The sequence below is a fragment of the Pseudomonas aegrilactucae genome, assembly GCF_019168305.1.
Lineage (GTDB): Bacteria > Pseudomonadota > Gammaproteobacteria > Pseudomonadales > Pseudomonadaceae > Aquipseudomonas > Aquipseudomonas aegrilactucae.
In genome coordinates this window covers 1-56,416 of record NZ_JAHTBI010000079.1, presented here as the reverse complement: position 1 = coordinate 56,416, position 56,416 = coordinate 1, and the positions used below count along the sequence as shown (strand labels likewise).

The window sequence follows — 56,416 nt, the reverse complement described above, 5'->3', positions numbered from 1 at the left end:
CTGTTTGGCCGGCGCATGACCGGGCGCAATTTCCACGTGTACCTGCAGCCGGACCGCGAAAGTGACGAAGGCGCGATCGGTGTGCACGGCATCACCGACGAGTTCCTGGTGGGCAAGCCGCGTTTTGCCGAGGTCGCCGACGAGTTCTTCGAGTACATCAAGGGCGCGCGGCTGATCATCCATAACGCGGCGTTCGACGTTGGCTTCATCAACAACGAATTTGCCCTGCTGGGGCAGCAGGATCGCGCCGACATTTCGCAGCATTGCGAGGTGCTCGACACCCTGTTGATGGCGCGTGAGCGTCACCCAGGCCAGCGCAACAGCCTTGATGCCTTGTGCAAGCGCTATGGCGTAGACAACTCCGGCCGCGAACTGCACGGCGCATTGCTCGACTCCGAGTTGCTGGCAGACGTGTTCCTGGCCATGACCGGTGGCCAGACCAGCCTGTCGCTGGCCGGCAGTGATGGCGACGGTGAGGGGCAGTCCAGCCAGGGCAGCGAAATCCGCCGCCTGGTGGGTCGCCAGCCTGGGCGCATCATCACCGCCAGCGCCAGCGAGCTGGAAGCGCACATGGCACGCCTGGAGGCGGTGGCCAAGTCCACCGGCGGCCCGGCCTTGTGGCAGCAGTTGCTGCAAGCCAACTGAAGCAATTCCCGCGTCTTTGGCGCCGACCTTCTACCCTGAAATGAAAGGCCCGACGGGCCTGCCGTTTCGAAGGTGCTGGCGCCCATGTACAAGGACCTCAAGTTTCCGATTCTGATCGTGCACCGCGACATCAAGGCCGACACCGTGGCCGGTGACCGTGTGCGCGGTATTGCCCAGGAGCTGGCCCAGGACGGCTTCACCATCCTGCCGGCCGTCGACTATGCCGAGGGGCGCCTGGTAGCGGCCACCCACCACGGCCTGGCCTGCATGCTGATTGCCGCCGAAGGCGCCGGCGAGAACACCCACCTGCTGCAGAACATGGTCGAGCTGATCCGCCTGGCGCGGGTGCGTGCGCCGCACCTGCCGATCTTCGCGCTGGGCGAGCAGGTCACGCTGGAGAACGCCCCGGCCGATGCCATGAGCGAGCTGAACCAGCTGCGCGGCATCCTCTATCTGTTCGAAGACACCGTGCCGTTCCTTGCGCGCCAAGTGGCGCGGGCGGCGCACAACTACCTCGACGGCCTGTTGCCGCCGTTCTTCAAGGCATTGGTGCAGCACACCGCGCAGTCCAATTATTCCTGGCACACCCCGGGCCATGGCGGCGGCGTGGCCTACCGCAAGAGCCCGGTGGGGCAGGCCTTTCACCAGTTCTTCGGGGAAAACACCTTGCGTTCGGACCTTTCGGTGTCGGTGCCCGAGCTGGGATCGCTGCTCGATCATACTGGCCCGCTGGCCGCTGCCGAGGCGCGGGCGGCGCGCAACTTCGGTGCCGACCATACCTTCTTCGTGATCAATGGCACCTCCACCGCCAACAAGATCGTGTGGCACTCGATGGTGGGGCGCGACGACCTGGTGCTGGTGGACCGCAACTGCCACAAGTCGGTGTTGCACGCGATCATCATGACCGGTGCGATCCCGCTGTACCTGTGCCCCGAGCGCAACGAGCTGGGCATCATCGGGCCGATCCCGCTGAGCGAGTTCAGCCGCGAGTCGATCCAGGCCAAGATCCACGCCAACCCGCTGGCCAGGGGCCGTGAGGCGCGGGTGAAGATGGCGGTGGTGACCAACTCCACCTATGACGGCCTGTGCTACAACGCCGAGATGATCAAGCAGGAACTGGGCAACAGCGTCGAGGTGCTGCACTTTGACGAGGCCTGGTACGCCTATGCGGCGTTTCACGAGTTCTTTGCCGGGCGCTACGCCATGGGTACCTCGCGCAGCGCCGACAGCCCGTTGGTGTTCAGCACCCACTCCACGCACAAGTTGCTGGCGGCGTTCAGCCAGGCCTCGATGATCCATGTGCAGGATGGTGGCGCGCGCCAGCTTGATCGCGACCGTTTCAACGAAGCGTTCATGATGCATATCTCCACCTCGCCGCAGTACAGCATCCTGGCCTCGCTGGACGTGTCGTCGGCGATGATGGAGGGGCCGGCGGGGCGCTCGTTGCTGCAGGAGATGTTCGACGAGGCGTTGAGCTTTCGCCGTGCGCTGGCCAATCTTCGCGGGCACATCGCGGCGGATGACTGGTGGTTCAGCATCTGGCAGCCGCCGGAAGTGGGCGGTATCTGTCGCGTGGCCACTGAAGACTGGTTGCTGCAGCCGCAGGCCGAGTGGCATGGGTTTGGCGATGTGAGTGAAGACTATGTGTTGCTCGATCCGATCAAGGTGACCCTGGTGATGCCGGGGTTGGACGCCGGCGGCAGCCTGGGTGAGCGCGGCATACCGGCGGCGGTGGTCAGCAAGTTCCTGTGGGAGCGCGGGCTGGTGGTGGAGAAGACTGGGCTGTATTCGTTCCTGGTGCTGTTCTCGATGGGCATCACCAAGGGCAAATGGAGCACGCTGCTGACCGAACTGCTGGAGTTCAAACGCAACTACGACGCCAACACTGCGTTGATGCAGAGCTTGCCGTGCGTGGCCCAGTTGGACCCTGTGCGGTATCACGGCATGGGCTTGAGGGATTTGTGCGAACAGTTGCATGCGTGCTACCGCAGCAACGCCACGGCCAAGCAGCTCAAGCGCTTGTACACGCGCTTGCCCGAGGTGGTGATGAAGCCTGGGGATGCGTATGACAAGCTGGTGCGTGGCGAGGTCGAGGCGGTGCCGATCGAGCAGTTGCTGGGGCGGGTGGCGGCGGTGATGCTGGTGCCGTATCCGCCGGGTATTCCGTTGATCATGCCGGGTGAGCGGTTTACCGAGGCGACACGTTCGATCATGGACTACCTCGCGTTCGCACGGGCGTTCGACCGCGGGTTTCCGGGGTTTGTGGCGGACGTGCATGGGCTGCAGCATGAGGTGGGGGATGTGTATACGGTGGATTGCATTATGTAGGAGCCGGCAACGCCGGCGCCTGCAGGACCATGCGCCAGCGCGATCATTGCAGGAACCGGCCTTGCTGGCGAAGGCCTCACCCCAAGCCCCGCCCCAGATGCTAAAATCCGCCGCTCGACATCAGGAGATACACGCGTGCGCAAAGTGGCGGTGGTAATGGCAGTGGTGGCCCTGGCCGGCTGTGACAATGATGCCGAACGGGTTCACAAGCAGGTTGCCGAGCATCTGGATAACCCCAAGACGGCCAAGTTCGCCAACGTGCGGTTCAACAAGCAAGGCGATATCTGCGGCCAGTTCCGTGGCAAGGACGCCGCCGGCGTGTTCCAGCCCTACCGCAGCTACGTCGCGATCAAGCAGGGCACCGACTACCAGATCATCATCGACGAAACCGGCGGCGACCTGCGTATCCGCGAGATCTGCGGTGGCGCCGACCTGCAGCGCCGCGCCAATGCGCTGGCCGATCAGCCCGCACCCGAAGGCTGGGACGTCGAGATCATCCAGGGCCCGAATATGGGCGCACTCAGCGACATGACCGCACGCCTGATCGAAAAACAGATCCCCTCATCGGTGGTCTACCGCGACGGCAAGCCGGTGGTGCTGCTGGGCCCCTACCCCGACAAGGCCACCGCCGACGCCAGCAAGAGCGACGTGATGGCGCGCCTGGGCACCGACTCGGTGGTCATCCAGCACGGCGCCGAACGCTAGCCATCGTACGCCTGCGCCTTTTACACTCACTGCTTGTGTTCACGGCGGCCCTGGCGCTGTATCGGCGGCACGGCTTCGAGGTGCAAGGGCATTTGCGCGGCTATGCTTTGCGTGACGGTGTGTTCACCGACGCCTGCAGCATGGCGCGTCTGCGACGACGCGAGGGTTGAGAGGAGGGGGCTTATGTCCACACTGGAGCGAGCCATTGCGGTTGCCGCCAGGGCCCATGAAGGGCAGCAGGACAAGGGCGGTACGGCGTACATCCTGCACCCGCTACGGGTAATGCTGCGGGTGCAGACTACCGAGCAGCGCATTGTCGCGGTGTTGCACGACGTGCTGGAAGACACCCGCATGAGCCTTGCGGACCTGGCCCGCGAAGGCTTTGCGTTGAAGATCCTGGCAGCGGTGCAGGCCCTGAGCCGGCGTGATGACGAAAGCTACGAAGCCTTTGTCGCGCGCCTGGGCGGTGACCCGCTGGCACGGGTGGTCAAGCTGGCGGACCTGGCCGACAACAGCGACCTCTCGCGCATCGCCATGCCCGGCCCCGAAGACCTCGCCCGCCTGCAACGCTATCAACAGGCCAGTGCCTACCTTCAAGCGCTGGCCTGAGCGTTGGCGGCGCTGATCACCTGGGCCAGGCGCTGCATGGCCGTGTCGATGGCTTCGCCACTGAAGCCGCCCAGGCCCAGGATCAGCCCGGGCCTGCCGTGCGGCCCGGCATACATCGGCGACACTGCGCGTACCACCACGCCCGCCGCCCCTGCCTGCCGTGCCACGTCCAGGTCGTCGATACCCGCCGCCAGCCACAGTACCAGGTGCATGCCCTGATCGGTGGGCTGCAGCCAGCCCAGGTGCGGTGCTAGCCAGCGAGCCACTGCCTCGTTCACCTGCCGGTGGATGGTGGCATACACCCCTCGGATACGGCGGATATGTCGGTCCAGATGCCCTTCGTTGATGAATGCCGCCAGCACCTGCTGATCGGCGTTGGCCGGGTGGCGGTCCATCAGCACGCGCGCACCGCAGAAGGCCTCCACCAGGTCGGGCGGCACAATCGCATAGCCCAGGCGCAACGACGGAAACAGGATCTTGCTGAAGGTGCCCAGGTAGATCACCCGCTGCGGGTCCAGCCCCTGCAACGAGGGGAACGGATGCCCGGCATAGCGCAGTTCGCCATCGTAGTCGTCTTCCACTACCCAGGCGTCTTGGGTTCTGGCCCAGCTCAGCAAGGCTTCGCGCCGGGGCATGCTCATCGGCATGCCCAAGGGGTACTGGTGCGATGAGGTCACGAATGCTGCACGGGCGCTGGGGCAGGCGGCGACGCCGTGCTCGACGTCCATCCCCTCGGCGTCCACCGGTACACGCACCATCTGCCCGCTGTGCCCGGCACTTTCGAGAATGGCGGTGATGCCGCGGTAGGCCGGGTCTTCGACCCAGGCAAAGTCCCCCACCTCCAGCAGTACCTGACAGGCCAGGTACAGGCCCTGCTGGGTGCCGGAGGTGATGATGACCTGGCTGGCCTCGCAGCGCACTGAACGGGACTTGCGCACGTAATCGGCCACCGCCTCGCGCAGCTCGAGCGCACCCATCGGGTCGCCATAGCCCGTGGGGGCGCCAGCGCCGCGGGCGCGGATGCGATTGCCCAGGCGGCGCCAGATATCATCCGGTGCGGCCTTGCCCAGCGGTACCGACACGGCGAACGGCACCTGGGGTACGGCGCCGAAATGCCGGGCCACCTGGGCGAACTGCTCCAGCCGTGCGCAGGTGGCAGGTGGTCGGGTAATGGCCGGGGCGGCAGGCTTCAGGGGTTCCTCCAGGCGGCGTGCCACACGGGTACCGGCCCTGCCGCGCGATTCGAGAAAGCCCTCGGCAATCAGTTGCTCGAACGCCTCGATGGCGGTGCCACGGGCGATCAGCAGTGCGCGGGCCAGTGCGCGGGTCGAGGGCAGCGCCTCACCGGGCTTCAGATCGCCCCTGCGTATCGCCGTCCGCAGTGCATGGGCGAGCTGTCGGCCCAGTTGGCCGCTGCTGCGGTCGAGTATGCCGAGGGAGGGTATTTCAAGCGTGTTGGCTTTACGTGCCATCCGTTCTGGTCCAGTGATTCTGTTGGAAAGTGGACCTATACCATGGGCCAGTCGAGCAGCACAATCTGGCTTCGCCCCCTGTGTTGTCGATGGAGACGCCATGTACCTGCCTGAAGATTTCAACGAGCCGCGCCTCGAGGTGCTGCATGACCTGATCGTGCACAACCCGCTTGGCGTGCTGGTGACCCACACGCAGGCGGGGCTCGATGCCAACCACCTGCCGTTCCATCTGCAACCGGCGCAGGGCACACACGGCGTGCTGCAGGCCCACGTGTCGCGGGCCAACCCGGTGTGGCGTGAACTGAGCGATGGCGATGAGGTGCTGGTGGTGTTCCGCGCCGCCGCCGCCTACATCTCGCCCACCTGGTACCCCAGCAAGCATGAGACGCACCAGCAGGTGCCCACCTGGAACTACCAGGTGGTGCATGCCTACGGTAAGGTCAGCCTGCACGACGACGAGCGCTACGTGCGTGGCCTGGTCGCGCAACTGACGCGCACCCATGAGGCGTCGCAGCCCGAGCCGTGGAAGATGACCGATGCGCCGAGGGACTACATCAGCGACATGCTCAAGGCCATCGTTGGTGTGGAAATCCAGATCACCCGCCTGGTCGGCAAGTTCAAGCTGGGCCAGAACAAGGACGCGCGGGATATTCGGGGGGCTGCACAAGGGGTCGCGGCGTGCGGCGGTACTGCATTGGGGGCGGCGATGCTTGCGAGTTTGCCCAAGTAACTGCCACGGCGGGATCCGGGGCAGCGATGAGGTGCCCGGGCGAACCCTGCCATCGGCTTCACAGCAAGGCCAGGCTGGGTGTGCTGTGAAGCCACTTTGCTGTCAGCAAGTAAAATCAGTACTTGCTGCGATCATAGTTGGAGGCAGTGGTGCAGCGGATGAAAGCATCATAATACGTGCTGAGGTTCGTACCTTTTTCATAGAGCGTGCGAGCGATTTCATTGTCTGGTACGTTTTCTTTCTCCCAGTAACGATTCATTTCGCCAGTAACAAGATACTTCAGAAATTCTTCGCTGACTTCGGTGGCGTGAAGGTGAGAGCGGCCAAAATAAAGTGCCGATATGAAGGCGATGCGATCATCAGGGTCATAGCCGTCAAGAAATGCTTGCGCGGTTTCCTCTGAACCAAATGGAAGGTGGGCACGGATTTCGTTCAGCAGTAGATCGATAGGCTTCATGTGAGTTTCCTTATTGCTTGTTAAGTCGGGTTGCTTGATCGAGTGCTTTTGGATTTTTTCTGCAGCTGCGATCAGGTTCGACGGTGAGCGCAAACAACGTTTCAATTCATCGGCCCACCCTGGGGTATGGAGTGACCATTGTAAAAATTGGTTGTAGTTCACACCAAGTGCAACGTTGAAATAGTTATTGCAAAGGATACCTGCCACCCGCTCCTCCAGCAGCCTTGCTGTCTCGGGGTAGAGGTAGAGATAGATATCGCAGGCTTCGGCAAAGCCCTGCAGGCTCTGCGCGTTGGCAAGACTTTTCAATAAGTCTAAAAAGGCGCCGGAGTGCGACATGTAAGCCGGATCGCCTCGATCCATAATGGATTGGAGAAGGGCGAGAAGTTCTTCTTTTTTCATCTGGGCGTCCAGAGGTTGTGAAGTTTGTACAGTGTATGTGGGGTTGTTTGAGTCGAAAGGCTATCTCAGTGCGCCCGCGACGGGCAAGTTTCCGGGTGTGAAATAAATAGTAAGTAACAATTACCTCGCCTGGCTGGCGGGGTAAGTTGGGCGGGGGTGGGATTGTTGTTTGGCGGCGTCGGAGTGTTTATTTTTTTGTATTGGTTTGTAGGAGTTATATGCGCAGGGAATAAAGGTTTTGTTTAAATGTGCCCGAATGATATTTGGATTGGCGGGTGGTGCCTGTAGCAGTCCGTTTGTTGTCTGGCTCGCGATCGCATTTATAGCTGCGTATTGTGTTTTGAGTGTGGTTAATCACATGCGGCCCGGCCCCGGCAGTCAGCATGGATGCACGCCGTGTCCCAGCCTCTAGTCAGGTATAGGGTAGGAAAATCGACTTTTCCTACAGAGTCGGCCAGAATCGGCGGCTCGACTGCGTTATAGCATTTTGGTGGCAACGGTCGAGGGGTGTGCTTTGCACCGGCCCGACTTTCCAATGTGCAGACGATCAGACATGACCCAGGAAGAGTGGTTGAAGGCAAATGCGGCGCTGTTCGGCAGTGACTACGAGCGGCTGTTTGCCCAGAATGTGCTCAGCCTTGTAGCGCAGATCCGATACGAGTCGCTGAGCGTGCAATACCCCTTCAAGGACAATGACGGCAAGCAACGCTATTGCGACCTGGTCATCAGCGAAGAGGGTGGCGTGCGCATCGCCATCGAAATCGATGGCTATGACAAGCGCGGTGCCGGCACAGGCATGTCGCACGATGACTTCATCGATTGGCAGCGGCGTCAGGCTGCGTTGACGACGCAAGGCTGGCGGGTGTTGCGGTTTGCCAACCGCGACGTCAGAGATGAGCCGGCGCGTTGCGCTGGCCATCTGCGTGCGCTGCTGGAAGACGAACGTAAAAAAGCCTTCAGCCTTTTGTCGCACACACGCAAGCATGCGGGTGCACAGCAATTGGCAGAGCTACAGGGCAGTCAGATCAAAGGGCTCAACAAGGAGGTTTCGGTCATGAAGTACACGATCATGTCATTCACTGCGCTGATCGGGGTTCTGATCGTCGTCTTTGCGTTTAAGGGCAATCAATCGACCGCCGGGCCTGCGCAGGCCAGCCAGGCCATGGCCGCGCCTGTGTCGCCTGCCGTATTGCAAGGCGCCACCTGCGACAACCCGTTGGATTGGCGCCAGGCCGCACGCCATATCGGCCAGAGCGCCGCAGTAGTTGGGCCGATCATCAAGGTGACCTATAAGGCAACGGCCAAGGGCAAGCCGACCTGGATCGATCTGGGCGCGAGTTTCCCGAGCGCTCAGCGTTTGGGGCTGGTGGTGTGGGGCGAACACCGCGCGGCATTCGCTCAGTTGCTGGCGCAGCCGCTGGAGGGGCGCAATGTGTGCGTGATCGGGCGCATCGAGCAGTACAAGGGCGTGCCGCGCATCGAGCTCCAGGCCGCCAGCCAGTTTCAACTGCTCAAGTGACTCACGGGTGCAGCCGCTGAAAAAGGCTGCGCCCGTGATCGATCAGCCCGCTTTCTGGCAGTTCTTGGCGATGCGGTAGCTTTGTGCCTGGGCCGCCGCTTCGCTGTTGAACTCGATGCGATTCTTTTCAGTCACGCTGTTGTAGGACGGGCAGTCCGGGCGATGGTAGACCATGGTTTTGCGGTTGCCCCGTATGTGTGCCACGGCGTTCGCTACGGTAGCGGGTTTGGCCGCGGCGGCGGTGGCCGGCTTGGGCGTTGACGCAGTCGCAGCTGTAGCCACGCCTTTGCCCTGGCCCAGTTCGGCGCGCAGGAAGACCGGGGCGTGATCGGATATGTTCGCGCGGCCTTGCTCATGGGTCATGCCCAGGTGTTTCGGGTAGTCGTACACGCTGACGTTGTTGACTTTCATCGACGACACTTTGCTGACGAAGATATTGTCGTACAGGTTGGCAAACTTGCCATCGGCTGTAGACAGTGTGCTGGCGCCTTGGGTCAGCAGGGGCCTGGCGCTTGCTTTGAGCTGCTCCCACGCGGGCGAGGTGGGCGGCATGTTGAAGTCGCCCATCAGCATGATGTGATTGTTGCCCGGATAGATCTCCTTCAGCCAGCTCCAATAGCTGGACAGCGCCTTGATTTCCTCAACCCGGTCAGCAGGCTTCTTCCCGTACACGATATGCACCGTGGCAACCACGAAGTAGGCGTTATCGGTCAATGATCTGAAGCGTGCGGAATAGGGCTCGCGTGCAAAGATATTCTGGCGATCAAGGTAAGACACGGCACCGTCTTCGTAGGCAACCTTGCTGTCTTTCCACACGAAGCCATACATTTCCTTGCTTGAAGCGCGGCCGACTGCGTCGGAGGCCATGGCGCTCCAGGGTTCGCCGCTCTGGCGTGTAAGTTCTTTGGCCAGCTTGTTCAGGGCGTCCTTGTTCACCAGCTCCTGTACCGCCAGAAAGTCGACGTTCTTCGCGACCTTTGCAATGCTCTTGAAGTCTTTGCTGGGGCGATCATTCAGGTGTTGCAGGTTCCAGGTACCAATACGCGTTTCTGCAAAGACCTGACCACACAAAAGCATCAGCAGCATCACTGCCGCTGCAAAATTCTTAAACATTGGTACTTCCAATTTTTACGGATAACACCATTGCCCAGGGGCTGGCGATAAGTTGAAGCGGGGTAGGGGCGCAGCCGTCTGACGACGGCTTCAATCTTCCTTCGGCACAACCCAGAAAATCTGCACGCCACCGTCATCCCGGTACGCCAGGGTGACGTTGTCGTTCTCGGCGATTTCTTCGAGCAGGGTTTCCCAGTCGGCGGGTGTTTCATGCTCCAGGCGGAAAATCAGCGCTGCGCGGGACTTTTGCGCGGTCGGCGAGTTGATGATTTTCTGGATGCGAATGCCCAACTGCTCATAGCTGCTGGCAGGCTTGGCGGCGGAGGAGGTGGCCACGGGGTCGGTTCCTTGTTGTGCTGTATGTGCGTACAGTATTTTACTGTAAGGCTTTTCGCAACAGCGCGTCGGTGAAAGAACCCATATGACCGCACACAACGCAGATTGCTGCGCCGTGCAAAAAATAAAAGTGTCGAGGTTACAAGAGGTTAGGCCACCCCGGCCGAGTAGGGGCGGGGTGGCCTGCCGGGGTACTGGACTCAGTATTCCCAGAAGATGCGCTGCAGCTCTTTGCTGTCCTGGGTCTTGGTCAGGGCGACCATGGCCAGGATGCGCGCTTTTTGCGGGTTCAGGTCATGGGCAACCACCCAATCATTCTTGTCATCCGGCTGCTCTGCGTTGCGCAGCACGAAACCACCCTGGTTGACGTGGGACGAACGAATGATCTGCACGCCGTTCTTGCGCAGCTCTTGCAGGGCTGGCACTACGCGCGACGACACCGAACCGTTGCCGGTACCGGCGTGGATGATGGCTTTGGCACCGGCCTGGCCCAGGGCCTTGTAGGCGGTGTCGCTGACGTTGCCGTAACCGTAGGCGATGTCCACGGCAGGCAGGCTGCTGATGGTCTTGATGTCGAATTCCGAGCCGCTGGTGTGGCGCTTGGCCGGCAGGCGGAACCAGTACGACTTGCCTTCCACGACCATGCCCATCGGGCCCCAGGCGCTCTTGAACGCTTCGGTCTTGATGTTGACCGACTTGCTCACGTCACGGCCCGACTGGATCTCGTCGTTCATGGTGACCAGCACGCCCTTGCCGCGCGACTGCTTGTCGCTGGCCACGGCCACGGCGTTGTACAGGTTGAGCATGCCGTCGGCCGACATGGCGGTGCCTGGGCGCATCGAGCCCACGACCACGATCGGCTTGTCGGTTTTTTCGACCAGGTTGAGGAAGTAGGCGGTCTCTTCCAGGGTGTCGGTGCCGTGGGTGATCACGATGCCGTCGACGTCCTTGCTGTCGGCCAGTTCGGCAACGCGCTTGCCCAGTTGCAGCAGGTTGTCGTTGGTGATGCTTTCGGAGGCGATCTGCATGACCTGCTCGCCACGCACGTTGGCCAGGTTGGCCAGTTCCGGTACCCCGGCGATCAGTTTGTCGACGCCCAGTTTGGCGGCCTGGTAGGTGGCGCTGTTGGCGGCACTGGCGCCCGCGCCGGCAATGGTGCCGCCGGTGGCCAGGATGACCACATTGGCCAGCTTCTGTTGGGTTTCGGCTTCCTTGGCGTTGACGCCTGCCGGGAACAGCATGAACAGGGTGAGGGCGGCTGGAGCAAAGGAGTGGAGCGCAGCTTTCATCGTTGTTTTTCCCTATGAGTGAACTCGCTGTGTTGCATAGACAAGTTCAGCAGAAAGCGTACCAGTTACCGAATTGGTTCGATTTTGGTTTCAACTAATTGATTTATATTGGTTTTCTTGTTTGTCATCGGTTGTCTTCATGCGATGGGTATGTCGGAAAGCCGAATTTATTGTTGTAGGCATGTTCGGTTTTCCGAAGATTTTAAGGATACTTCCCGCCACTGTTCGGGCAATGGATGGCCGCAGGTTGATTTGACAAAACCCGGTGGCGTTTCCATAGTTATTAACCGCAAACGTTTGCGACCCGACAAAAATCAATAAGATTCGGAGTAAACCCATGACGCTGCCCTTCGCTGGACGCCTGCTGGCCGTTGCCATGCTCGCCACCTTCGCTGCCGCCGTACCTTTCAGCCAGGCCTCTGCCGACGATGCCAAGCCCAAGGTGGCGCTGGTGATGAAGTCGCTGGCCAACGAATTCTTCCGCACCATGGAGGACGGGGCCAAGGCCTACCAGAAAGACCACGCGGGCGAGTTCGACCTGGTGTCCAATGGCATCAAGGACGAGTCCGACACCAGCAACCAGATCCGTATCGTCGAGCAGATGATCGTCTCCGGGGTCAATGCCCTGGTGATCGCCCCGGCTGATTCCAAGGCGCTGGTGCCGGTGATCAAGAAGGCCATGGACGCCGGCATCACCGTGGTCAACATCGACAACCGCCTCGACCCTGACGTGCTCAAGAGCAAGAACCTCACGGTGCCGTTCGTTGGCCCCGACAACCGCAAGGGTGCGCGCCTGGTCGGCGAATACCTGGCTACGCGGCTAAGCGTGGGCGATCAGGTCGGCATCATCGAAGGTGTACCGACCACCACCAACGCCCAGCAGCGTACCGCCGGCTTCAAGGACGCGATGGACGCGGCCAAGATGAAGGTGGTCTCCACCCAGTCCGGCAACTGGGAGATCGACAAGGGCAACGCCGTGGCCGCGGCGATGCTCAACGAATACCCTGACCTCAAGGCGCTGCTGGCCGGCAATGACAGCATGGCGCTGGGCGCCGTGTCTGCGGTGCGTGCAGCAGGCAAGGTGGGTGCGGTGCAGGTGGTGGGCTACGACAATATCAAGGCCATCCAGCCGATGCTCAAGGACGGCCGCGTGCTGGCCACGGCCGACCAGTACGCTGCCAGACAGGCGGTGTTCGGTATCGAGGCGGCCCTGCAGATGCTGAGCGGCAAGACGCCGAACGTGGATGCCGACAACGTCATCCAGACCCCGGTAGAACTGGTCAAACAGCCGTAGTCAGCTGACGGCGCCTGCCTGCGGGCGGGCGCCAGGAGAATGCGTTATGTCTGCGACTGCAGAGGTCGTGTTGTCGGTCAGTGCGATCGGCAAGACCTATGCCCAGCCTGTGCTTGGCGAAATCGAGTTGTCGTTGCTGCGCGGCGAAGTGCTGGCCCTGACCGGCGAGAACGGCGCCGGCAAGAGCACCCTGTCGAAGATCATCGGCGGCCTTGAGGTGCCCACCACCGGGCAGATGCACTACCACGGCCAGCCCTATCTGCCGGCCAGCCGCACGGCGGCCGAGCGCCTGGGCGTGCGCATGGTGATGCAGGAGCTGAACCTGCTGCCGACCTTGAGCGTGGCCGAGAACCTGTTCCTGGACAACCTGCCCAGCCGTGCCGGCTGGGTCAACCGCAAGCGCCTGCGCCAGATGGCAACGGCGGCAATGGCGCAGGTGGGCCTTGAGGCCATCGACCCCGACACCCTGGTGGGCGAGCTGGGTATCGGGCATCAGCAGATGGTCGAGATTGCGCGCAACCTGATCGGTGACTGCCATGTACTGATTCTCGACGAGCCCACCGCGATGCTCACCGCCCGCGAAGTCGAGCTGCTGTTCAGTCAGATCGAGCGCCTGCAGCAGCGCGGCGTGTCGATCGTGTACATCTCCCATCGCCTCGAAGAGCTCAAGCGCATCGCCCAGCGCATCGCCGTGCTGCGCGATGGCAAGCTGGTGTGCGTGGAGCCGATGCAGCGCTACAGCAGCGAGCAACTGGTCAACCTGATGGTGGGGCGCGAGCTGGGCGAGCATATCGACCTGGGGCGCCGCACGATCGGTGCGCCTGTGCTGCGGGTCAACGGCCTGAGCCGTGGCGACAAGGTGCAGGACGTCTCGTTCGAGGTGCGCAGCGGTGAAATCTTCGGTATCTCCGGCCTGATCGGTGCTGGGCGCACTGAACTGTTGCGCCTGATCTACGGCGCCGACATGGCCGACAGCGGCAGCATCGAACTGGGCAACCCGCTGCGCCCGGCGCGTATCGACTCGCCGGTGGCCGCAGTACGCCACGGCGTGGCGCTGATCACCGAGGACCGCAAGGGCGAAGGCCTGCTGCTGTCGCAGTCGATCAGCGCCAACCTGGCGCTGGGCAACATGCCGGCCATCTCCCGTGCGGGCCTGGTGGATGCCGGCGCCGAGCGGGCGTTGGCCGAGCGCCAGATCGAGGCCATGCGCATTCGCAGTGCCGGGCCCGAGCAGCCGGTGGGCGAGCTTTCCGGCGGCAACCAGCAGAAGGTGGTGATCGGCCGCTGGCTGGAGCGCGACTGCAGCGTGCTGCTGTTCGACGAGCCCACGCGCGGCATCGACGTAGGCGCCAAGTTCGACATCTATGGCCTGCTCGCCGAGCTGACCCGCCAGGGCAAGGCGCTGGTGGTGGTGTCCAGCGACCTGCGCGAACTGATGCTGATCTGCGATCGCATCGGCGTGCTGTCGGCCGGTCGCCTGATCGACACCTTCGAGCGCGAGCACTGGAGCCAGGACCAATTGTTGGCCGCTGCCTTTGCCGGCTACCAGAAACGTGATGCACTGCTGCACGACGCAGTGCCCAGGAACCCCGTATGAAAACCTCCCCGATAGACACCCCGGCCAACGTGCCGGCCAAACGCGGCGCCACCTACCTCGGCCTGGGTACCTACCTGGGCCTGGCCGGTGCGCTGCTGGCGCTGGTGGTGCTGTTCTCGCTGCTGAGCAGCCACTTCCTGTCGTATGGCACCTTCAGCACCCTGGCCAACCAGATCCCCGACCTGATGGTGCTGGCGGTGGGCATGACCTTCGTGCTGATCATCGGCGGCATCGACCTGTCGGTGGGCTCGGTGCTGGCCCTGGCCGCCTCGGCGGTCAGCGTGGCGATCCTGGGCTGGGGCTGGAGCGTGCTACCGGCCGCGCTGCTGGGCATGGGCTGCGCCGCATTGGCCGGCACCATCACCGGTTCGATCACCGTGGCCTGGCGCATCCCCTCGTTCATCGTCTCGCTGGGTGTGCTGGAGATGGCACGCGGCATGGCCTACCAGCTCACCGACTCGCGCACCGCGTACATCGGTGATGCCTTCGCCTGGCTGTCGGAGCCAGTGGCCTTCGGCATCTCGCCCTCGTTCATCATCGCCTTGCTGGTCATCGTGGTGGCACAACTGGTGCTGACCCGCACCGTGTTCGGCCGCTACCTGATCGGCATCGGCACCAACGAAGAGGCCGTGCGCCTGGCCGGCATCGACCCGCGCCCGTACAAGATACTGGTGTTCTCGCTGATGGGGCTGCTGGCGGGCCTGGCGGCGCTGTTCCAGATCTCGCGGCTGGAAGCGGCCGATCCCAACGCCGGCTCCGGGCTGGAGCTGCAGGTGATTGCCGCCGTGGTGATCGGCGGCACCAGCCTGATGGGTGGGCGCGGTTCGGTCATCAGTACCTTCTTCGGCGTGCTGATCATTTCGGTGCTGGCCGCAGGGCTGGCGCAGATCGGAGCCTCCGAGCCGACCAAGCGCATTATCACCGGGGCGGTCATCGTGATCGCCGTGGTTCTCGACACCTACCGCAGCCGGCGTGCGCGCCGGCGGACCTGAACAATGGCAACCATCAAAGATGTAGCGGCGCTGGCGGGTATTTCCTACACCACGGTGTCCCATGTGCTCAACAAGACCCGCCCGGTGAGCGAGCCGGTACGGCGCAAGGTGGAGGCGGCGATTGCCGAGCTCGACTACGTGCCCAGCGCCGTGGCGCGCTCGCTCAAGGCGCGCTGCACCGCCACCATCGGCCTGCTGGTGCCCAACAGCGTCAACCCGTACTTCGCCGAACTGGCACGCGGCATCGAGGATGGCTGCGAGCGCAACGGCTACTGCGTGATCCTGTGCAACTCCGATGACGACCCGCGCAAGCAGCGCAGTTACCTGCGCGTGCTGCTGGAAAAGCGCATCGACGGCCTGATCGTGGCCTCGGTGGGTGAGGACGCCGACCTGCTCGACAGCCTGGCCAGCGTGCGCACGCCCATGGTGATCGTCGACCGTGCGCTGGACGGTGTTGAGGCCGACCTGGTGCGTATCGACCATGAACAGGGCGCTTACCTGGCGACCCGGCACTTGCTGGAGCTGGGGCATCAGGATATCGCCTGCATCAATGGTCCGGCGCACACCAGTGTGGCCAAGATGCGCCTCGGCGGTTTTCTGCGGGCCCTGGACGAGGCCGGCGTCACACTGCGTGAGGGGTGGGTGGTCGAGAGCGACTTCACCAGCCTGGGCGGTTATGGCGCGGCTGCGCAACTGCTGGCCCACGACCGCCCCACGGCGATCTTTGCCGCCAACGACATGATCGGCATGGGTGTGCTGCGGGCGGCCGCCGAACGCAATATCGGCGTGCCGAGCGAGCTGTCGGTGATCGGTTTCGACGACATCCAGATGAGCCAGTACGTGTACCCGGCACTGACCACGGTGGGGCAGTCGATCCGCGAGCTGGGCGAGATGGCGGCCGACCTGCTGCTGCGGCGCATCGGCGAGCCGGCGCGCAGCGCGGTGGAGCAGCGCATCGTGGCGCCGAACATCGTGTTGCGCGAGTCGACCGGGCCACGGCCCGACCTTTTCAATGATTACCGCTAGGACCCAGATGGCCATGCAAGCGAATGTAGTAGTGGTAGGCAGCCTGAACATGGACCTGGTGACCCGCGCCCAGCGGTTGCCGGTGGCGGGTGAAACCCTGGCCGGTGAGTCCTTCGGCACGGTGCCGGGCGGCAAGGGTGCCAATCAGGCGGTGGCCGCCGCGCGGTTGGGCGCACAGGTGGCGATGATCGGCTGCGTGGGGCAGGACGCCTACGGCGACCAGTTGCGCCAGGCGTTGCTCGACGAGGGCATCGACTGCCAGGGTGTCGACACCGCGGCGGACGTCAGCAGCGGTGTGGCGCTGATCGTGGTGGACGCCAGCAGCCAGAACGCCATCGTGATCGTGGCGGGCGGCAATGGTCAGTTGCTGCCGGCATCGGTGCAGCGTTTCGATGCGCTGCTGCAGGCCGCCGAGGTGATCATCTGTCAGCTCGAAGTGCCGCAGGCTACGGTGGCATACACCCTGGCCCGTGCTCGGGCGCTGGGCAAGACCGTGATCCTCAACCCCGCGCCCGCCACCGGCCCGCTGCCGGCCGACTGGTTTGCCGCCATCGATTACCTGATCCCCAACGAGAGCGAGGCCAGTGCCCTGACCGGGTTGCCGGTGAGTGACCTGCCCAGCGCGCGGGCCGCGGCCACCCAACTGCTGGCGATGGGCGCGGGCAAGGTGATCGTCACCCTCGGTGCGCAGGGCGCTCTGTTTGCCGACGCCCAGGGCTTCCAGCACTTTGCCGCGCCGGTGGTGCAACCGGTGGACACCACGGCGGCGGGTGACACGTTTGTTGGCGGGTTTGCCGCGGCGCTGGCACAAGGCAAGGCGCAGGCCGAGGCGATCGCGTTCGGTCAGCAGGCCGCCGCGCTATCGGTTACCCGTGCCGGTGCGCAACCGTCTATCCCTCACTTGAACGAACTGCAAGGGCTGGCGCCATGAAGAAAACCCCGTTGCTCAACATTGCGCTGTCGCGCCTGGTGGCCTCGCTGGGCCACGGTGATGTGCTGCTGATCGGCGATGCCGGCTTGCCGGTGCCGGCGGGCGTCGAGCTGATCGACCTGGCACTGACGCCGGGTATCCCGGACTTTGTCAGCACCCTGCGTACCGTATTGGCAGAGATGCAGGTCGAAAGCCATGTGCTGGCCGAAGAGACGCTGCAACACAACCCGCCCGCCCTGGCGCAGATCGAGCAGTTGCATGGGCGCGGCGAACTGGGTGCGCGCCACCTCATGAGCCATGCGGCGTTCAAGCAACTGAGTGCACAGGTCAGGGCCATTGTGCGCACGGGCGAATGCCAGCCCTACACCAATATTGCACTGGTGGCGGGTGTGACCTTTTGACCAATGTTCCCCTGAGCGCAAGGAGTGCCCGATGCCTGAATTTGCCCATAAAGCCAAGCGTTTGCTGCGAGGTGCGCTGCTGATGTCTGCCCTGTCGGCTACTGCGGCCCTGGCTGCGCCCCGCGACCTGATCATCGATACCGACCCGGGTGCGGATGACGTGGTGGCCTTGCTGTTTGCCCTGGCTTCACCTGAGGAGCTGAACGTGCGCGCCATCACCACGGTGGCCGGCAACGTGCGCCTGGACAAGACTTCGCGCAATGCGCGGCTGGCCCGCGAGTGGGCGGGGCGCGAAGAGGTGCCGGTGTACGCCGGTGCGCCGACGCCGCTGGTACGCACGCCGATCTATGCCGAGAACATCCATGGTGAGGAGGGGCTGCCGGGGGTTGCCGTGCACGAGCCGAAACAGGGCCTGGCCCAGGGCAGTGCGGTGCAGTACCTGATCGACACCCTGGGGGCTGCCGAGCCGCACAGCATCACCGTGGCCATGCTCGGTCCGCAGACCAATCTGGCACTGGCGCTGGTTCAGGCGCCGGAGATCGTCAAGGGCATCAAGGAAGTGGTGGTGATGGGCGGGGCGCACTTCAATGGCGGCAACATCACGCCCGTGGCCGAGTTCAACCTGTATGCCGACCCGCAGGCGGCCGAGGTGGTGCTGCGTAGCGGGGTCAAGCTGACCTACCTGCCGCTGGATGTGACGCACAAGGTGCTGACCAGCGAGGCGCGGCTGCAGCAGATTCGCGCGGTCAACAACCAGGCGAGCAAGTTGGTGGGCGATATCCTCGATGCTTACGTCAAGGCTGACATGGCGCATTACGGCTTGCCGGGCGGGCCGGTGCACGATGCCAGCGTGATTGCCTACCTGCTCAAGCCGCAGCTGTTCAGTGGTCGGCAGATCCACATGAGCGTGGACAGTCGCGAGGGCCCGACCTTCGGTCAGACCATTGCGGACTGGTACGGCACACTCAAGCAGCCGGCCAATGTGATGTGGATCGACAGCGGCGATGCCCAGGGCTTTTTCGACCTGCTCAGCGAGCGTCTTGCTCGGTTGAAATAGCACGGGTCAGTTCGGCCTCGGCAGCGGGCCAGTGGCGCTCGAACACCTGGTCGACGAACGTGCGGGCGGCTTCGTGGCCGAGGTCCTGCACCAGCAGTTCGGCGGCGATGATGAACAGCTCCTCGGTGCTGCCGGGGCTGTAGGAGCGGTGGCCGTCGGGCCAGGTAACCTTGATGTCGGTAGTCAGGGTGGGGCTGTTCATGGGGGTCTCGATCGAAAGTGCACGTGCTTTTCAGTACAGATGCCGGGCCCTGGCGTCTGCAGCGGGGGCATGATTGCGCTCCGCCAACAGGTGCAAGTTAACCATGTTGGCGAAGGGCTGGCACTGCTACTTAGGCATAAGCAGTGGGGGAGGTAAGCCAATTCGCTGGCAAGCCAGCTCCCACAGGTTCTTGCAGCGCTCACCAAACCTTGTGGGAGCTGGCTTGCCAGCGAAGAAGCACACGCGGTGTACCTGAGGTACCCTGCACCCCACAGCCACCAGCACGCCCAAGGACACCCCCGTGCAGATCGATCTGAACAACCCCGTGCAACTCACTCTCGAACAGGTGCGCCAGTTGCTGGCGCAGGGCAATGACCGCGTTCACAACCAACTGCGCGTCACCCGCGCCGGCATCGCCTTCCTGTCGCAGGTAACCGGTGGCCGGGAACTCGACGGCCTGCTGTTTCGTCTCGAAACCTGGGCCGCAGGCTCGGGCTGCGTCGGCCCTGTCGCTGCCGACGACGAACGCTGGGTACTGCAGGTCTACAACGTGTTGAGCAACAACTGGCCCGAGCCCGCCAGCGACTACATCGATATCTACTGAGCGGCGACGCAAAATCCCGTCACGATTGAGGTTTCCCAGTCGCGCACCTCTCAGGCAGACTGGGACGTTTTTGCAACCAAAAGTGCTTGAAACTGTCGTACCAGACAGCATCCCAGTATTTGAAAGGAGTATTCATGTTCCGCACGCGTGCAACATTGGCGAGCCTGCTGGCCGCCGTGGTTCTGGCAGGTTGCAGTACCGATGGCTCATCGTCCAGGGCGCCAGAGGTCGCGGCCGCACCGAGCCTCGATGGCCGTTGCGAGGCCACCCGCGCCGCATTCACCGTCGGCAAGCCGGCTAGCGCCGAACTGCTGGAGCAGGCGCGCAAGGCGAGCGGGGCGCAGATCGCCCGAGTGCTCAAGCCTACCGACATGATCACCCTGGAGTACCGCTCCGAGCGCCTGAACCTCAACGCCGACGACAAAGGTGTGGTCACGCGGGTCAACTGCGGCTGAACCCTACCACCGCCTGCTGTTTGACCAAACGGCAGGCACAAAAAAACCCGTCCAAGGACGGGTTTTTTTAATTCGTCAGAGCTTACTCTGGGCGAACTTGTGCAGCCTGCATGCCCTTCTGGCCTTTTTCGGCAACGAAGGAGACGGTCTGGCCTTCTTTCAGGCTCTTGAAGCCGTCGGATTCGATGGCCTTGAAGTGTACGAACAGGTCGTCGCCGCCACCTTGTGGAGTGATGAAGCCGAAGCCTTTTTCATCGTTGAACCATTTGACGGTGCCGGTTTGGCGATTGGACATGGGTGTATCTCCAGGAAACATGATTTTTTTCAGTAGTGCGGTGTCGCCGAGGCCAACAAGGTGCACAGAGACATCATAGTCTAATTCTGCGCTTGTGGTGACTTTTACGTGAGGCGAATGCTGATCTAGCGCAAATTATCTGAGCTTTCTGTGCCTCGGGCCCCTATTTCTGGGCCTTGCAGGCTTGTGTCACCAGCCTGATTGCCTTGTCTTTCAGTGCCTGATCAACGCCATCGGTGCTGTTGAGCTCCTTGATTTCTGCATCCGAAAAGTTTTTTTCGATCACATTCACGCTGCAACTGCAGTGTTTTTCGGCGGCGGGTTTCGTCATGCCCGGCTGGGCGGCGGCGGAGGCTACGCAAGATGTCAGGTAGCCGGGTGGCACCGTGCCTGCACTTGCGCCGAGAGGCAGCAGCAGGGCGCCAGTGGCCGCCAGGGCCAGAAGAGAATGAAGTCGCATACCGGTCACTCCTTTTAGGGTCGGGTGTTATCTAGAGTAGGTCGCTTCCTAATCTCTGATCGGAAAAAAACCGCTCAAGTTCACCGCTTCGATCTAATTTCAGAATATTTCTGCATATCCCCGGCGCGGCGCCAAATCTGCCGAAAGCTTTGTGCTAGCATGCCTGGCTCAGGATTTGGCCGTTTCGTCTTGCCGCTTGCAGCGTGCCGCTCAAATCTTTCTTTCTATATATACGTATCCAGTCACTCTGGTTCGTACCCTGGCAGGCCCTTGGGCTTCTGCCACTGTGAGGCAGGCTTTGCATAGCAAAGACAGGGTCGAATCGCGTACTGGCTCATCCCAACCCACGTGACCTTTGGTAGGGGTCACCACTAGGAGAGGAGGCGCCATGCCCACTATTACTCTTCCCGATGGCAGTCAACGTTCGTTCGACAGCGCCGTAACCGTAGCGGATGTAGCCGCTTCCATTGGCGCAGGCCTGGCCAAGGCCACCGTGGCCGGCAAGGTCAATGGCAAGCTGGTCGACGCGTGCGACCTGATCGAACAGGATGCCAGCCTGCAAATCATCACGCCCAAGGACGAAGAGGGGCTGGAGATCATCCGTCACTCCTGCGCTCACCTGGTCGGTCATGCGGTCAAGCAGCTGTACCCGACCGCCAAGATGGTGATCGGCCCGGTCATTGACGAAGGCTTCTATTACGACATCGCGTATGAGCGTCCTTTCACCCCGGAAGACCTGGCGGCGATCGAGCAGCGCATGCAGCAACTGATCGAGAAGGACTACGACGTCATCAAGAAGGTCACCCCGCGCGCCGAGGTGATCGAGCTGTTCAAGGCCCGTGGCGAAGACTACAAGCTGCGCCTGGTCGAAGACATGCCGAATGAACAGGCCATGGGCCTGTACTTCCATGAAGAATACGTCGACATGTGCCGTGGCCCGCACGTGCCCAACACGCGCTTCCTCAAGTCGTTCAAGCTGACCAAGCTGTCCGGTGCCTACTGGCGCGGCGACGCCAAGAACGAGCAACTTCAGCGTGTGTACGGCACCGCCTGGGCTGACAAGAAGCAGCTGGCCGCCTACATCCAGCGCATCGAAGAAGCCGAAAAGCGCGACCACCGCAAGATCGGCAAGCGCCTGAACCTCTTCCACCTCCAGGAAGAAGCGCCGGGCATGGTGTTCTGGCACCCCAACGGCTGGACCCTGTACCAGGTGCTCGAGCAGTACATGCGCAAGGTACAGCGTGACAACGGCTACCTCGAGATCAAGACCCCGCAAGTGGTCGACCGCTCGCTGTGGGAAAAATCCGGGCACTGGGCCAACTACGGTGACAACATGTTCACCACCCAGTCCGAGAACCGCGACTACGCCATCAAGCCGATGAACTGCCCGTGCCACGTGCAGGTGTTCAACCAGGGCCTGAAAAGCTACCGCGAGCTGCCGCTGCGCCTGGCAGAGTTCGGTGCCTGCCATCGCAACGAGCCGTCGGGTGCACTGCACGGCATCATGCGCGTGCGTGGCTTCGTACAGGACGACGCGCACATCTTCTGCACCGAAGAGCAGATGCAGTCCGAGTCGGCCGCGTTCATCAAGCTGACCCTGGACGTGTACAAGGACTTCGGCTTCAAGGACATCGAGCTCAAGCTCTCCACTCGTCCGGAAAAGCGCGTAGGTTCCGACGACCTGTGGGACCGTGCCGAAGGTGCACTGGCCGCAGCCCTCGACAGCGCCGGCCTGCCGTACGACCTGCAGCCGGGTGAAGGGGCGTTCTACGGTCCGAAAATCGAATTCTCGCTGAAGGATTGCCTTGGCCGCGTGTGGCAGTGTGGTACCCTGCAGCTCGACTTCAACCTGCCGATCCGTCTGGGCGCCGAATACGTGTCCGAAGACAACGGCCGCAAGCATCCTGTGATGCTGCACCGTGCAATCCTCGGTTCGTTCGAGCGTTTCGTCGGAATTCTCATCGAGCATTACGAAGGCGCATTCCCGGCTTGGCTCGCGCCAACGCAGGCGGTGATCATGAACATCACCGACAAACAAGCGGAATTCGCGCAAAAAGTCGAAAAAACTCTGGCCGAAAGCGGTTTCCGTGCCAAGTCCGACTTGAGAAATGAGAAAATCGGCTTTAAAATCCGCGAGCATACCTTGCTCAAGGTTCCCTATCTCCTGGTTATCGGGGATCGGGAAGTCGAAACGCAAACTGTCGCTGTGCGTACCCGCGAAGGTGCTGACCTGGGCTCCATGCCCGTCGCCCAATTTGCGGACCTGCTCGCGCAAGCGGTTTCCCGGCGTGGTCGCCAAGATTCGGAGTAATTACTATTAAGCGTGATATGAGACAAGATAAACGAGCTGCACCGAAGGCCCCGATCAACGAGAATATCTCGGCACGTGAGGTTCGGTTAATTGGCGCTGACGGCGAGCAGTTGGGCATCGTCTCGATTGAAGAAGCGCTTCGTATCGCTGAAGAAGCGAAACTGGACCTGGTAGAAATTTCTGCTGACGCCGTTCCGCCTGTCTGCAAAGTCCTCGACTACGGCAAAAGCCTGTTCGAGAAGAAAAAGCAGCAGGCTGCGGCGAAGAAGAACCAGAAGATCATCCAGATCAAAGAAATCAAGTTTCGTCCAGGGACGGAGGAAGGGGATTACCAGGTAAAACTACGCAACCTGGTACGTTTCCTTACTGATGGGGACAAAACCAAAATCTCTCTGAGATTCCGTGGTCGTGAGATGGCCCACCAGGAGCTGGGTATGGAACTGTTGAAGCGGATCGAAGCTGATCTCGTCGAATACGGAACCGTCGAACAGCATCCTAAGATGGAAGGACGCCAGCTTTTGATGGTCATCGCCCCCAAGAAAAAGAAATAACCACCAGGGCACGGCAGGCCTTGCGGTTATGTTTATCAACTGAATGCGGAGTATCCGAACATGCCAAAAATGAAAACCAAAAGCGGTGCAGCCAAGCGTTTCTTGAAAACGGCTAACGGCATCAAGCACAAACACGCTTTCAAGAGCCACATCCTGACCAAAATGTCGACCAAGCGTAAGCGTCAACTTCGTGGTAGCAGCTTGCTGCACGCGTCGGACGTTGCAAAAGTCGAGCGCATGCTGCGCCTTCGTTAATTTTTGGTTCTAGATAGAGGAAGTTACTCATGGCTCGTGTAAAGCGTGGCGTCATCGCTCGTAAGCGTCACAAGAAAATTCTGAAACTGGCTAAAGGTTACTACGGTGCACGCTCGCGCGTATTCCGTGTTGCCAAGCAAGCGGTCATCAAGGCAGGCCAATACGCCTACCGCGACCGTCGCCAGAAAAAGCGTCAGTTCCGCGCTCTGTGGATCGCTCGTATCAACGCTGGTGCTCGCGTCAACGGTCTGTCCTACAGCCGCCTGATCGCTGGCCTGAAAAAAGCGTCGATCGAAATCGACCGCAAAGTTCTGGCTGATCTGGCAGTGAACGAAAAAGCGGCGTTTGCTGCGATTGTCGAGAAGGCTAAAGCCGTTCTGGCTTAAGTACCCACGACAATCATTCGCCGTCGATGTCGGCGGCGGATGTTAAACGTCATAGATAGGGGAAGAGCCTGTAAGCTCTTCCCCTATTTTGTATCTGGAGTCTGTACATGGAAAACCTGGATGCGTTGGTCTCCCAAGCCCTCGAGGCTGTGGAGCGCGCTGAAGACATCAATGCCCTGGAGCAGATCCGGGTTCAATTCCTTGGCAAGAAAGGCGAACTGACTCAGGTGATGAAGACCCTGGGCAACCTGCCAGCTGAAGAGCGGCCCAAAGTCGGCGCGCTGATCAACGATGCCAAGGAACGCGTTACCGAGGTGCTCAACGCCCGCAAGGCTGCCTATGAAGAAGCCGAGCTCAGCGCTCGCCTGGCCGCCGAATGCATTGACGTCACCTTGCCTGGCCGTGGCCAGACCTCCGGTGGTTTGCACCCTGTCACCCGTACCCTCGAACGCATCGAGGAGTTTTTCACGCATATCGGCTACGGCATTGCCGAAGGCCCGGAAGTCGAAGACGACTACCACAACTTCGAAGCGCTCAACATTCCTGGCCACCACCCGGCCCGTGCAATGCATGACACCTTCTACTTCAATGCCAACATGCTGCTGCGCACCCACACCTCGCCGGTGCAAGTGCGGACCATGGAGTCCACCCAGCCGCCGATCCGCATTGTGTGCCCGGGCCGCGTCTACCGCTGCGACTCGGACATTACCCACTCGCCGATGTTTCACCAGGTCGAAGGCCTGCTGGTCGATCGCGACATCAATTTTGCCGACCTCAAAGGCACCATCGAAGAATTCCTGCGTGTGTTCTTCGAAAAAGAGCTGGCGGTACGTTTCCGCCCGTCGTTCTTCCCCTTCACCGAGCCTTCGGCTGAAGTCGATATCCAATGCGTGATGTGCAGCGGCAAAGGTTGCCGTGTGTGCAAGCAGACCGGCTGGCTGGAAGTCATGGGCTGCGGCATGGTGCACCCGAACGTGCTGCGCATGTCGGGCATCGACCCTGAAGAGTTCTCGGGCTTCGCATTTGGCATGGGGGCCGAGCGCCTGGCCATGCTGCGTTACGGCGTCAACGATTTGCGCCTGTTCTTCGACAACGACTTGCGGTTCCTTGCGCAATTTCGCTAGGTCGCGCACCCGTAACGAATCTTTAGGAGAGCAGGATGAAATTCAGTGAAAAGTGGCTGCGCGGTTGGGTCAACCCGCAGGTATCCCGTGACGAGCTGGTGGCGCGTCTGTCCATGGCCGGTCTTGAGGTCGACAGCGTAACCCCGGCCGCCGGTCAATTCAGCGGCATCATCGTGGGCGAGGTGCTGAGCACCGAGCAGCACCCCGACGCCGACAAACTGCGCGTGTGCCAGGTCAGCAACGGCAGCGAGACCTTCCAGGTAGTGTGCGGTGCGCCGAATGTGCGCCCTGGCCTGAAAATCCCGTTTGCCATGATCGGCGCCGAGCTGCCGGGCGACTTCAAGATCAAGAAGGCCAAGCTGCGTGGCGTGGAGTCCAACGGCATGCTGTGCTCGGCCGCTGAACTGCAGATCAGCGAAGAGAACGACGGCTTGCTGGAGCTGGCGGCAGACGCCCCGGTTGGCCAGGACATCCGCGTCTACCTGGACCTGGACGACGCCAGCATCGAGGTCGACCTGACCCCGAACCGCGGCGACTGCCTGTCCCTGGCTGGCCTGGCCCGTGAAGTCGGCGCCCTGTACGCCGCCCCGGTCACCCGCCCGATCGTGCCGGCCATTGCGCCCAGCATCGACGACGTGCGCCCGGTAGAAGTACTCGCGCCGGCGGCCTGCCCGCGTTACCTGGGCCGCGTTATCCGTAACGTCGACCTGTCGCGCCCGACCCCGCTGTGGATGGTCGAGCGCCTGCGCCGTGCCGACGTGCGCAGCATCGACGCTGCCGTCGACATCACCAACTACGTGATGATCGAACTGGGCCAGCCGCTGCACGCCTTCGACCTGGCTGAAATCAATGGCGGCATTCGTGTGCGCATGGCCGAGGAGGGCGAGAAGCTGGTCCTGCTCGACGGCCAGGAAGTCACCCTGCGTGCCGACACCCTGGTCATCGCCGACCATGATCGCGCCCTGGCCATTGCCGGCGTGATGGGTGGCGAGCACAGCGGCGTTGCGGCCACCACCAATGACATCTTCCTTGAAAGCGCCTTCTTCGAGCCGATCTCGGTAGCGGGCAAGGCCCGTTCCTACGGCCTGCACACCGATGCCTCGCACCGCTACGAGCGTGGCGTAGACTCGCAGCTGGCCCGCGAAGCCATGGAGCGCGCCACCGGCCTGCTGCTGGACATCGTTGGCGGCGAAGCTGGCCCGGTGATCGAAACCGTCAGCCCTGAGCACCTGCCCAACATCGCTCCGGTCACTCTGCGTGCCGAGCGCATCACCCAGATGCTGGGCATGGAAATGGACAACGCCCACGTCGAGCAACTGCTCAACGCCCTGGGCCTGAAAACCAGCGGTGAAGCCGGGCAGTGGCAGGTAGAAGTACCCAGCCACCGCTTCGACATCAGCCTGGAAGTCGACCTGATCGAAGAGCTGGCCCGCCTGTACGGCTACAATCGCCTGCCGGTACGTTACCCGCAAGCGCGCCTGGCCCCGCAGGCCAGGCCTGAAGCCCGTGGTGAGCTGCCGGCGCTGCGTCGCCTGCTGGTTGCGCGTGGCTACCAGGAAGCGATCACCTACAGCTTCATCGACCCTAAACTGTTCGAACTGTTCAGCCCGGGCGTAGAGCCGCTGCTGCTGGCCAACCCGATCTCCACCGACATGGCGGCCATGCGTGCCAGCCTGTGGCCGGGCCTGGTCAAGGCGCTGCAGCACAACCTCAACCGTCAGCAAGACCGCGTGCGCCTGTTCGAAAGCGGCCAGCGCTTCATTGGCCAGCTGGGTGACCTCAAGCAGCAGCCGATGCTGGCGGGCGTGATCTGCGGTAGCCGCCTGCCGGAAGGCTGGGCCAACGGCCGTGACACCATCGACTTCTTTGATGTGAAGGCCGATGTCGAAGCGGTACTGGGCTTCTCCGGCTCGCTCAACGACTTCACCTTCGTGCCAGGCAAGCACCCGGCGTTGCACCCGGGCCAGACCGCACGCATCGAGCGTGACGGCGTCGAAGTCGGCTACCTGGGCGCCTTGCACCCAGAGCTGGTCAAGACCCTGGGCCTGGACCGCACCGTTTACGTGTTCGAGCTGGTACTGGCCGACGTAGTGGAAGGGCGCCTGCCTAAATTCCACGAACTGTCCAAGTTCCCAGAAGTGCGTCGTGACCTGGCGTTGATCGCAGGGCGTGACGTGGCGGCCAGCGCGGTGCTGGACGTGATCCGTGAAAATGCGGGTGAGTGGCTGACAGACCTCAGGCTGTTTGATGTGTATCAGGGTAAAGGTATTGATCCTGATAGAAAAAGCCTGGCGGTCGGCTTGACCTGGCAGCATCCATCGCGCACTCTTAACGACGATGAGGTGAACGCCACCACGCAAAACATTCTCACCTCGCTTGAACAAAGGTTGAACACCACGTTAAGGAAATAGCGTATGGGTGCTCTGACGAAAGCTGAGATGGCCGAACGGCTGTATGAGGAGTTGGGCCTGAACAAGCGCGAGGCCAAGGAATTGGTCGAGCTGTTTTTTGAAGAGATCAGGCACGCTCTAGAAGACAACGAGCAGGTCAAATTGTCGGGTTTCGGCAACTTTGACTTGCGCGACAAGCGCCAGCGGCCGGGCCGCAACCCGAAAACGGGTGAAGAGATCCCGATCACGGCGCGTCGAGTCGTCACCTTTCGTCCAGGGCAGAAGTTGAAAGCCCGAGTTGAGGCCTATGCTGGAACCAAGTCATAACGACGAGCTTCCGCCGATTCCAGGCAAACGCTACTTCACCATTGGTGAGGTGAGCGAGCTTTGTGCGGTAAAACCGCACGTGCTCCGTTACTGGGAGCAGGAATTCCCCCAGCTTAACCCGGTGAAGCGCCGCGGTAACCGCCGGTATTATCAGCGCCAGGACGTGCTGATGATCCGGCAGATCCGGGCGCTGTTGTACGACCAGGGCTTCACCATCGGCGGTGCGCGGCTGCGCCTGTCGGGGGACGAAGCCAAGGATGACACGACCCAGTACAAGCAGATGATTCGGCAGATGATTGTCGAGTTGGAGGATGTGCTGGGGGTGTTGAAGAAGTGATTTTGGCCGTGTCAGGAATTTTGGAAAAAAAGCTTCCATAATTCAAAAGGTTAAGGTAAATTCTTCATCGTTCTCAGCAATCAGGGGAACATGCTTCAAGCCCAGTCGGGGCGTAGCGCAGCCCGGTAGCGCACTTGCATGGGGTGCAAGGGGTCGAGTGTTCGAATCACTCCGTCCCGACCATATATTTAGTGAATAAGGCCATTTCCGAAAGGGATGGCCTTTTTCATGTGCGTGACTTTTGCGTGTCTTCTTTGATCTTTTTCATCTCATCTTTCGGCTTCTACAGCCTATCAGCTTACGCTGGGGTGGAACTATTAAACCCGGAATTAGCTTAGGCTAAATCGACTTCGGTGTTTTTTTAGGTATGTGAGGTTCTGCTCACTTAATGTTTTGATTCCATCATACCGATTCAGACCAAAGGTCTCGCGCTCGCCCGCTGTGAGTTTCTCGCTGATAATTAACTTGCCATCGTGCTGAAAGGAAATAAGCCCGCAATCAAACAGTCGATCAATATGAGTTGCAAGCAGGAGGCCGTTTTCAGGGTCAAGTCTGGCGTCATTGTCCGCCAGGCTCCATGCCTCAATATGTGATGCCACCAGCAAATTGGGGTTCTGGACACCAGTTAAAGCGCATCTACCCTCCCAACGCTTTATTAGTTTAGAGCGGAAAACACCTTGTCCAACCCGTGCCTTGATGATTGCTTCCCGTGTCGTTGAGCTGATCCTTTCAGGTGATCCCGAATCAACGATTTTATCTTCATAGTTTGCAATGATATCTGCCTGTTCTAGTAAGAACAGAGCAGCGTCAGCTGGCAGTTTCGCCATGTATATCTGGTTAACGCCACCCGTTCTGTTGAACAGCGTTGGCCTGGTCCGACTGTCGAATCGTGCTTGGTACGCTGGCCCAATCTCTTCGTTCCGAATCGGTCGCTTCAGTTCTTCATAAAACACATCCACGCGAAAGCCTTCCTGCTCCCACTCTTTAAAAGAGCGACTCGGCGGCCTTTCGGAGACGTATGCGTCCTGCTGGGCCTGAGCTACGCCTCGCACGTAGTTATCGTGATAGCAAAAAATCAGGTCGCCAGACTTAACCTCGCCGACGTTGTCCCAGTGCTCCCTGCGCTGCAGTTTCCCGTTGACTGACCTTGACTTCAATGGGGCCCACAAAAACCCTTCCTTCTTTGCTTCCTTGTGGGTCGCACCCAGATTCACCCAGAAAAACTGCATCTCGCGTCCTTAGCATGGCGTATTGCCATTGACTCTAACGCATGATCTTACGCAGAGGAAGGAACGGTCCTACGTGCCAGTCCTAGAGTGCTCGGTCTGTAAACCTACGTAGCGCTGCCACCTACTTGATAGGTAGCAGTTTTTTGTTAGTCCCCGATCGGCTGATCTGTGCCAAATCATGTAACAGCAGGCCTTGGCGGGCTGTGGTTCGCAATGGTGAGCGTCTGGCCGCGATTTATCTGATTTCGCCCTCTGATACTCCTCCAGTCGATACTTCGTAAGAATGCGCGTACATTGCTTTTTCGACGATCTGACTAACGCAGGGAGCGAGCAGGTGCGCAAGCTTATAGCGACAATTGTGCTCAGTTTTTCCTACACCCTGTCCGCCCAAGCCGTGGATGGACGCGCCGTGGAACCCACGTTCTTCGGGGTCATCGTTTCGTCGTCGCTGGCTGTGACGCTATACCCCGTCACGGCGACCGAGGACAGCCAAATCAGCACCCGAAATAGCAGCAACAACAACGATCAAAAGATCATTGACGCTCGTAACGACGCCGCTGCCTTCGTGGCAAGCAATGGCGATATTCTGGGCGTAGAACTGCAGGCAGCATTGTCAGCACTACGAGCTACTCGCCCGGTCACTCCTGAGGACGATATGCAGTTGGCGATGGCGATTCTCGCTTATCAGCCAACTGACTAAATCTTTGCTCGCGAACGAGCCGTTCTGACGCGGATTTGCAATCCGTAACATCTAAACCTCAGATTTTCCCTATTCCCTGTAGTCCCTTTCCCAATCATACTCCCGCCGCACGCCAGCCATTGCGCCGGCTCTGTCAGCCGACTAGGCTCCCTCCGTCGTTGCCCATTCAACGACCGGTTTTGACAGACCGACGAGCATTGTTCTGCGTGTGTCGCTTTATGGCGGCTGTGCGTGGGGCACACTCGTGTGCGCCGGGTTCCAATGCTCTCGGTCTGTCAACCCGCGTACAGCTGCCACCTTTCTGATTGACAGCGGGTCTGTGGCGGCTCCACCAGTGTTGGAGATCGTCATGCTAAAAATCGTCCCAGACCCACCGCACCACGCCACCCACTCCCTCGAAGACATCCTCATCCAGCTCTCCGAATACCTGCTCTGCGCCCAGACCGTGTCGCAGCAGGCGGCCGCGCTCTATTCCCGAACACCCCAGCAGATGCTGAGCCTCACGGCCGTGCATGAGCTCGAGCACGCGCGCGGGTTGGTGGAAATGGTGTTGAGCCGGGTTCAGCGCACGCATTGATAGGGTGGGGGGCTTGGGGGATCTGCGACCGCGTTGCGGTCGTTCGCTGGCAAGCCAGCTCCCACAAGGTTATGCGGCGCTCTTGCGTGCCAGTGCAGCCTACAGGCAGCCCAGCCCCCACACCTCCTGAAATTGGCAAACGCCAGGAGAGTTTCGGATGAACAAGGATTCGATTGCACCTGCCACCAACACCACCAAAACCATCGGCGTCGGCACCTTCGGTGAAGGCGACACGGGCTCAAGCGCCGAACGCCTGTTCCGCGTGCAGCCCGGCCACTCTGCGGACTTCGCATTGGAACAAGCCGCCATGCTCATGAGCTGCGTGTACAAACTCACCCTGCAAGCCGGCATCCAGCAAGACGGTTCGCTGGTGTGGGCCGCGCATTACCTCAGCGGCATGTCCAAGGCCCTGGTCGAGGACGTGGCGCACGCCATGCTCACCGACTAGCAGCACGCTGCACGGCGCAGGGGAGGGCGGCGACTTGGTCGTTGCTCTCCACTGCGCGCAGGGGCCGCGACCGCTTCGCGCTCGTTCGCTGGCAAGCCAGCTCCCACAGGGTTTTGCGGCGTTCCTGGGGCCGGCACCCGTCTGCAACAGCGCCCTCAGGAAAAAAATGCAGGATGTTGTGCTCAGAATTCGCTTGAGCTACCAGGCCCTGCCGTCCAAGGTGCAACCCTGATAGCCATTGCCTAGAAAAAAGGCTGCAGCGCGTGGACGCAGGCACAAGACGTTGCCTGTGTTGGGGGACGACATTTTCCGAGTGCGGCGAGCCATCTCGCACACCGGCACCTTGTCGACTCCTCCCAATAATAAGAGAGGTCAAGCAAATGCAAACCAACAGTCTCAAGCAAAGCCTGAAACAACGTCACATCACCATGATCGCCCTGGGCGGGGTAATCGGTGCGGGGCTCTTCATGGGCTCCGGCTCACTGATCGCCTCGGCCGGGCCGGCCGCCATCCTGTCGTACTTCATCGGCGGCGTGGTGGTCACCCTGGTGATGTTCATGCTCGGCGAAATGGCCTGCCGCACGCCCGACGCGGGCTCGTTCTCGACCTACGCCAATATGTACCTGGGCGAATGGGCAGGCTTTACGGTCGGCTGGCTGTACTGGTTCAAGTCGATGATGACCATCACCCTCGAAGCGGTGCTGCTGGGCGCCATCCTGCATGACTTTCTGCCGTGGCTGCCCATCTGGGCCGGCGCGTTCCTCATGCTGGTGACGCTGATGGCGAGCAATGCCTACTCGGTCCGGTCGTTCGCCGAAGTGGAGTACTGGCTGGCTGCGATGAAGGTCGCGACCATCGTGATCTTCATGCTGCTGGGCCTCTCGATTCTGCTCGGCCTGCACAGCGACATACCGTCCCCGGGCCTGGTCAACCTGACCGCGCACGACGGCTTCATGCCCAATGGCCTGTCGCCGGTGATGGCGGGGGTGATCGTGGTTATCTTCTCGCTGGGCGGCAGCGAAATCGCCGCCGTGGCGGCCGGCGAGTCGGAGAACCCGCGCAAGAACGTGATCCGGGCAATCAAGAGCGTGATCCTGCGCGTGATGCTGTTCTACGTCGGCTCCGTGTCGATCCTGATCCTGTGCCTGCCCTGGACCGACAAGGCCAACCTGGCATCGCCGTATGTGTCGCTGTTTACCCTGGCCGGGTTCGGTGGCGCTGCGGTCGCGATGAAGATCGTGCTGTTCGTCTCGTTCATGTCGGTGATGAACTCGTTCATGTTCTCCAACTCGCGCATGCTGTTCTCGCTCAGCCAACGTGGGCACGCGCCCAAGCTGTTCTCGCGCACCACGCCCAAGGGTGTGCCGCTCAATGCGCTGCTGCTCAGCCTGTGCATCTGCCTGACCATTCTGACGGTGCACTTCGTGAGCGGCGGCGACCTGTTCATGACGCTGGCCAAAAGCAGCGGCACCTTCGTGATGATCGTGTGGATCTTCATCATCATTGCGCACCTGGCCATGCGCTGGAAAACCCGCCACGAACCGGTTGACCCCAAGGCGTTCCGCGCGTGGTTCTTCCCGTACGCCAATATCGTCGCGCTGCTGGCGCTGCTGGGCGTGATCGGCAGCCAGGCGTTCGACCCCGCGTCGCGCTTCCAGCTCTGGTTCATCAGCTCTACGGTCGTGCTGGTGGTTGGGGCCTATTTCGTGCGGCGCAATTGGCTGGCCGACAAAGCGGTTGGCTACGCGGGCAACTGACCGACCAGGCGTGTCATAGGGTGATGCTGGTGGCGGGATAGAACAGGATGTTCAGCACCAACAGCATCATCCACAAGCCGATTTCCAGGGTTTCGGTAATCGGCTGGATACCTTTGATCGCGCCGTATACATGCACCACGAACATCAAGGTAAACACCACGAACAGAATGTCGAACGCATAGCTGAAACTGGTGCCAGTGGTGGCCGAACGCAGCATGGCAATTTCAACCACCAGGATGAACGCCCCCAGGCAGCGGCCGAAGTAGATGGCCAGGTGCTGATGTTCGGGAATGGTCCAGCGCATGGCGCGGGCCCAGGTGAGCGGGGCGATGAAGATAGGCAAAGCGAAAAACAGCGTGGTGACGATCATCAGGGTGGTGATGTATTCGGTGCTGTACTGCGCATAGTAGCCAAGCATCGGCGAACTCCTTGTCCGAGTGGCGCTGTGCCGCGCCATTCATTTGTTATTGTTGTTATGGGTTGGGGCTTTGCTGCGGCAAGCATCGCGAGGGCGGCGCTTGCAGGTCAAGCGCGCCGGGGGTGTGGCAGTACCAAAGAAGGTCAGGCGGGGTGGGGGATTTACTACTTAAGAGGTGCGGCCGTTAAACTGTGCAGGCCATCTAGGGTTTTCGACCGCTACGCGCTCGTTCGCTGGCAAGCCAGCTCCCACGGCCTGCCGGCCAGAAGCGGATTTTTGCATGCATCGCTGACCAGCTTCTGCCCGTAGGGCGTGGGGGCTGGCTTGCCCGCGAACTGGCGCAAAGCGGCAGTAAAACCGGTGCACGCGGTGTGTCTGATGCACCGTGCATTCAGTCTTGCGACCGCTATGCGCTCGTTCGCTGGCAAGACCAGCTCCCACGGCCTGGCGGCCAGAAGCAGTTCGGTGCAGACGCCGAAGAGCCGCCTCTGGCCGAAGGCCGTAGGAGCATGCTTGCTCGCGATCTGGCGCGTAGCGGCAGTAAAACCGGTGCACGCGGTGTGCCTGGTGCACCGTGCATTCAGGGTCTGCGACCGCTTCGCGCTCGTTCGCGGGTCAAGCCCGCTCCCACGGCCTACCGGCCAGAAGCAGTTCGGTGCAGACGCCGAAGAGCCGCCTCTGGCCGAAGGCCGTGGGAGCATGCTTGCTCGCGATCTGGCGCGTAGCGGCAGTAAACCGGTGTACGCGGTGTGCCTGGTGCACCGTGCATTCAGGGTTTTCGACCGCTACGCGCTCGTTCGCTGGCAAGACCAGCTCCCACGGCCTACCGGCCAGAAGCAGTTCGGTGCAGACGCCGAAGAGCCGCCTCTGGCCGAAGGCCGTAGGAGCATGCTTGCTCGCGATCTGGCGCGCAGCGGCAGTAAAACCGGTGAATGCGGTGTGTCTGGTACACCGTGCATTCAGGGTTTGCGACCGCTTCGCGCTCGTTCGCGGGTCAAGCCCGCTCCCACGGCCTACCGGCCAGAAGCAGTTCGGTGCAGACGCCGAAGAGCCGCCTCTGGCCGAAGGCCGTGGGAGCATGCTTGCTCGCGATCTGGCGCGTAGCGGCAGTAAAACCGATGCGCGGTGTGTCTGATGCACCCTGCATTCAGGCCTTGCGACCGCTTCGCGCTCGTTCGCGGGTCAAGCCCGCTCCCACGGCCTACCGGCCAGAAGCAGTTCGGTGCAGACGCCGAAGAGCCGCCTCTGGCCGAAGGCCGTGGGAGCATGCTTGCTCGCGATCTGGCGCGTAGCGGCAGCAAAACCACTACACGCGGTGTTGCTGATACACCACCCCGTTCACCAGAACGAAGCAGGCGCTTGCAACGCGGTGCGGAACACCTCGATCGCTCGCTCCACATCCGCCGCCTCGGTATAGCGCCCCACACTCACTCGCACACTGCTCAACGCCTGCCCCGGCTCCAACCCCAACGCCAGCAGCACATGCGAAGGCGCATTGCTGGCCGAGTTGCACGCCGACGTCGACGACAACGCCAGGCTGCCCGCCAACTGCGCACTGTTGAACCCACTGCGGGTAATGCACAGGTTGAGGGTATGCGCGACGCGCTGCTGCGCACAGCCATTCAGCCGGACCCCCGGCAACGCCAGCAACCCCTCGCGCAAACGCTGGCTCAGCTGTTCGATGCGCCGGCTTTCCTCATCGCCATGCACCGCCGCCAACTCGAACGCCGCCCCCATGCCCACAATCTGATGCGTGGGCAACGTGCCCGAACGCAACCCACCTTCATGCCCGCCACCATGCATCTGCGCCTGCAGCATCGCGCGCGCGCGCGGGCCGACGTACAACGCACCGATCCCCTTGGGGCCATACACCTTGTGCGCCGAAAACGACATCAGGTCCACCGCAAGACTGCTCAGGTCGATCTCCAGCTTGCCCACCGCCTGCGCCGCATCCACATGCAGCAGCGCCCCCCGCGCACGCACCAGCTCGCCAATACGGGCAATGTCGGTCAGGGTGCCCAGCTCGTTGTTCACCCACATCAACGACACCAGCACGGTGTCTTCACGCATGGCCGCCTGCACCGCCTCGGGCTGGATCAACCCCTGTGCATCCGGCTTCAACCAGGTGACCTCAACCCCCAGGCGCTCCAGCTCACGCGCTGTGTCGATCACCGCTTTGTGCTCCAGGCAACTGGTCACCAGGTGCCGACGCCGGCCGTCACTACCCTGGGCGATGCCCTTGAGCGCCAGGTTGTTCGACTCGGTCGCGCCCGAGGTCCATACGATCGTGTCCACGCTGGCGCCAACCCGGCGCGCCACCTGGTGTCGCGCCTGGTCCACGGCCTGGCGCGCAGCCTGGCCGTAGCCATGCCCGCTGGACGCAGGGTTGCCGAAATTGCCCTGGCGCCCAAGGCACGCCAGCATGGCTTCAATGACTCGATCATCAACGGGCGTGGTGGCGGCGTAGTCGAGGTACAGCGGTTCGTTTGGCATGGTCGTGGTCTTTTTCTGTGCACGTGGAAGGCAAGGCCGGCAGCCGCTGTGCGGCGCTGCAGATAGGCTACTGAGGATCGAGGGAAAAATTTTTGACAATCGTTCGCTTATTTACATGCAGTTAGAAAATCTATTCGTCAATGAAGATCATTAATAGAAATAAAATTCACGCGCGCGCTTTTTAGTGAACAGTCCTGCGCCAGGCAGGTATAAATACCGGCTCCCCACACCATCACCAGGAGGTTCTGTGGACCTGCGTCAACTCGAAGCCTTTGCCGCCGTCATGTCCGCCGGCAGCGTCACCGGTGCCGGGCAGATGCTCGGCCGCTCGCAACCCACGATCACCCGCCTGATCCAGGAGCTGGAGCAGGAACTGGGGTTTGCCCTGTTCGAGCGCAGCGGGCCCAAGGTCACGCCGACGCACAAGGCCTTCATGATGACCGCCGAGGTGGAGAGCGCTCTGCAAGGCGTGCGACACGTGCGCCAGCGCGCCGTGAACATCGCCCGCGACGAGAACCTCAGCCTGCGCCTGGTCGCCACCCCGGCGCTGGCAGCGGGATTATTGCCGCCCGCCCTGGCACGCCTGCCGCAAGCGCTGCGTCCGCAGCAACTGCAGATCCAGAGCCTGACCCCCGAAGCCGCCGTGCAGGCGGTGCTGTCCAAGACCGTCGACCTGGGCGTGGTCAGCCTGCCGCTGGAACACCGTGGCCTGGACCTGCACTGGATCGGCGAAGCCCCCTGCGTGGCCGTGTTGCCCGCCGATGCAGCGCTGGCCAGCCACGCGGTGCTGGGCATGGAGCAGCTGGCCGGCGAAACCCTGATCAGCATCTCCAACCCGTACCGCTTCCGCCGCCGTATCGACAAGGCGTTCGAATCAGCAGGCCTGGCGCCGCAACACATCCTCGACACCAACACCTCGCTGATCGCCATGCAGATGGCGCGCGTGGGTCTGGGTGTGGCGCTGGTCGACCCGTTCACGGCATTCGGCGTGCCGTTGGAAGGCGTGGTGGTGCGCCCCATCGAATGCAGCATTCCGTTCTACTTCGGCCTGGTATCGGCCTACGCCAGCCCGCTGTCCGACGTGGCCAAGGCGCTGGTCGACGCGTTGCAGGACTCCTCACGCGACCTGCTGCCCGGCATGACCGTGCACCCTGCCAACCGCCACGACGCCTTGATGCAAGGCATCTACGCCAGCTGATCCCCGCCCCCCAGGCGTTGCACCTCAACGCCTTATATTCCCTAAACGAATATGCATAGCTTTTTTAAGCTGTTGCTGCGATAAAAAACGCCGCTTACTATTCATTTACCGCATTCAATGCGCTTTTGAATACATAAATAGAATTGTCTCAACGATCGACGATTCACGTTTCGCGGAAATCCAGCCGACCTCGGCAAATCGCCGCAATACCGGTTTCACCCATTTTCTGGCGATTTCTCGGGGAGCAGTCATGCACGCAAGGTTTTCATCCGTTTCGGCTTTTTCACCCGCTCTGCTGACCTTGGCAGGGTTGTACTGGGCAACGGCCTCCACCAGCACCCTGGCGGCCACGGTCAGCGCCGACGAGCCGGTGCTCGAAGCCGTGGTGTCGGTGGGCAACCGCGGCGCCCAGCGCACTGTTGCGCAAAGCGCGGTGCCCATCGATGTGATCGGCGGCCAGGACCTGGAGAAGCAGGGCGCCAGTGCTAGCCTGCGTGACGCGCTGGCCAACCTGCTGCCCTCGTTCAACGTGGCCAAGGTCACCGGCGGTGCCTACAGCAACGTGGCCCGCGCCGCCGGCCTGCGCGGCCTGGGCGGCGGCTACGTGCTGGTGCTGGTCAACGGCAAGCGCCGTCACGGCGGATCGGTAGCGTCGGAAAACTCGGTATTGATCGAAGGCTGGAACCCCGCCGACCTGGACCTGATCCCCATCAGCGCGGTCGACCGTGTCGAGGTGCTGCGCGACGGCGCCGCCGCGCAATACGGCTCGGACGCCATCGCCGGGGTGATCAACATCATCCTCAAGCGCGACAGCAGCGGCGGCAGTGCCAGCACCATGGTCGGGCGCCGCTCGCACTACGCCAGCGGCGTGGGCTCCAACGGCGAGACCTACCAGCAAACCTTCAACTATGGCCTGGCGTTGCCCAACGACGGCTTCCTCAACCTGGCGGTCGACGCCAAGAAGCAGGACAGCACCAAGCGCTCCGGCGAGGCCACCGGCAATTTCTACTACCCGGTCAACGGCCAGCCCGACCCACGCGAGCAAACCGTCAACAAGCGTAGCTACGGCGGCGGCCTGCCAGAAATCGAACAGATCAACCTGTCGTACAACGCCGAGCTGCCGTTGCAGGACAACCTTTCGCTGTACTCCTTCAGCACCTTCGGCAAGCAGGACGCACTGGTGTCTATCGGCTTTCGCCGGCCCAACTCCAACACCATCATCAACGAGCTGTACCCGGACGGCATCGCGCCCAACTTCACCTTCGAAAGCATTGACTACCAGAGCGTGTTCGGCGTGCGCGGCAACGACCTGGCCGGCTGGGACTGGGACCTGAGCACCTCCTACGGCGAGAACCGCCAGAAGCAGCTCACCGACCACAACCTCAACCCGTCGCTGGGCACCAGCAGCCCGACCGACTTCACCCTGCAGACCAACCGTTTCACCCAGTGGACCACCAACCTGGACCTCAACCGCCCGCTGGACATCGGCCTGGCCAACCCGCTGACCTTCGCCACCGGCCTTGAGTACCGCTACGAGCAGTACCGCACCGAAGCCGGCGACCCCGACTCCTACGCCAGCGGCGGCTACCGTTACCCGGTCGGCCACCCGCGTGCCGGCCAGCAGGCCGCGATCGGCGCACTGGGCAACTACCTGCTGCTACCCGAAGACGAGGTCAACCTGCGCCGCAGCGACTCGGCCGCCTATGTCGACCTGGGCCTGGACGTCACCGACAAGTGGTTCGTGGGGGCGGCGGGGCGCTTCGAGCATTACACCGACAGCTCGGGCAACACCTGGACCGGCAAGCTCTCCACCCGCTACGCCTTCACCCCGCAACTGGCCGCGCGCGGCGCGTTGAGCACCGGCTTCGTGGCGCCGTCGATGATCCAGCAGGGCTATGCCAAGACTGGCCTGGGCCGGCGCACAGTGGGCAACGAAACCCGCGACATCATGATCAAGCGCGTGCAGACCGACTCGGCCATCGGCCGCGCCCTGGGCGCCGAAGACCTTGAGCCGGTGCGCTCGCAAAGCGTGTCGGCGGGCCTGACCTGGACGCCGTTGCAGAACCTCAACGTGGCGCTGGACGCCTACCTCATCGACCTCGAAGACCGCATTGCACTGATCAGCCCGCTGTCGGGCCTGGCGGTCGACCAGATCCTGGCGGCCAACGGCTTTGCCCACGTGCAGCAGGTGCAGTACTACGCCAACGCCTTCGACACCCGCACCAAGGGCCTGGACCTGGTGGTCGACTACACCCAGCACCTGGGCCAGTACGGCCGTCTGCGCTACAACGTGGGCGCCAACTGGAACAAGGCCAGCATCACCGAACTCAAGGCCAATCCCGCGCAGTTGCAGAGCCTGGGCCTGTCGCGCTTCGACCGCACCGAGCTGGGTGGCATCACCGACCTCACGCCCCGGTCCAAGTACATCCTGGGCCTGAACTGGCAGCTCAGCGATTGGGACATCGGCCTGCGCACCACGCGCTACGGCTCGGTGAAAAAGCTCGGCAGCAGCAACGGCGGCGTGGACGAAACCTTCGGCGCCAAGTGGATCACCGACGTCGACGTGAGCTATGCCCTGACCGACAACGTGCGGGTCTCGCTGGGCGCCGACAACGTGTTCGACGTGTACCCCGACAAGCACACCGTGACCGATGTTTCCGGCGCCTCGTACTACTCGTCGATCTCGCCGTTCGGGTCCTACGGCGCCTTCTACTACGGCCGCCTGAACATAGATTTCTAACCCTGTGGGCCATCCCGGCCCACCCCTGTGATCGAGATTGCACAATGCCTGACACCCATACCCCCATCGGCCTGGCTGCCCTCCAAGCACGCCTGCGCGAAGACCTGGAATGGCTCGGCCTGCCGGTACAACCCTGGGTCAAGCCGCACGCCCACCAGGGCCAGGCGCTGCTTGACGTGGCCATTATCGGCGGCGGCATGGCCGGCATGGCGGTGGCGGCCGAACTGCAGCACCTGGGGGTGCGGGCGGTGGTGTTCGATCAGGCGCCAGAGGGCTTCGAAGGCCCGTGGGCGACCACCGCACGCATGCAGACGCTGCGCTCGCCCAAGCAGTTGAGCGGGCCGGCGCTGGGGCTGCCGGCGCTGACGTTTCGCGCCTGGTTCCAGGCGCAGTTCGGCCTGGCCGAATGGGATGCGCTGGACAAGATCCCGCGCCTGCAATGGGCCGAGTACCTGCGCTGGTATCGCCAGGTGCTGGGCCTGGATGTGCGCAACCTGCACCGCGTGGCGCGGGTGCAGCCGGGGGCCGAAGGGCACGTGCAACTGATGCTCGAGACCGCCCAGGGCAACCTTGAGGTGAACGCCCGCCATGTGGTGCTGGCCACCGGGCGTGACGGCCTGGGCGGGCCGTGGGTGCCGCAATGGGCCGAGCAACTGCCGCGTGAATGCTGGGCCCATTCGGCCGACGGCCTGCAGGACGACTGGTTCGTCGGCAAGCGCGTGGCGGTGATCGGCGGCGGCGCCTCGGCCATGGACGCCGCCGCCACCGCGCTCGAAGCTGGCGCCCAGGCGGTCGACCTGCTGATCCGGCGTCGCGATCTGCCGCGCATCAACAAGGGCAAGGGCGCCGGCAACCCCGGCATGACCCACGGCTACTGGCGCCTGTCGGACGATTGGAAGTGGCAGATCCGCCACTACCTCAACACCCAGCAGGTACCGCCACCGCGCGGCAGCACCTTGCGCGTGTCGCGCCATGCCAACGCTCGGTTCCTGCTCGACAGCCCCATCGAGGCGGTGCAGGTGCAGGCCGACGGCCACTTGCAGGTGACCACGCCCACCGCGCAACTGGCCTATGACTTCATCGTGTTCGCCACGGGGTTTCGCAGCAACCTGGCGTTGCGCCCGGAGTTCGCCCCGTTCGCGGCGCACATCAAGCCTTGGTCCGACCGCTACCCGATGCCGGCCGGCCAGGTGGATGGCGAGCTGGCGCAACTGCCCGACCTGGGCCCGCTGTTCGAGTTTCAGCAGCGCACCCCAGGCGCCTGCCCGGGGCTTGAGCGGGTGCACTGCTTCAGCTACCCGGCCGCGCTGACCTATGGCGGCGTGTCGGGCGACATTCCGGCCATCAGCGAAGGCGCCAAGCGTATTGCCCAGGGGCTGGCCGGGCAGTTGTTCAACGAAGACATCGCGCGCCACTTCGACGACATGCAGCACTACGCCGAACCCGAGCTGTTGGGTGACGAGTGGCAGCCAGGCACCCTGCGTGCCGACGAGTTGCGCACGTGAGCGGCTGGCTGCTGCGCCGTGTCGGCCAGGCGCTGCTGGTGCTGGTGCTGATGTCGCTGGTGGTGTTCATCGGCCTGAATGCCATCGGCAACCCGCTGGACATTCTCATCGGCGAAGACCTCAACCAGGCCGAACGGGCCCAGGCCATTGCGCGCCTGGGCCTGGACCAGCCGCTGTGGCAGCAATACCTGGGCTTCTTGCAGGGCGCCTTGCACGGGCACCTGGGCACCAGCTACGTGCACCACGAAGACGCCCTGCAACTGATCCTCAAACGTCTGCCGGCCACGGTCGAACTGGCCATCAGTGCCTTGCTCATCGCCATCGTGCTCGGCGTGCCGCTGGGGCTGTTCGCCGGCCTGTACCCCGAGCACCCGTGCTCGCGGCTGCTGATGGCCGGCAGCATCGTGGGCTTCTCGCTGCCCTCGTTCTGGGTGGCGCTGATGCTGATTCTGTTGTTCTCGGTGCACCTGGGCTGGCTGCCCGCCAGCGGTCGTGGCGACACCCGCGAGCTGTTCGGCGTGCAGTGGTCGTGGCTGACCCTGGACGGCCTGCAGCACTTGCTGCTGCCGGCCTTCAACCTGGCGCTGTTCAAGGTGTCGCTGGTGCTGCGCCTGACCCGCGCCGGGGTGCGTGAAGTGCTGCCCCAGGACTTCGTGCGCTTCGCCCGGGCCAAGGGCCTGTCGCCGCTGCGCGTGGTGCTGGTGCACGTGCTGCGCAACACGTTGATCCCGCTGGTGACGGTGCTCGGCCTGGAGCTGGGCTCGACCATCGCCTATGCGGTGGTCACCGAAAGCATCTTTGCCTGGCCGGGCGCCGGCAAGCTGATCCTGGACAGTATCAACAACCTGGACCGCCCCGTAGTGGTGGCCTACCTGATGGTCGTGGTGGTGATTTTCGTGAGCCTGAACCTGATTGTCGATGTGCTGTACCGCGTGCTCGACCCGCGGGTTCGCCTGGAGGGTGCGCGATGAGCAAGCCTGTTTCACTGGCCTCGCCCTGGCAGCGTGCGCTGGGCGATTTTGTCCGTGCGCCGTCTGCGGTGGTCGGCCTGATGCTGCTGTTGCTGGTGGTGTTGCTGGCACTGCTGGCGCCGTGGATCACCCCGCAGAACCCGTATGACCTGATGCAGCTGGACGTGCTCGATGCGCGCCTGGCGCCCGGCGCCGACAGCATGGCCGGCGGCTACCGCTACTGGCTGGGCACCGACGGCCAGGGCCGCGACCTGTACTCGGCGATTGCCTACGGCCTGCGCATCAGTTTGCTGGTTGGCGTGGGCTCGGCACTGATCGCCGCCGTGGTGGGCACCGTGGTCGGGCTGGTGTCGGCGTACGCCGGCGGCTGGCTGGACGCGTTGCTGATGCGCCTGGTCGACCTGCTGCTGTCGTTCCCTGGCATCCTCATGGCGCTGATGATCCTGGCCTGGCTGGGCAAGGGCGTGGGTAACGTGATGCTGACCCTGGTGGTGCTGGAGTGGGCGTACTACGCCCGCACCGCGCGTGGCCAGGCGCTGGTCGAAAGCCGTCGCGAGTACGTCGAGGCGGCGCGCGGGCAGGGCATCGGGCGCTGGCGCATCCTGCTCGGGCACATCCTGCCTAACTGCCTGCCGCCGCTGATCGTGATCGGCGCCTTGCAGATCGCCCGCGCCATCACCCTGGAAGCGACCCTGTCGTTTCTCGGCCTCGGCGTGCCGATCACCGAGCCGTCGCTGGGCCTGCTGATTGCCAATGGCTTCCAGTACATGCTCGGCGACGAATACTGGATCAGCGTGTTCCCGGGCCTCGCACTGCTGCTGACCATCGTCGCCATCAACCTGGTGGGCGACCGCCTGCGCGATGTGCTCAACCCGAGGTTGCAATCATGACTGCCGTGTCGCCACTGCTTGCCCCTGCGACCCTGGAGGTGCGCAACCTGTCGGCCGCCTTCGCCACCCGCGACGGCCTGCTGCCCGCCGTACGCGACCTGTCGTTGCGCTTGCAGCCGGGGCGCATCCTGGGGCTGGTGGGCGAGTCGGGTTCGGGCAAGTCGGTCACCGGCTTTTCCATTCTCGGGCTGCTCGACGCACCGGGGCGTATCACCGGCGGAGAAATCTGGTTCCAGGGGCGCGACCTGCGCACGCTGTCGCCGCGCCAGTTGCGCGAGGTGCAGGGCAACCGCCTGGCGATGATCTTCCAGGACCCGATGATGACCCTCAACCCGGTGCTGCGGGTCGACACGCAAATGATCGAGGCGGTGCGTGCGCATCAACGTGTGAGCAAGGCCCAGGCGCGTGAACAGGCCTGTGCGACGCTGGCAGCGATGGGCATCGCCAGCCCCGAGGAGCGCCTGCGGGCCTACCCGCATCAGCTTTCGGGCGGCATGCGTCAGCGCGTGGCGATTGCCATCGCGCTGCTGCATCGGCCCGACCTGATCATTGCCGACGAACCCACCACCGCGCTGGACGTGACCATTCAGGCGCAGATTCTGGGCGAGGTGCAGAAGCTGGTGCGCGAGCAGGGCACCGCGCTGATCTGGATCACCCACGACCTGTCGGTGGTGGCAGGCCTGGCAGACGACGTGGCGGTGATGTACGCCGGGCGCATCGTCGAGCAGGGCCCGGTGGACGCGGTGCTCGACCAGCCGCTGCACCCCTACACCCGAGGCCTGATCGACAGCCTGCCGAGCCGCAACCGGCGCGGCGAACGCCTGCGCCAGATCCCCGGCATGGCGCCGGGGTTGCAGGCTGTCGAGACCGGCTGCGCGTTCGCCCCACGTTGCGCGCGGGCCACCCCGGCCTGTGCCGCCCAACCCCCCACGCACCTGATCGCAGCCGGGCGCAGCGTGCGCTGCTTCCATCCGGGAGACACCCATGGGCAATGAGATTCCACTGATCGCCCTCGAGCAGGTCAGCAAGCATTTTGGCGAGCGTCGCCAGGGCATCGTGGGCCGCGGCCTGCAGCGCCTGGGCTGGGCGCAACCACCCGCCATCACCCGAGCGGTCGACCGCGTCGACCTGCACATCCGGCGCGGCGAAGTGGTCGGCCTGGTGGGCGAGTCCGGCTGTGGCAAGTCGACCCTGGGGCGCATCGCTGCGGGCCTTTTGCCCAGCTCCAGCGGTACCGTCAGCCTCGACGGCCAGGCGCTCGATGGCCTGTCGCCCGCCGCCCGCCAGCAGGCCCGGCTCAAGGTGCAGATGATCTTCCAGGACCCCTACGCCAGCCTCAACCCGCGCCTGCGCATCGACCGCATCGTGGGCGAGGGCGCGTGGCTGCACGGCCTCACTGACGCGGCTGGTTTCGACGACTACGTCAGCGCCCAGTTGCAGCGCGCCGGGCTCAATCCGGACCTTCGCCAACGCTATGCACACCAGTTCAGTGGCGGCCAGCGCCAGCGCATCGGCATTGCCCGCGCGCTGGCGGTGCAGCCCGACGTGCTGGTGTGCGACGAGTCGGTAGCGGCGCTGGACGTGTCGATCCAGGCGCAGATCCTCAACCTGTTCATGGACCTGCGCGAGCAGTTGGGGCTGACCTACCTGTTCATCAGCCATGACCTGGGCGTGGTCGAGCACCTGTGTGACCGCGTGGTGGTGATGTACCTGGGGCGGGTGGTGGAGTCGGCCACGGTCGACGACCTGTTCGCCCGCCCCAACCACCCCTACACCCAGGCGCTGCTGGCCCAGGTACCGCGTTTCGACGTGCGCCGCAGCCAGTACGACGCGATTCGCGGCGAGATGCCAAGCCCGCTGAACCCGCCGTCCGGTTGCCATTTTCATCCGCGTTGCCCGCACGCCACCGCCCGGTGCCGCGAGCAGGCCCCCGGCCTTCGTGAAGTGGCGCCGCAGCACCTGAGCGCCTGCCACCTCAACCTTTTTGCCTGACCCGAGGACGTGCCCTTGAAACAGCCTTTCAAACCTTTGCTGGCCAGTGTATTGGCCATGACCTTGCTGGCCGGTGGCAGCGTGTCGGCGCACACCCTGCGCATCGGCTATGCCGACCCGGTGTCGTCGCTCGACCCGCAGCTCAACAACCATGCCGGTGACCGCTCGGTGGCGCTGCATACGTTCGAGTCGCTGCTGGAGCGGCGTGACGACGGCGAGCACCCGGGCCTGGCCGAGCGCTGGGAACGCCTCGACGACAACACCTGGGTGTTCCACCTGCGCCAGGACGTCAAATGGCACGACGGCCAGCCGTTCACTGCCGACGACGTGGCGTTCTCCATCGAGCGTGCGCGCAACGTGCCGGGCAGCGTGGCGTCCTATGCCAGCGGCTTGCGCACGGTGGCGTCGGTCACCGCCCGCGACCCCTATACGGTGGTGGTCAAGACCCGCGTGCCCAACCCCACGCTGCTGACCAACATCGATTCGATCTACCTGGTCAGCCGCCACGCCGGGGCCACCGCCGCCAGCGAAGACTACGGCAACGGCAAGGCCATGATCGGCACCGGCCCGTACCGTTTCGTGTCCTACGCCCAGGGCGACCGTACCTTGTTCGAGCGCAACCCGGCGTATTGGGGGCCGCGCCCAACCTGGGACGCTGTCGACTTTCGCTACATCGCCAACCCGGCCGGGCGCACCGCCGCGCTGCTGGCCGGCGATGTCGACGTGATAGACAAGGTCTCGCCCAGCGACGTGAACAAGCTGCGCACCACCGACAGCGTCAGTGTGTACGCCTACCCGGGCCTGCGCGCCCTGATCGTGCAGCCGAGCCTGCGCGAGGGGCCCAACGAGTTCATCCGCGACAACAGCGGCAAACCGCTGGCGCAGAACCCGCTGCGCGATGTGCGGGTACGTGAGGCACTGTCGCTGGCAATCAACCGCAAGGCCATCGTGGAGCGCATCCTGCAGAACACCGTGACCGAGGCCAACCAGTGGATGCCGGCCAACACCTTTGGCTACAACCCCGCGGTCAAGGACATCCCCAACGACCCGGCGCGGGCCAAGGCGCTGTTGGCCGAAGCCGGTTACCCGCAGGGCTTCCAGCTGAGCGTGCACGTGCCCGGCGACCGCTACCCGCTGGCACCCGAAAGCCTGCAGGCGGTGGCGCAGTTCTGGGCGCGCATCGGGGTCAAGGTCGACCTGCAGGTGGTGCCATGGTCGGTGTATGCCAGCCGCGCCAACAAGAACGAGTACGCGGTCACCGTGATCGCCTGGGGCAATGGCACCGGCGAAGCCAGCTACGGCCTGACCAACATCCTGGCCACCGCCGATGCCGGCAAGGGCCTGGGCATGTCCAACTGGGGCCGCTACAGCAACCCTGAAGTCGACCAGGCGCTGGAGCGTGCCACCGTCGAGTTCGACGATACCCGTCGCGCCGCCATCCTGCGCGAGGCCGCCAAGGTGGTGAGCGACGACGTGGGCATCATCCCGCTGTTCCACTACCAGAACATCTGGGCGGCGCGCAAAGGCCTGAAGGTGGAGCCGTGGGTCAGCGACCGTACCGCCGCGATCATGGTGACAGAGGGAAAGCCATGACACGCCTGAGCGTCACCCCGCGTGACGGCTTGCTCGACGAACCTCGGCGCATTCGCGTCCAGGGGCTGGCGCCGGGTGCACGTGTCACCTTGAGTGCGCGCACCTTGCGCGGCCACGGCCAGTACTGGGCCAGCCAGGCCACCTTCGTCGCCGATGCCAGCGGCGCAATCGACCTGCAGCACGATGCACCGGTGGCCGGCGACTACAGCGGCGTCAGCCCCTTGGGGCTGCTGTGGAGCCAACGGCCGGAGGCGGGGCAGGGCGCGGCGATCTTCCCCGACAACCTGCTGGCGCCGCTGGTGACGCAGATCGCGGTGCAGGGCAGCGGCCAGGTGCAGGTACTGCAACAGCAGTTGGCCGCGCCTGGTGTCACCCGCCGTGAGGTGCGTGAAGACGGGCTGGTCGGCACGCTGTTCCTGCCGGCAGGGCCGGGGCCGCACCCGGCGGTGATCGTGCTCAATGGCTCTGGTGGCGGCATCAACGAGCCGCGTGCGGCGCTGTATGCCTCGCGGGGCTATGCGGCGCTGGCGCTGGCCTATTTCAAGGCGCCGGGGCTGTCCGACTACATCTCCAATACGCCGCTGGAGTACTTCGAGCGCGGCATGGCCTGGGTGCGTCGCGAGCTCAAGCCGGCCAACGACTTCGTCGCCCTCAGCGGCCAGTCGCGTGGCGGCGAACTGGTGCTGTTGCTGGGCAGCCTGTTCCCCTCGGCCGTGTCGGCGGTGGTGGCTTATGTGCCCAGTGCGCTGGTGCATGGCGGGCAGGCCGCAGCCGACCCGGCGGTGGGGCGTGATGGACCGGCGTGGCTGTACCACGGGCAACCGCTGGTGCACCTGTGGGACCACAACCGCACCGCCAACTGGAGCGCGCGCGATGCCGGGCAGCGCAATGCGCTGTCGATTGCCACGGCGCTGGGCGACAGTGCGGCGGTGGAGCGTTCGCGCATTGCCGTGGAGCGTATCCAGGGCCCGGTGCTGTTGCTGTCGGCGGGTGATGATGCGGCGTGGCCGTCCAGCCGCTTCGCCGGCATGGTCGCCGAGCGCCTTGAGGCGCTGGCGCATCCGTGGCCGGTGCAGCACCTGGATTTCGCGGCGGCGGGGCACAGCATCCTGTTGCCCTTCATACCGTCCACCTACAGCCAGGACGGCACGCCTGCGGCCAATGCCCAGGCCAATGAACAGTCCTGGCTAGCGGTTCGAGACTTTTTGCACGATGCCGTGGCGGCTCGCCAGGCACACCTTGAGGACACCCCATGAGTACCGTTGCCCCTACCGATCTGCTCGACACCTTACTGGTGCCGGGCCCGGCCTTGCAGGCGCTGCGCCAGGCACGCGGCAAAGTCACCCAGGCTACCCAGGGCAGCTACGACAGCCTGCTCTCGGCGCAATTACCTGGCGCCTTGTCGCTGCAGCTGCGCTTGCTGGTGGCGCTGTATGCTGCCGTGCTCACGCCCCAGGCCCAACTGGTGGCGCATTATCGCGAGCGCTTGCAGGCGCTGGAGGTGGCGCCCGAGTGGCTGGCGGCGGTGCAGCAGGATGCGCTGTCGGGTCTGGATGATGCGCGGCTGGTCGCGGTGCTGCGCTACACCCGCACCTTGATCGTGGCGCCGCGCGAAGGTGATCGTGCGGCATTGGAGGTATTGCTGGCTGCGGGGCTGAGCGCGGTGGATGTGGTCACGCTGGCCCAGTTGATTGCGTTCGTGGCGTACCAGGTGCGATTGGTGGCCGGCTTGTCGGCGTTGCAGGCAGTGGAGGTGGAGGCATGAGCCAGGTGATACGTGATCAGGGTTTTACCAACGAGACGCTGGGGTGGAAGGCGTGGTTGCCCACGGTCGATCCGGCGCAGGCCAGTGATGAGCAGTTGGCCGTGCTCAAGGAGAGCCACCCGCAGGCCATGGTGTCGGAGTACTACCTGAGCTTGATTCATCAGCCCGAAGTGTTGCGTCAGCGGTCGTTGGCGTTCAACGCCATCATGTATGCGCCGGGTGGTTTGTCGCGTGCGGAGCGGGAGTTGGCGAGTGCGGTGGTGTCGCGTGTCAACCAGTGTGTTTACTGTGCGTCGGTGCATGCGCAGCGGTTCGAGCAGTTGGCCAAGCGCAATGAGGTGATTGCCCAGGTCTTCGCCGACCCGTACACGGCGGGCGGTAGTGACCGGGAGCGGGCGATCATACGGTTTGCCATCGAGCTCACGATGGTGCCGGGCGAGGTGGGGCGTGAGCAGGTACTGGCGTTGCGCGAACAGGGGTTGGCGCAGGGCGAGATTCTTGACTTGATTCATGCGGTGGCGATTTTTGCGTGGGCCAATCGGTTGATGCTCAATTTAGGTGAGCCGGTGTATGGGGGGGAGGGGTAGCAGAAATGCATTGACTGGCCCCGGGTGGCCCCCCGCGATCTTTTGTCAGCTTTGGTGGTCCGACGGCAGATCGCAGTGGGGCCACCAGGAGCCGATGCAAGAGGCACTGGAACAGGGCGGTTGCAGGATGGGTGTCAATTAAAATATCCGTGCGCTTCGTTTTTCGTTCATTAAAGTTAACGATTGCTGTTTCCAGCGCGATGCGTAGGAGTTCCCCTGCGAATGTGTAAATTTCGTAAATAAGATTTAAACCCATTTGAGAATCATTATATTCAGCGTCTCCTTGGGGCAGCTCACGCCATGCGCGTTGCCCAGCTCTCGAAGTAACGGAGACGTGAAATGCAGTCCAGAACCTCCCCCAACAGCCTGGCCTGGGCCTTTGTTGCCCTGTCGTCATCGGCGCTGGTCACCCCCTCGGTTCACGCCGAAGACGCCAGCAGCGTCGAACAGGTCGGTGACAATGCCCTGGTGATCCAGAACACCCGGGTCACCGCCGAGGAGGAAGCCAAGCAGGCACTGGGCTCTTCGATCATCACCGCCGAAGACATCAAGCGTCACCCGCCGGCCAACGACCTGTCCGATATCATCCGCCGCGAACCGGGCGTGAACCTCACCGGCAACAGCGCCAGCGGCGCACGCGGCAACAACCGCCAGATCGACCTGCGCGGCATGGGCCCGGAAAACACCCTGATCCTGATCGACGGCAAGCCATCCAGTGCGCGCAACGCCGTGCGTTACGGCTGGAACGGCGACCGCGACACCCGCGGTGAAACCAACTGGGTACCGGCCGAAGCGGTCGAGCGCATCGAGATCCTGCGTGGCCCGGCCGCTGCCCGCTACGGCTCCGGCGCCATGGGCGGGGTGGTCAACATCATCACCAAGCGCCCGACCCAGGAGCTGCAAGGCAACATCAGCCTGTTCACCGTGATGCCCGAAGACGACGCCGAAGGCGTGAGCAAACGCACCAACTTCAGCCTCAGCGGCGGCCTGACCGATGACCTGTCGTTCCGTGTGTATGGCGGCCTGGCCAAGACCGACGCCGACGACCTCGACATCAACGCCGACAGTGCCAACAGCGCACTGGTCGCCGGCCGCGAAGGGGTCCGCAACAAGGACATCAACGGCCTGCTCAGCTGGCGCCTCAACGACCAGCACCGCCTGGAGCTGAGCAGTGGCTACAGCCGCCAGGGCAACATCTACGCTGGCGACACCATGAACAGCAACGGTGGCGGCAACCTCGCCGGCATCGAAGCGCTGTACGGCCATGAAACCAACGTGATGCAGCGCAGCACCTACGATTTCACTCACCTGGGCGACTTCGACTGGGGCTCGACCAAGTCGTCGCTGACCTATGAATACGTGCGCAACTGGCGCCTCAACGAAGGCCTGGCCGGCGGCCCGGAAGGCGCCATCAACGACACCGGCGCCGACATGTCGCGCCTGCGCAACACGCGCCTGTCCAGCGAAGTGAACCTGCCGTTCAGCCTCGCCAGCAGCGAGCACGTACTGACCCTGGGCGGCGAATACCTGTATGAAGTGCTCAACGACAAAGGCTCGCTGCGCTCGCAGAGCTTTGACCCCAGCGGCCTGCCCGGCGACCAGATCGACGGCTTCGACCGCAGCAACTCGAAGATCTCGGCCAAGAGCTTCGCACTGTTCGCCGAAGACAATATCGTGGTCGGCGACACCACCATCACCCCGGGCCTGCGCCTGGATCACCACGAGCAGTTCGGCGACAACTACAGCCCCAGCCTGAACGTGTCGCACAAACTCACCGATGACCTCACCGTCAAGGGTGGCATCGCGCGGGCCTACAAGACCCCGAACCTGTACCAGTACAATTCCAACTACCTGCTGTACAGCCGTGGCAATGGTTGCAGCACCCAGCAGACCAACAACGGTGGCTGCTACCTGCAGGGCAACGCCAACCTCGAGCCGGAAACCAGCGTCAACAAGGAGATCGGCCTGCTGTACGACCGTGGCACCTGGCGCACCAGCGCGACGTACTTTCGCAACGACTACAAGAACAAGATCACCGGCGGTACCGATGTGGTCTACGACATCAACAGTGGCCGCCGCGTAACCCAGTGGGAAAACGCCGGCAAGGCGCTGGTGGAAGGGGTGGAAGGCAACTTCTTCGTCGAGCTGGCGCCGTCGCTGGACTGGAACACCAATCTCACCCTGATGCTCAACAACGACAACCGCGACACCGGCGAGCCGCTGAGCGTGATCCCCAAGTACACGGTCAACAGCACCCTGGACTGGCGCGCCACCGAGCAGCTGTCGTTCCAGGTGGCCGGTACCTACTTCGGCAAGCAGAAGTCGCCGACCTACAATTACCGTACCCAGCAGAACTATGACCTGGATGCCCAGCAGGACGTCGAAGCCTACGGCCTGGTCGATGTCAGCACCGGCTACAAGATCACCAAGAACTATGACGTGCGCTTCGGTGTGAACAATCTGTTCGACAAGCAGATCTACCGCGGTGGCAACGCCAGCAGTTCGGGTGCCAACACCTACAACCAGCCGGGCCGTGCGTTGTTCGCTGCGCTGAACATCTCGTTCTGAGCCGGCGCCAGTGACAAGGCTGCCCCGGGTCGATCGCGCATCGACCGGCCCGGGGCGGCTTTTTGTGTTTTTCAGCTTCAGGGTGAACCATGAGCTACCTCTGTGCACAACCGGCCCCCAGGATCCTGGCCGTCGAGGATGATCCGCTGCTGGCGGCCCATCTGGACCAGCACCTGCGCCGCCGTGGCTTTGACGTGACGCTGTGCCATGGCGTGGACGACCACACCGATCTGCAGGCGTGGAAGGGCTTCGACCTGATCCTCATGGACATCCTGCTGCCGGGGCGCAGTGGTTTGCAGCTGCTCGGCGAACTGCGCGAACGCTTCATGGTGCCGGTGATCCTGATGTCGGCGCTGGGTGCCGAGCAGGATCGCATCGTCGGTTTCAGCCAGGGCGCCGATGACTACCTGCCCAAGCCGTTCAGCATGGGCGAGATGGATGTGCGCATCGATGCGGTACTGCGCCGGGTGGCCTATGAGCGCTCCGGGCCGCCGAACGAGGAGGATGAGCAACCGTCGCTGCGCAAGGCGGTACGCCAGGACATGCGCCTGGGTGAAGCGGTGGCCAGTTTTACCCGCATCGAATACCGCCTGATGAAGGTGCTGCTGGCGCACCCTGAAGAAGTGCTGAGCAAGCCGTTCCTGTACCAGCAGGTGCTGCACAAGCCGTTCTCGCAACAGGACCGCGTGCTCGACATGCACGTCAGCCATGTGCGCCGCAAACTTGCCGCCATCGGTTACGAAGGTCGCCTGGCCACGGTGTGGGGCAAGGGTTACGTGCTGACGCAGGTGCCGTCATGAAGCTGCCCGGTCGCCATTCGCTGCTGTGGAAACTGTGTGGCCTGCTGGTGGTGCTGTGCCTGCTGATCCTGTGGGTCAGCCGTTCGGGCGGTGCGCACTTCGAACGCCAGAGCTATCACCTGTCGCAGGAGGCTCAGCAAGTGCTCAAGGCCTATGCTGCCCAGGCCCATGTGGCGTGGCGCGAGGGCGGTACGCAAGGCGTCGATCGCTGGCTTGCGCAGTTGCACGCCCGTGAAGTCGGTTGGGCACTGGTGGTCGGCCCCGACCTGCGTTCGTTGAGCAGCCAGCCGCTGAGCGAGGCGCAGCAGAGGCACGTGACGTTCATGCGTCAGCTGCACTGGCCGATGAGCAAGCGCGCCGTCGAGCTGCCAGCGATCAGCGTGCCGTTCCCCGATGCGCCGCACGAAGGCAAGCTGGTCATCCAGTTGCCCGAGCGCTTCATGCCCTCGATACGGCCGCTGCTTGTGCAACTGCTGACCCATGGTGTACTGCCGGGGGTGTTGGCGCTGTTTGCCGGCTTGCTGCTGTACCGCGTGCTGATCGGCCCGCTGGCGCACCTGCGCGCCCAGGCCAACGCCTTGCGCGCCGACCGGCTGAGCACGCGGGTGGACCCGGTGATCACCCGCCGTCAGGATGAACTGGGCGATCTTGGGCGTGCCTTCGACCACATGGCCGAACGCCTGGAAAAGACCGTGGCGCTGCAGCATCGCCTGCTGGCCGACTTGTCCCACGAGCTGCGCACGCCGTTGACGCGGCTGCACATGGCGGCCGAGAACGAAGCTGACACTGACGTGCTGCGCGAGCGCCTGACCCGCGAAGTGCAGTGCATGCGCCAACTGGTCGACGACACGCTGGAGCTGGTGTGGCTCGACACCGAGCGGCCCAAGCTGGCACTGGACACGGTCGAGGTGCAGACCTTGTGGGACGTGGTGCGCGAGAACGCGTGCTTCGAGTCTGGCTGGCACGAGCAGCAGTTGCCCAACGAGCTGGGCGAGGACTGCCTGGTGCACGGCCACCTGAACGGCCTGGCGCAGGCCATGGAAAACATCGTGCGCAATGCCATCCGCCATTCCCCTGCCCAGGGCCAGGTTCGCCTGGGGGGCTGCCGCGACGGCGCGTACTGGCACCTGTGGATCGACGACCAGGGGCCGGGCGTGGCCGAAGACGCGCTGGAGAGCATCTTTCAACCCTTCACCCGGCTCGATGCCGCGCGCCCTGGCGGCGACGGCTTTGGCCTGGGCCTGACCATTGCCCGTTGCCGGGTGCAACTGCAGGGCGGCCAGCTGTGGGCGCAGAACCTCAACCCCGGCCTGCGCCTGAACCTTCGATTGCCTGCGGCTGATGGAGATTATCGATGAACAAGACCTTACCGGTCTGGCGACTGATCGTGTCGCGGGCGGCCGCGGCGCTGTTGGGCGGATATGCCTTCAGTTACGCCACCACCGCCTGCCTGGCGCGGCTGCTGCCGCTGTCGGCGGTAGATGCGGCGATCGTCGCCAGCCTGCCGTCGTTCGCCTTCTACACCGGCGCCTTCATCTGGGCGTTCGCCACCCACAGTGCACGGCGCGCCTGGCTGCCCGCGGTGCTGGCGGGTCCCTTGGCGGTGATTGGCTTCTGGCCGCACCTGTGGAGCCTGTGAGATGAAAAACACCTTCACCCAATCCATGGCGTGGCTGCACACCTGGGCCGGCCTGATCTTCGGCTGGTTGCTGTTCGCGATTTTCGCCACCGGCACCCTGGCGGTGTTCGACAAGGAGATCGACAACTGGATGCGCCCCGAAGTGCGCAGCCACGACCTCACCCAGCTCCAGGCCGCGCAGCGCGGGCTGGCCTGGCTGCAGCAGCATGCGCCTGGTGCCAGTGCCTGGAACATCAGTTTGCCGGATGCGCGTTCGCCGGGTGTGCAGGTGTCGTCCGGCGAGCGCCGGCGCGGCGGCGGCACCTCGCTCGACCCGCACACCGGCGAGCAGATAGAGGTGCGAGAAACGGCGGGCGGAAGCTTCTTCTTCCGCTTTCACTTCACCCTCAACCTGCCGCGCAACTGGGGCATCTGGGTAGTCGGTGCGCTGGCCATCGTGATGCTGGTGGGGCTGGTCAGCGGCATCGTCATCCACAAGAAGCTCTTCAAGGAGTTCTTCACCTTCCGGCCGGACAAGGGCCAGCGTTCGTGGCTGGATTTTCACAATGCCAGTGCGGTGCTGCTGCTGCCGTTTCACCTGATGATCACCTACACGGGGCTGGTGATCTTCCTGTTCATCTACATGCCGGCGGCGGTGGATGCGTTGTTCGACGGTGACAATCGCGCGTATTACCAGGCCCAGGGTGAACAGCGCCTGGTCACGCCGCGGGCGTTGCTCAAGCAGCCGGCGGAGTTGACCGACCTGGCGCCGGTGCTGGCGCAAGCGCAGGCGCGCCTGGGCTCGATCAGCGGGGTGGGTATCGCCAACCCGGGGACGGCGGCGGCGCGCATCGAGGTGCGGCCGACGCTGGGCTACCGCATTGCCTTGAGCAAGGGCCAGGCCATGGTGTTCGACGGCGTCACTGGCGAGCTGCTGCGCGATGTGCCGGCCATGCGGCCGGCGCTGCTCACGCAGCGGGTGATGGCCGGTTTGCATTTTGCCCAGTTCGGCGGGTATCCGATGCGCTGGGTGTACTTCCTGTGCGCGCTGATCAGCAGCGCGATGATCGCCACCGGGCTGGTGCTGTTCTGCGTCAAGCGGCGGCGCAAGTATGCGAGCGCGTCGGTGTCGGCGCAGCGCTGGTACAAGGTGGCCGAGAGCTTCAACGTGGCGTTCGTGGCCGGCCTGATGCTGGCGTGTGTGGGCTTGTTGTGGGCCAACCGTCTGTTGCCGGTGGAGCTGGCGCAGCGGGCCAACTGGGAGGTGAAGGTGTTCTTTGCGCTGTGGTTGCTGTCGTTGCTGCATGCGGGCGTGCGCCCGGCGCAGCGTGCGTGGGCCGAGCAGTTGGGGTTGGCGGCGTTGCTGTGTGTCGGCTTGCCGGTGCTGGGCGCGTTGACGGCCTTGCATGACCCGGCGCATCGCGTGTTGGAAGCCACCAGCGTGGTGCTGGGCGGGTTGCTGGCGTACGCGGCGTGGCGCTGTGTGGCGCCGCGTGAGCACAAGCCTGTGCGCAAGCGTGCGGCAGTGGCGGTGGAGGGGCAGTGACATGTTGATGATGGGAGCGGTGGTGTTTGCCTACTTGGGCATGTTGGCGTTGTGCCTGGGGTTGGAGCGGCATTACAAGCAGGTGTGGGGCAGGGTGCCGGCGCGTTGGTTGCGTGTGGCCTTGCGCGTGGCGGGGTGGTTGGCACTGGCGGTCAGCTTCTGGCTCTGCGGGTTCGCCTGGGGTTGGGCGATAGGGCCTGTGGCGTGGTTTGGGGTGATCTCGCTGTCGGGGTTTGTGTTGGTGATGGTGTTGCCGTATTGGCCGCGGGTGGCGGTTTGTTTGGTGGGTGTTGTGCCGGTGTGGTTGGTGGGGGTGATTGGTGTTGGCTAGTGCAAGAGCCTCGCTGGTGACCTGAAGTTGGGACACCAAGGCTGACAACTCAAATCTTACAGGCCATGGCACGTTGCAACAAATGTGGGA

Annotated in this window: 55 protein-coding genes and 1 tRNA gene (1 of these 56 cut by a window edge); 45 read left to right on the top strand and 11 right to left on the bottom strand. The window is 63.2% G+C overall.

Translation table 11 applies throughout. The features are described 5' to 3' along the window. From dnaQ to KUO17_RS20305, 4 genes are all read left to right on the top strand, one after another. On the top strand, positions 1–645 hold the 3' portion of the coding sequence (dnaQ, locus tag KUO17_RS20320) for a DNA polymerase III subunit epsilon (RefSeq protein WP_255263694.1). 108 nt of this gene lie to the left of the window's left edge; the window shows 645 of its 753 coding nt (coding positions 109–753); its start codon lies beyond the left edge, outside the window; its stop codon occupies positions 643–645. Positions 646–729: 84 nt separating this feature from the next. After that, positions 730–2,973 carry an Orn/Lys/Arg family decarboxylase gene (locus KUO17_RS20315; RefSeq protein ID WP_217977301.1) on the top strand — a complete coding sequence of 748 codons (2,244 nt, stop codon included), beginning with the start codon at positions 730–732 and terminating at the stop codon, positions 2,971–2,973. A gap of 135 nt (positions 2,974–3,108) precedes the next feature. Continuing rightward, positions 3,109–3,678, top strand: a complete 570-nt coding sequence (locus KUO17_RS20310) for an SPOR domain-containing protein (RefSeq protein ID WP_217977300.1) — start codon at positions 3,109–3,111, stop codon at positions 3,676–3,678. 183 nt (positions 3,679–3,861) lie between these two features. After that, positions 3,862–4,287 carry an HD domain-containing protein gene (locus KUO17_RS20305; RefSeq protein WP_217977299.1) on the top strand — a complete coding sequence of 142 codons (426 nt, stop codon included), beginning with the start codon at positions 3,862–3,864 and terminating at the stop codon, positions 4,285–4,287. Here the strand turns inward: KUO17_RS20305 and pdxR are convergent. Next, positions 4,272–5,759: a MocR-like pyridoxine biosynthesis transcription factor PdxR gene (pdxR, locus tag KUO17_RS20300; RefSeq protein WP_217977298.1), complete on the bottom strand. Its 1,488-nt coding sequence runs from the start codon at positions 5,757–5,759 to the stop codon at positions 4,272–4,274. The two genes, KUO17_RS20305 and pdxR, sit on opposite strands and share 16 nt — an antisense overlap. 100 nt (positions 5,760–5,859) lie before the next feature. On the opposite strand from pdxR, the gene KUO17_RS20295 reads away from it, so the two are divergent. Beyond that, complete coding sequence (locus KUO17_RS20295) at positions 5,860–6,489, top strand: FMN-binding negative transcriptional regulator (protein ID WP_217977297.1); 630 nt, start codon at positions 5,860–5,862, stop codon at positions 6,487–6,489. 115 nt (positions 6,490–6,604) lie between these two features. On the opposite strand, the gene KUO17_RS20290 is transcribed toward KUO17_RS20295, so the two are convergent. Continuing rightward, on the bottom strand, positions 6,605–7,348 hold the full coding sequence (locus KUO17_RS20290; RefSeq protein WP_217977296.1) for a hypothetical protein: 744 nt from the start codon (positions 7,346–7,348) through the stop codon (positions 6,605–6,607). A gap of 490 nt (positions 7,349–7,838) precedes the next feature. Between KUO17_RS20290 and KUO17_RS20285 the strand changes: the two genes are divergently transcribed. After that, on the top strand, positions 7,839–8,867 hold the full coding sequence (locus KUO17_RS20285) for an endonuclease domain-containing protein (protein ID WP_217977295.1): 1,029 nt from the start codon (positions 7,839–7,841) through the stop codon (positions 8,865–8,867). Between the two features lie 42 nt (positions 8,868–8,909). On the opposite strand, the gene KUO17_RS20280 is transcribed toward KUO17_RS20285, so the two are convergent. From KUO17_RS20280 to KUO17_RS20270, 3 genes are all read right to left on the bottom strand, one after another. Then, on the bottom strand, positions 8,910–9,980 hold the full coding sequence (locus KUO17_RS20280) for an endonuclease/exonuclease/phosphatase family protein (RefSeq protein ID WP_217977294.1): 1,071 nt from the start codon (positions 9,978–9,980) through the stop codon (positions 8,910–8,912). A 90-nt stretch (positions 9,981–10,070) separates the two neighbouring features. Continuing rightward, positions 10,071–10,316 carry a DUF1654 domain-containing protein gene (locus KUO17_RS20275; protein ID WP_163940480.1) on the bottom strand — a complete coding sequence of 82 codons (246 nt, stop codon included), beginning with the start codon at positions 10,314–10,316 and terminating at the stop codon, positions 10,071–10,073. A gap of 200 nt (positions 10,317–10,516) precedes the next feature. After that, on the bottom strand, positions 10,517–11,605 hold the full coding sequence (locus KUO17_RS20270; RefSeq protein ID WP_217977293.1) for an asparaginase: 1,089 nt from the start codon (positions 11,603–11,605) through the stop codon (positions 10,517–10,519). A 337-nt stretch (positions 11,606–11,942) separates the two neighbouring features. On the opposite strand from KUO17_RS20270, the gene KUO17_RS20265 reads away from it, so the two are divergent. Genes KUO17_RS20265 through KUO17_RS20235 form a run of 7 tightly spaced genes read left to right on the top strand, consistent with a single transcriptional unit; the run spans position 11,943 to position 18,903 of the window. Beyond that, complete coding sequence (locus KUO17_RS20265) at positions 11,943–12,899, top strand: sugar ABC transporter substrate-binding protein (protein WP_217977292.1); 957 nt, start codon at positions 11,943–11,945, stop codon at positions 12,897–12,899. Positions 12,900–12,945: 46 nt separating this feature from the next. Further along, on the top strand, positions 12,946–14,496 hold the full coding sequence (locus KUO17_RS20260) for a sugar ABC transporter ATP-binding protein (RefSeq protein WP_217977291.1): 1,551 nt from the start codon (positions 12,946–12,948) through the stop codon (positions 14,494–14,496). Beyond that, the gene (locus tag KUO17_RS20255; protein WP_217977290.1) at positions 14,493–15,488 is read left to right on the top strand and encodes an ABC transporter permease; all 996 of its coding nucleotides are present in this window, start codon (positions 14,493–14,495) and stop codon (positions 15,486–15,488) included. Before KUO17_RS20260 ends, KUO17_RS20255 begins: the two co-directional genes overlap by 4 nt. 3 nt (positions 15,489–15,491) lie before the next feature. Then, on the top strand, positions 15,492–16,514 hold the full coding sequence (locus tag KUO17_RS20250) for a LacI family DNA-binding transcriptional regulator (RefSeq protein WP_217977289.1): 1,023 nt from the start codon (positions 15,492–15,494) through the stop codon (positions 16,512–16,514). A gap of 13 nt (positions 16,515–16,527) precedes the next feature. Further along, a complete protein-coding gene (rbsK, locus tag KUO17_RS20245; protein WP_217977288.1) occupies positions 16,528–17,445 on the top strand; it encodes a ribokinase in 918 nt (305 codons plus the stop codon). Further along, positions 17,442–17,846: a D-ribose pyranase gene (rbsD, locus tag KUO17_RS20240; protein ID WP_217977287.1), complete on the top strand. Its 405-nt coding sequence runs from the start codon at positions 17,442–17,444 to the stop codon at positions 17,844–17,846. The genes rbsK and rbsD overlap by 4 nt, the downstream gene beginning before the upstream one ends. A gap of 31 nt (positions 17,847–17,877) precedes the next feature. Further along, the gene (locus tag KUO17_RS20235; protein WP_217977286.1) at positions 17,878–18,903 is read left to right on the top strand and encodes a nucleoside hydrolase; all 1,026 of its coding nucleotides are present in this window, start codon (positions 17,878–17,880) and stop codon (positions 18,901–18,903) included. Here the strand turns inward: KUO17_RS20235 and KUO17_RS20230 are convergent. Next, positions 18,875–19,105, bottom strand: coding sequence for a hypothetical protein (locus KUO17_RS20230; protein ID WP_217977285.1), 231 nt, complete (start codon positions 19,103–19,105; stop codon positions 18,875–18,877). The two genes, KUO17_RS20235 and KUO17_RS20230, sit on opposite strands and share 29 nt — an antisense overlap. A gap of 301 nt (positions 19,106–19,406) precedes the next feature. Here KUO17_RS20230 and KUO17_RS20225 point away from each other — a divergent pair, with 301 nt between their 5' ends. Then, positions 19,407–19,709, top strand: coding sequence for a hypothetical protein (locus tag KUO17_RS20225; protein WP_217977284.1), 303 nt, complete (start codon positions 19,407–19,409; stop codon positions 19,707–19,709). 134 nt (positions 19,710–19,843) lie between these two features. After that, complete coding sequence (locus KUO17_RS20220) at positions 19,844–20,164, top strand: I78 family peptidase inhibitor (RefSeq protein WP_217977283.1); 321 nt, start codon at positions 19,844–19,846, stop codon at positions 20,162–20,164. An 82-nt stretch (positions 20,165–20,246) separates the two neighbouring features. On the opposite strand, the gene KUO17_RS20215 is transcribed toward KUO17_RS20220, so the two are convergent. Together KUO17_RS20215 and KUO17_RS20210 are read right to left on the bottom strand one after the other, a co-directional pair. Continuing rightward, complete coding sequence (locus KUO17_RS20215) at positions 20,247–20,459, bottom strand: cold-shock protein (protein WP_003179963.1); 213 nt, start codon at positions 20,457–20,459, stop codon at positions 20,247–20,249. Between the two features lie 163 nt (positions 20,460–20,622). Continuing rightward, positions 20,623–20,919 (bottom strand): hypothetical protein, encoded by a 297-nt coding sequence (locus tag KUO17_RS20210; RefSeq protein ID WP_217977282.1) that lies wholly within the window; start codon positions 20,917–20,919, stop codon positions 20,623–20,625. Positions 20,920–21,307: 388 nt separating this feature from the next. Between KUO17_RS20210 and thrS the strand changes: the two genes are divergently transcribed. The 9 genes from thrS (at position 21,308) to KUO17_RS20165 (ending at position 28,783) form a co-directional block, all read left to right on the top strand. Next, positions 21,308–23,230 carry a threonine--tRNA ligase gene (thrS, locus tag KUO17_RS20205; protein WP_217977281.1) on the top strand — a complete coding sequence of 641 codons (1,923 nt, stop codon included), beginning with the start codon at positions 21,308–21,310 and terminating at the stop codon, positions 23,228–23,230. Further along, positions 23,230–23,781, top strand: coding sequence for a translation initiation factor IF-3 (gene infC / locus KUO17_RS20200; RefSeq protein ID WP_217977333.1), 552 nt, complete (start codon positions 23,230–23,232; stop codon positions 23,779–23,781). The genes thrS and infC overlap by 1 nt, the downstream gene beginning before the upstream one ends. Before the next feature lie 60 nt (positions 23,782–23,841). Further along, positions 23,842–24,036 carry a 50S ribosomal protein L35 gene (rpmI, locus tag KUO17_RS20195; RefSeq protein ID WP_027620572.1) on the top strand — a complete coding sequence of 65 codons (195 nt, stop codon included), beginning with the start codon at positions 23,842–23,844 and terminating at the stop codon, positions 24,034–24,036. Positions 24,037–24,065: 29 nt separating this feature from the next. Next, complete coding sequence (gene rplT, locus KUO17_RS20190; RefSeq protein WP_043860801.1) at positions 24,066–24,422, top strand: 50S ribosomal protein L20; 357 nt, start codon at positions 24,066–24,068, stop codon at positions 24,420–24,422. Positions 24,423–24,529: 107 nt separating this feature from the next. Then, positions 24,530–25,546, top strand: coding sequence for a phenylalanine--tRNA ligase subunit alpha (gene pheS, locus KUO17_RS20185; RefSeq protein WP_217977280.1), 1,017 nt, complete (start codon positions 24,530–24,532; stop codon positions 25,544–25,546). A 35-nt stretch (positions 25,547–25,581) separates the two neighbouring features. Then, a complete protein-coding gene (pheT, locus tag KUO17_RS20180) occupies positions 25,582–27,957 on the top strand; it encodes a phenylalanine--tRNA ligase subunit beta (protein ID WP_217977279.1) in 2,376 nt (791 codons plus the stop codon). 3 nt (positions 27,958–27,960) lie between these two features. Then, positions 27,961–28,263, top strand: a complete 303-nt coding sequence (gene ihfA, locus KUO17_RS20175) for an integration host factor subunit alpha (RefSeq protein WP_002553164.1) — start codon at positions 27,961–27,963, stop codon at positions 28,261–28,263. Beyond that, positions 28,244–28,600, top strand: coding sequence for a MerR family transcriptional regulator (locus tag KUO17_RS20170; RefSeq protein ID WP_163947605.1), 357 nt, complete (start codon positions 28,244–28,246; stop codon positions 28,598–28,600). The genes ihfA and KUO17_RS20170 overlap by 20 nt, the downstream gene beginning before the upstream one ends. Positions 28,601–28,706: 106 nt before the next feature. After that, a tRNA-Pro gene (locus tag KUO17_RS20165) sits at positions 28,707–28,783 on the top strand. Between the two features lie 146 nt (positions 28,784–28,929). On the opposite strand, the gene KUO17_RS20160 is transcribed toward KUO17_RS20165, so the two are convergent. Beyond that, a complete protein-coding gene (locus tag KUO17_RS20160) occupies positions 28,930–29,829 on the bottom strand; it encodes an HNH endonuclease (protein ID WP_217977278.1) in 900 nt (299 codons plus the stop codon). Positions 29,830–30,163: 334 nt separating this feature from the next. On the opposite strand from KUO17_RS20160, the gene KUO17_RS20155 reads away from it, so the two are divergent. The 4 genes from KUO17_RS20155 to KUO17_RS20140 all read left to right on the top strand — a co-directional run bounded on the left by KUO17_RS20155 (position 30,164) and on the right by KUO17_RS20140 (position 33,311). After that, positions 30,164–30,529, top strand: a complete 366-nt coding sequence (locus KUO17_RS20155; RefSeq protein ID WP_217977277.1) for a DUF2388 domain-containing protein — start codon at positions 30,164–30,166, stop codon at positions 30,527–30,529. A gap of 349 nt (positions 30,530–30,878) precedes the next feature. After that, the gene (locus KUO17_RS20150) at positions 30,879–31,106 is read left to right on the top strand and encodes a hypothetical protein (RefSeq protein WP_217977276.1); all 228 of its coding nucleotides are present in this window, start codon (positions 30,879–30,881) and stop codon (positions 31,104–31,106) included. 157 nt (positions 31,107–31,263) lie between these two features. Continuing rightward, complete coding sequence (locus KUO17_RS20145; RefSeq protein ID WP_217977275.1) at positions 31,264–31,554, top strand: DUF3077 domain-containing protein; 291 nt, start codon at positions 31,264–31,266, stop codon at positions 31,552–31,554. Positions 31,555–31,934: 380 nt separating this feature from the next. Then, the gene (locus KUO17_RS20140) at positions 31,935–33,311 is read left to right on the top strand and encodes an amino acid permease (protein WP_217977274.1); all 1,377 of its coding nucleotides are present in this window, start codon (positions 31,935–31,937) and stop codon (positions 33,309–33,311) included. A 13-nt stretch (positions 33,312–33,324) separates the two neighbouring features. On the opposite strand, the gene KUO17_RS20135 is transcribed toward KUO17_RS20140, so the two are convergent. Together KUO17_RS20135 and KUO17_RS20130 are read right to left on the bottom strand one after the other, a co-directional pair. Beyond that, a complete protein-coding gene (locus tag KUO17_RS20135) occupies positions 33,325–33,729 on the bottom strand; it encodes a hypothetical protein (RefSeq protein WP_217977273.1) in 405 nt (134 codons plus the stop codon). Between the two features lie 1,338 nt (positions 33,730–35,067). Further along, entirely contained in the window at positions 35,068–36,222 is a 1,155-nt protein-coding gene (locus KUO17_RS20130; protein ID WP_217977272.1) for a cysteine desulfurase family protein, read from the bottom strand. A 247-nt stretch (positions 36,223–36,469) separates the two neighbouring features. On the opposite strand from KUO17_RS20130, the gene KUO17_RS20125 reads away from it, so the two are divergent. The 17 genes from KUO17_RS20125 (at position 36,470) to KUO17_RS20045 (ending at position 56,326) form a co-directional block, all read left to right on the top strand. After that, positions 36,470–37,420 (top strand): LysR family transcriptional regulator, encoded by a 951-nt coding sequence (locus tag KUO17_RS20125; RefSeq protein ID WP_217977271.1) that lies wholly within the window; start codon positions 36,470–36,472, stop codon positions 37,418–37,420. A 250-nt stretch (positions 37,421–37,670) separates the two neighbouring features. Further along, positions 37,671–40,160 carry a TonB-dependent receptor plug domain-containing protein gene (locus tag KUO17_RS20120; RefSeq protein WP_217977270.1) on the top strand — a complete coding sequence of 830 codons (2,490 nt, stop codon included), beginning with the start codon at positions 37,671–37,673 and terminating at the stop codon, positions 40,158–40,160. A 44-nt stretch (positions 40,161–40,204) separates the two neighbouring features. Then, complete coding sequence (locus KUO17_RS20115) at positions 40,205–41,665, top strand: FAD-dependent oxidoreductase (RefSeq protein WP_217977269.1); 1,461 nt, start codon at positions 40,205–40,207, stop codon at positions 41,663–41,665. Continuing rightward, positions 41,662–42,636 carry an ABC transporter permease gene (locus KUO17_RS20110; RefSeq protein ID WP_217977268.1) on the top strand — a complete coding sequence of 325 codons (975 nt, stop codon included), beginning with the start codon at positions 41,662–41,664 and terminating at the stop codon, positions 42,634–42,636. The genes KUO17_RS20115 and KUO17_RS20110 overlap by 4 nt, the downstream gene beginning before the upstream one ends. Continuing rightward, positions 42,633–43,526 carry an ABC transporter permease gene (locus KUO17_RS20105; RefSeq protein ID WP_217977267.1) on the top strand — a complete coding sequence of 298 codons (894 nt, stop codon included), beginning with the start codon at positions 42,633–42,635 and terminating at the stop codon, positions 43,524–43,526. Before KUO17_RS20110 ends, KUO17_RS20105 begins: the two co-directional genes overlap by 4 nt. Beyond that, positions 43,523–44,521, top strand: coding sequence for an ABC transporter ATP-binding protein (locus tag KUO17_RS20100; protein WP_217977266.1), 999 nt, complete (start codon positions 43,523–43,525; stop codon positions 44,519–44,521). The genes KUO17_RS20105 and KUO17_RS20100 overlap by 4 nt, the downstream gene beginning before the upstream one ends. Further along, positions 44,511–45,518: an ABC transporter ATP-binding protein gene (locus KUO17_RS20095; RefSeq protein ID WP_217977265.1), complete on the top strand. Its 1,008-nt coding sequence runs from the start codon at positions 44,511–44,513 to the stop codon at positions 45,516–45,518. Before KUO17_RS20100 ends, KUO17_RS20095 begins: the two co-directional genes overlap by 11 nt. A 57-nt stretch (positions 45,519–45,575) precedes the next feature. Further along, a complete protein-coding gene (locus KUO17_RS20090) occupies positions 45,576–47,111 on the top strand; it encodes an ABC transporter substrate-binding protein (protein WP_217977332.1) in 1,536 nt (511 codons plus the stop codon). Next, a complete protein-coding gene (locus tag KUO17_RS20085) occupies positions 47,108–48,367 on the top strand; it encodes an acyl-CoA thioesterase/bile acid-CoA:amino acid N-acyltransferase family protein (RefSeq protein ID WP_217977264.1) in 1,260 nt (419 codons plus the stop codon). Before KUO17_RS20090 ends, KUO17_RS20085 begins: the two co-directional genes overlap by 4 nt. After that, positions 48,364–48,876 (top strand): CMD domain-containing protein, encoded by a 513-nt coding sequence (locus tag KUO17_RS20080; protein ID WP_217977263.1) that lies wholly within the window; start codon positions 48,364–48,366, stop codon positions 48,874–48,876. The genes KUO17_RS20085 and KUO17_RS20080 overlap by 4 nt, the downstream gene beginning before the upstream one ends. Then, a complete protein-coding gene (locus KUO17_RS20075; RefSeq protein ID WP_217977262.1) occupies positions 48,873–49,463 on the top strand; it encodes a peroxidase-related enzyme in 591 nt (196 codons plus the stop codon). Before KUO17_RS20080 ends, KUO17_RS20075 begins: the two co-directional genes overlap by 4 nt. Positions 49,464–49,802: 339 nt before the next feature. Beyond that, entirely contained in the window at positions 49,803–52,031 is a 2,229-nt protein-coding gene (locus KUO17_RS20070) for a TonB-dependent siderophore receptor (protein ID WP_217977261.1), read from the top strand. Positions 52,032–52,120: 89 nt separating this feature from the next. Then, positions 52,121–52,831: a response regulator transcription factor gene (locus KUO17_RS20065; RefSeq protein WP_217977260.1), complete on the top strand. Its 711-nt coding sequence runs from the start codon at positions 52,121–52,123 to the stop codon at positions 52,829–52,831. Beyond that, positions 52,828–54,189, top strand: a complete 1,362-nt coding sequence (locus KUO17_RS20060) for a sensor histidine kinase (RefSeq protein WP_217977259.1) — start codon at positions 52,828–52,830, stop codon at positions 54,187–54,189. The genes KUO17_RS20065 and KUO17_RS20060 overlap by 4 nt, the downstream gene beginning before the upstream one ends. Then, positions 54,186–54,470 carry an iron transporter gene (locus tag KUO17_RS20055; protein WP_217977258.1) on the top strand — a complete coding sequence of 95 codons (285 nt, stop codon included), beginning with the start codon at positions 54,186–54,188 and terminating at the stop codon, positions 54,468–54,470. The genes KUO17_RS20060 and KUO17_RS20055 overlap by 4 nt, the downstream gene beginning before the upstream one ends. 1 nt (position 54,471) lies before the next feature. Further along, on the top strand, positions 54,472–55,995 hold the full coding sequence (locus KUO17_RS20050; RefSeq protein ID WP_217977257.1) for a PepSY-associated TM helix domain-containing protein: 1,524 nt from the start codon (positions 54,472–54,474) through the stop codon (positions 55,993–55,995). Between the two features lies 1 nt (position 55,996). Continuing rightward, positions 55,997–56,326, top strand: a complete 330-nt coding sequence (locus KUO17_RS20045; RefSeq protein ID WP_217977256.1) for a DUF3325 domain-containing protein — start codon at positions 55,997–55,999, stop codon at positions 56,324–56,326. The last annotated feature ends 90 nt before the right edge of the window (positions 56,327–56,416 follow it).

Coding starts and splice junctions, on each gene's coding strand:
- KUO17_RS20315 (WP_217977301.1), top strand. CDS start 730: ATGTACAAGGACCTCAAGTTTCCGATTCTGATCGTGCACCGCGACATC.
- KUO17_RS20305 (WP_217977299.1), top strand. CDS start 3,862: ATGTCCACACTGGAGCGAGCCATTGCGGTTGCCGCCAGGGCCCATGAA.
- pdxR (WP_217977298.1), bottom strand. CDS start 5,759: ATGGCACGTAAAGCCAACACGCTTGAAATACCCTCCCTCGGCATACTC.
- KUO17_RS20295 (WP_217977297.1), top strand. CDS start 5,860: ATGTACCTGCCTGAAGATTTCAACGAGCCGCGCCTCGAGGTGCTGCAT.
- KUO17_RS20290 (WP_217977296.1), bottom strand. CDS start 7,348: ATGAAAAAAGAAGAACTTCTCGCCCTTCTCCAATCCATTATGGATCGA.
- KUO17_RS20280 (WP_217977294.1), bottom strand. CDS start 9,980: ATGTTTAAGAATTTTGCAGCGGCAGTGATGCTGCTGATGCTTTTGTGT.
- KUO17_RS20270 (WP_217977293.1), bottom strand. CDS start 11,605: ATGAAAGCTGCGCTCCACTCCTTTGCTCCAGCCGCCCTCACCCTGTTC.
- KUO17_RS20265 (WP_217977292.1), top strand. CDS start 11,943: ATGACGCTGCCCTTCGCTGGACGCCTGCTGGCCGTTGCCATGCTCGCC.
- KUO17_RS20260 (WP_217977291.1), top strand. CDS start 12,946: ATGTCTGCGACTGCAGAGGTCGTGTTGTCGGTCAGTGCGATCGGCAAG.
- KUO17_RS20255 (WP_217977290.1), top strand. CDS start 14,493: ATGAAAACCTCCCCGATAGACACCCCGGCCAACGTGCCGGCCAAACGC.
- KUO17_RS20250 (WP_217977289.1), top strand. CDS start 15,492: ATGGCAACCATCAAAGATGTAGCGGCGCTGGCGGGTATTTCCTACACC.
- rbsK (WP_217977288.1), top strand. CDS start 16,528: ATGCAAGCGAATGTAGTAGTGGTAGGCAGCCTGAACATGGACCTGGTG.
- rbsD (WP_217977287.1), top strand. CDS start 17,442: ATGAAGAAAACCCCGTTGCTCAACATTGCGCTGTCGCGCCTGGTGGCC.
- KUO17_RS20235 (WP_217977286.1), top strand. CDS start 17,878: ATGCCTGAATTTGCCCATAAAGCCAAGCGTTTGCTGCGAGGTGCGCTG.
- KUO17_RS20230 (WP_217977285.1), bottom strand. CDS start 19,105: ATGAACAGCCCCACCCTGACTACCGACATCAAGGTTACCTGGCCCGAC.
- KUO17_RS20220 (WP_217977283.1), top strand. CDS start 19,844: ATGTTCCGCACGCGTGCAACATTGGCGAGCCTGCTGGCCGCCGTGGTT.
- KUO17_RS20215 (WP_003179963.1), bottom strand. CDS start 20,459: ATGTCCAATCGCCAAACCGGCACCGTCAAATGGTTCAACGATGAAAAA.
- KUO17_RS20210 (WP_217977282.1), bottom strand. CDS start 20,919: ATGCGACTTCATTCTCTTCTGGCCCTGGCGGCCACTGGCGCCCTGCTG.
- thrS (WP_217977281.1), top strand. CDS start 21,308: ATGCCCACTATTACTCTTCCCGATGGCAGTCAACGTTCGTTCGACAGC.
- rpmI (WP_027620572.1), top strand. CDS start 23,842: ATGCCAAAAATGAAAACCAAAAGCGGTGCAGCCAAGCGTTTCTTGAAA.
- rplT (WP_043860801.1), top strand. CDS start 24,066: ATGGCTCGTGTAAAGCGTGGCGTCATCGCTCGTAAGCGTCACAAGAAA.
- pheS (WP_217977280.1), top strand. CDS start 24,530: ATGGAAAACCTGGATGCGTTGGTCTCCCAAGCCCTCGAGGCTGTGGAG.
- pheT (WP_217977279.1), top strand. CDS start 25,582: ATGAAATTCAGTGAAAAGTGGCTGCGCGGTTGGGTCAACCCGCAGGTA.
- ihfA (WP_002553164.1), top strand. CDS start 27,961: ATGGGTGCTCTGACGAAAGCTGAGATGGCCGAACGGCTGTATGAGGAG.
- KUO17_RS20170 (WP_163947605.1), top strand. CDS start 28,244: ATGCTGGAACCAAGTCATAACGACGAGCTTCCGCCGATTCCAGGCAAA.
- KUO17_RS20160 (WP_217977278.1), bottom strand. CDS start 29,829: ATGCAGTTTTTCTGGGTGAATCTGGGTGCGACCCACAAGGAAGCAAAG.
- KUO17_RS20150 (WP_217977276.1), top strand. CDS start 30,879: ATGCTAAAAATCGTCCCAGACCCACCGCACCACGCCACCCACTCCCTC.
- KUO17_RS20145 (WP_217977275.1), top strand. CDS start 31,264: ATGAACAAGGATTCGATTGCACCTGCCACCAACACCACCAAAACCATC.
- KUO17_RS20140 (WP_217977274.1), top strand. CDS start 31,935: ATGCAAACCAACAGTCTCAAGCAAAGCCTGAAACAACGTCACATCACC.
- KUO17_RS20135 (WP_217977273.1), bottom strand. CDS start 33,729: ATGCTTGGCTACTATGCGCAGTACAGCACCGAATACATCACCACCCTG.
- KUO17_RS20130 (WP_217977272.1), bottom strand. CDS start 36,222: ATGCCAAACGAACCGCTGTACCTCGACTACGCCGCCACCACGCCCGTT.
- KUO17_RS20120 (WP_217977270.1), top strand. CDS start 37,671: ATGCACGCAAGGTTTTCATCCGTTTCGGCTTTTTCACCCGCTCTGCTG.
- KUO17_RS20115 (WP_217977269.1), top strand. CDS start 40,205: ATGCCTGACACCCATACCCCCATCGGCCTGGCTGCCCTCCAAGCACGC.
- KUO17_RS20105 (WP_217977267.1), top strand. CDS start 42,633: ATGAGCAAGCCTGTTTCACTGGCCTCGCCCTGGCAGCGTGCGCTGGGC.
- KUO17_RS20100 (WP_217977266.1), top strand. CDS start 43,523: ATGACTGCCGTGTCGCCACTGCTTGCCCCTGCGACCCTGGAGGTGCGC.
- KUO17_RS20095 (WP_217977265.1), top strand. CDS start 44,511: ATGGGCAATGAGATTCCACTGATCGCCCTCGAGCAGGTCAGCAAGCAT.
- KUO17_RS20090 (WP_217977332.1), top strand. CDS start 45,576: ATGACCTTGCTGGCCGGTGGCAGCGTGTCGGCGCACACCCTGCGCATC.
- KUO17_RS20085 (WP_217977264.1), top strand. CDS start 47,108: ATGACACGCCTGAGCGTCACCCCGCGTGACGGCTTGCTCGACGAACCT.
- KUO17_RS20080 (WP_217977263.1), top strand. CDS start 48,364: ATGAGTACCGTTGCCCCTACCGATCTGCTCGACACCTTACTGGTGCCG.
- KUO17_RS20075 (WP_217977262.1), top strand. CDS start 48,873: ATGAGCCAGGTGATACGTGATCAGGGTTTTACCAACGAGACGCTGGGG.
- KUO17_RS20070 (WP_217977261.1), top strand. CDS start 49,803: ATGCAGTCCAGAACCTCCCCCAACAGCCTGGCCTGGGCCTTTGTTGCC.
- KUO17_RS20065 (WP_217977260.1), top strand. CDS start 52,121: ATGAGCTACCTCTGTGCACAACCGGCCCCCAGGATCCTGGCCGTCGAG.
- KUO17_RS20060 (WP_217977259.1), top strand. CDS start 52,828: ATGAAGCTGCCCGGTCGCCATTCGCTGCTGTGGAAACTGTGTGGCCTG.
- KUO17_RS20055 (WP_217977258.1), top strand. CDS start 54,186: ATGAACAAGACCTTACCGGTCTGGCGACTGATCGTGTCGCGGGCGGCC.
- KUO17_RS20050 (WP_217977257.1), top strand. CDS start 54,472: ATGAAAAACACCTTCACCCAATCCATGGCGTGGCTGCACACCTGGGCC.
- KUO17_RS20045 (WP_217977256.1), top strand. CDS start 55,997: ATGTTGATGATGGGAGCGGTGGTGTTTGCCTACTTGGGCATGTTGGCG.